Below are 55,231 nucleotides of genomic sequence, written 5' to 3' on the forward strand. Positions count from 1 at the left end.
GGCCAGAGGTCAGGCTGAGCGGTCCCAGGCCTGTTGCGGCGGTGAGGCCGGCCGGGGCAGGCCCGGGCGCTCCCCGCCGTCGGGTATCCGCCAGCCGTGCGGATCGACGCCGGTGTCCACCGTCGCCGACAGGTTCACCATGGCCATCAGCTCGACGTCGGCGAGCTGCTCCACGGCCAAGCCCGTCGCGGACATCAGGTCGAAGGTCTGGACGGGGACGAGGATCTGCCCGCCGGCGAACGTCGGCACGGACACGTGGGCGGTGTACGGGCCCGCCCGCATGACCCGGACCCGCACCCACCCGTACCTGGCGCTCTCCATCCTGTGTTCCTACCCCTGCGGCGGCCGCCGTGGCCAGCCGGTTTCGCCACGCATCCTGTCCGGCCCGCTGCGAGAGCACGAAGGGTTACAGGGCGGCCCACACGGGGCGCGCCCCCTTTCCCCTCGGGAGGCCAGCTCATGGCTGCCGTCGTCCGCACCTACCTGATCACCAACGCGAGCGCCCTGTTCGGCGAAGGCGCTCGCATCCGCATCTACAGCGCCGCCCCCGCCGGCTTTGTCGTCCGCCGCGTCATCGGCGGCCGCCCGGTCGCCGTTCTGCTCACCGACAGCCCGCTGCCCGGCCACGGCAACGTCCTGATCGCCGAACTCCAGGACTGCTACCTGTAGCCGCTGGACGTCTGCGATGCTCGGGGCCATGGACCTCGTGCCTGGCCCCGAGCATCAGCCCAAGCCCGCCGTCCGCGTGGACGTGGACGTCTCGGGATACCTCGAGGCCTTGGAGAAGGTGCGGGCCGCCGTACTGTTCGGGTGGCACGAGGACCTCGCCGCCCTGGACGACGAGCTGGGCACCCTGTTCCGCGGGCAGCTCTAGCCGGGCGCCACGCCCCCGCCCGGCCGCGCCCGCGGCATGGTCCCCTGCCGAGTCGCGTCGGCCGCCCTGGACGGCGTGGAGCTGCTCCCATGGGCCACCCTGAGCCCAAGCTGTGGCCACTGGTACGTCCTGGCCCTGACTGACGTGTCCCCGAGCAGGTCCACCTCGACCTGGTAGCGGACCGTCCCGTCCGGCCAGTCCTGCCGCGCCATGACCGGCGCGTACCGCCACCGCCCGGCCGACCACACCCGCAGCGCCGGACGGTCGCCCGTCGGCCACGTCCACACCGCCGGCTCCGGCCCGTCCTCCGGGCGCCACGGGCGGGACGGCTCCGGCTCCTCGATCGTGCTCACCCTCTCGACTGTAGGCGGCCCCGCCCAGGCAGGGCGCGACGGTAGGCCAGCTCACCGCCCATGATCCGCAGCTCACCCCCATCTCCTGGAGTGTGCCGTGAGTACCGTCCTGACCGCTGACGCCCGACGACTTCCACTCCGGGCCAGCACCGTCGACCTGGTAGTGACCTCGCCGCCGTACTGGAAGAAGCGGGATTACGGCAGCGCAAACCAGCTCGGCCAGGAAGCAACGCCAGCGGCCTACGTCGCGGCGCTGATGGACTGCCTCACGGAGTGGCGGCGCGTTCTCACCCCCACCGGCAGCGTCATGCTCAACGTGGGGGACGGCTACAGCCGCCGCTCGCTCGCAGGCATCCCGGCCCGGGTCGAGGCGGCCGCCACGGACGCCGGCTGGCTGGTCCGGAACCGAATCATCTGGACGAAGTCGCGCGGCGTGCCCGACCCCGCCCGCGACCGGCTCGCGAACCGGCACGAGTACGTCCTGCACCTCACGCGGCGCCGCTACTACTACGACCTCCACGGCTACGCCGAGGAGTACGGCCGCGGAGCCAACCCCGGGGACGTCTGGCACATCGAGCCGACGCGAGGGGCGAGCGCGCACCTGGCCCCGTTCCCCGTGGAACTGGCACGCCGCGCGGTGATGCTCGGATGCCCGCGCCGCGTCTGCACGGTGTGCGGAAGTCCGTCGCAGCGGCTCCTCGGCCGCGCAACGAAGCTCGACCCCGCCCGCCCTCAGGCCCGCCGTGCCATGCAACTCGCCGAAGAGGCCGGTCTCGGCCCCGCCCACATCGCCGCGATCCAGGCCACTGGCCTGTCCGACGCGGGTAAGGCCATGCAAGTGCAGACCGGTACCGGCCGGAACAGCGCGCACGTGCAGCACCTGGCCGCCGAGGCCAAGAAGGCGCTGGGCGGGTACTTCCGGGAGTTCACCATGGCCCGCAGAATCACGCTCGGGTGGTCCGACTGCGGCCATGAGGCCATGCGCCCCGGAAGAGTGCTGGACCCCTTCGCCGGTACCGGCACCACGGGCGTGGCCGCGGTGGAACAGGGCCTGGACTACGTGGGCGCCGACCTCAACCTGGAGCACCACGGCAACCTGGATGCGCTGGCTTCACAGCTGCCGCTATCTACCTGAACGGGCAGGGCGCGACGGTAGACCGTCCCGGCCTCCACGATCCGCAGCGTCATCTGCTCCACGCTTCGGGAAGGCCACGCTGTGAACCCTCGATCGTCTCGCCTCGCCGCCCTGTTCGGTATCGCCTGCCTGGGACTCCTCGCCCTCACCGGCTGCTCAGCCGACGCGGGTCCGCGCCGTTGCCCGACGACGCACACCGCCGCTGGTGACTACGTCCCGGCCGGGCCGCGCCCGTGCATCCTCTACGGCACCGGGCACGGCCACCCGGCCGCTGGTGCCAACCATTCCGCGGGCAGCGGCGGCCGCGACAGCGCCAAGGAGTCGATCAAGGACGCCAGCAAGACCCCCGCCAAGGGCTCGGCGAAGGCGCCCGCGGTGAAGACGCCGGCTGCGCCGAAGTCCCTCCCCGGCGGGGTGTCGCTGCGCAAGCGGTGACAATTTCGCAGCGCGCGACGTAAGACACGTGGGCCGGACACGGTCCGCCCGACAACCCGCTACGGAAGGAACCCCCGTGTCTGACACCACCGCCGCCAAGGCCAGTTGCTCCCCGTGCGCGCTGGAGCCCCTGGATCTCGTCGCCGACTCCTGCGGCCCGTGCGAGCGCGACAACCGCCGGATCCTGGTCCTGCTCGTGGCCAACCTGGTCGTCGTCTTCGTGGCCCTCGCAGCGGTCTGCGCTTACGTGGTCGGCTCCACGGCGAGGTCTCACCCCGCCCCGGCCCCGGCCACGTCGGCGGCGCCCGCGGACCCATGGCCTGCGCCCAGCTCGCCGGCGGCTACGTGGATGCCGTCGCCGTCCCTGTCCGCGCCCGGCCCGAACGGCACGCCGTGCAACATCTTCGACGCCGAATGCAACAGCGGTAGCGGCGGCGCCGGCGGCGTGGTCGAGCGAGGCGCCAGCGCCGACGGTGCCTGACTAGGAGGCGGCGGCCGCGTCCAGGGTCCGCGCGGCAGACCCGAGCGAGGCGAACGCTTCTCCGAGCTTGAAGCTCTCGGCGGAAGTCAGCCCGTCCAGCCCGTCCACGGCGTCGTAAACCCGCTGCTGGAGCGCCTTAACATCGGCGGCAAGAGTGCGAAAGCACCGTGCGGAATCCTCGGACACAGCTCCCCCTGGGGCGCGGGCGGATGGGAGACCAAGCTACGGCCACGACCCCGCCGAAGAGTTCAGAACCAGGAAGCGGTTCACCCCTTCGGGTCCACCCCGCGCCCCGGCCGGACGACTCTCCGGCCGGGGCGCAGCCGTGTCCGGCCATTGACAGGTGACCCGCCGGTAACCAGAGGCGGACGTAAGCACTCCGGTTCGTACAGGGTGCACCCTTTGCCCGCGGCGCTCCCGCGGCCGCCACCCACGGCGGCCCGCGCCGCGGCGGAAGGGAGCAGCGTGCAGCCGCACGTCATCACGGCGATCCACGACTGGCGGATCTCCTGGGACGAACAGCAGTTCGCCGCGCAGGAGGCATTCACCGCGGCGTTCCCCGCCCTCAGCCCAGCTGACCGGTGCCCCTGCCTCGGCCCCACCCTGCGCTGGGAGAAGCCTGGCGAAGGCTCGGGCAAGGTCTGCCTCGACGACCACGGGCGCGCCACGATCGAGTTCGAGGGCGTTCCACAGGCAGTCGTCGGCATGGTCATGACGGAGGTGTGGGGACCCGACTGGTTCGATGAGGGGCCCGGCGGATTCGCCGAGGCGGCACCCGGCCAGTACAGCTACGAGGACGATTCGACGTACGCCGAGTACTACATCAACGTCCTGGAGAACGGCCTCACGTCGATCGCTTTGTCCTACGCGAAGGTCGACGACATCGCCGCGATCCTCGACGCCCTCGAACAGGCCCTCGCAGCTCAGCGGCCAGCCTGACCGCGGGCGGGGTGAGGCGACGTGGTTACCGGGGACCAGTCCGCGTCGTCTCACCCCGAGCGCACGTCATCTCACCTGGCCGGTCCGCCGGCGGACTGCTTCCCTGAGAAGCCCCACGGCGCGACGCAAGCCGAAGCTCGTCTCTACGGTCCGCAGCCATGCTCATGACTGCCGCCCCACCCTGCACCCGGTTCGCCCGCCTCGCGGCCCGCGCCCGGAACATCGTCGACTCCGGCCTGTGCACGCGCACCTCGGCCGTCCCCGACTGGCTCGCCCGCCTCGACCAGCTGGAGCACCTGACCGCCGCGGCGGCCGCCGACCGACGCGCCACCCTCGCGATCCTCGACGACCACGTTGTGACCGACCTGCTGGTCCTGTCGTACCTTCGGCACGGCACGCCGTACGCCCTGTGGGCCGACACCCTCGCCGGATTCGCCGAGGACGTCCTCGGCGTCAGCACCTGGGCACAGCTCCACGGCCTCCTCGAGCCGTCGCCACAATGAGCGCGGAGGAGATCCGACTCCACCTGGTGCCAGTCCGGCAGAAGGACGCCAAGGCCTTCGTCGCCGAGTGGCACCGGCACCACAAGCCGCCGGCGGGCGCGGTTTTCACCGTGGGGGCCGCGGACCAGGGCGGCGTGCTGCGCGCTGTGGCCATCGTCGGCCGTCCCGTCGCCCGTCATTACGACGACGGCCAGACGCTTGAGGTGACCCGCACCGCGACGGACGGCGTCCGCAACGCCAACAGCCTGCTGTACGGGGCTGCATGGCGGGCCGCGAAAGCCCTCGGGTACGCCCGGCTGATCACATACACACAGGAAGGCGAGTCGGGCGTCAGCCTGCGCGCTGCCGGCTGGACGGTCCTCGCCCAGCGCCGACCGAGGCCCGGCTGGAACTGCGCAAGCCGCCCCCGCACAGCGCAGGGCACCGAGAACGTGGCGCGCACTCTGTGGGGGGCACCGCCAGGAGACGCGACGTAAGTCCGCTGGACGGACCACGCTCCAGGCTCGCGTGCCGTTCGCGGCCCGCTCCTTGTCGACTCGATCCCCTCGGAGCCCCCTGTGCCCCTGAAGAACTACCGCTACTGGCGTCTGTGCTCACGCGCATACCTCCTGTTCACCAGGAGCCGTCACGACGGCCGCACCAGCCGTTCCTTCGGCATCCGAGGGCCCTTGCCGCTCCAGCCGGGCGTCATGGCGCTGACCTGGAGCCGTGAGGCCTACTACATGCCGTGCGACGAGCGGCGGCGCGGCCACTGGAAGAGGTGGAAGCAGACGCTCAGCAAGCCGACGCTCAGCGCGGTCCGGCATGACACGGGGCGTCTGATGGCGTCCTACTGCCCGGCCCAGACGAAGGCGTGGGTGGGACTCGCGCTGGCCCTCCCGCGGCTGAACCTGTTCCTGGACTGGACGCCCCGCTCCTGGCTGCGCGAGGCCGGCGAGCACGTGGGGCAGGCCTGCCAGGCCTGCGCGGATGCGGGCTGGCAGCCGGGCGCGATCGAGATGGCGACGCAGTCCCGGGCCGGAAGACGGCAGGACCGTAAGGCGCGGGACGCGACGTAAGACGCGGCCGGCGTCCACTCTCCCCGGTCTCGCCCCGGGCGCGCCCATCAGGGCCGTGAACCTCGCGGTCCGGCGCCCGGGGCAGGCGAGGAGACCAGTGCTGTGAAGGCACGACGGCGAACCGGGCCCACCGACGTGGTGAAGGCGCTCGTGTTCCAGCGCGATGACGGGATGTGCGTGCGCTGCACGACCCGGCAGGACCTGACCATCCACCACCGGGTGAACCGTGGCATGGGCGGCGCGCGGGAGCCGTGGATCAACCAGGCGCACAACCTGCTGACCGCGTGCACGACGTGCAACTCGTGGTTCGAGGACCACCCGCGCGAGTCGTACGAGAACGGGTGGAAGGTGCGCCGGCCGCAGCTCCCCGGTGAGGTCGAGGTGCTCTACCCCGACGGTCGCCGGTACCTGCTCACCCCTGACGGGGTGCGCTCCGTGATGGCGGGGGTGGCCCGATGAGGTGGCGCTGGTGGGCCGGAGCGAAGACCGGCACGGAGACGTACGTGCCGCTGGCGCCCCGCAAGCGTGCCCGCCGCGGCCGCGCGTCCACGCCGGACGGGTCATGGGTCGCGGCCGCGGTCGAGGGGCTCGTCGAGGGCCTGGTCGACGCGTTGTTCTGCGGGGGGCGGAAGTGGTGAGCCAGTGCTGCACCCCGGAGAACCGGTGCCTGCCGTGGCGCATCGGCGCGTTCGTCTTCCATCTCGGATGGGCGGGTCTGCTGTGGGAGTCGTTCTCTCCGCTCTGCGCGCTCGTGTTCCTCGTGCTGACGCTGGCCGGGTCGATCCGGCGGGCGCGCTTCGTCGACGTCGGCCGGTTCACCGCCGGCGTGTGGCGCGCGTCCCCCGCGGCACCGCCTGTGATCGTCGGTATCGCGTGGGTGCTGCACCACGACGGCCGGAAGAAGGCCGGCGTCGAGATCGTCGTCGGCTCGGTCTGCATGGGGGTGTTCGCGCTCATGCCGCGGAGCGAGTGGCCTTCCTACAAGCGGCGGAAGGCCGAATCCGAGGAGCGGCGAGAAGGGCGCCGCTTGTGACCCGCCGCGTCACGTTGCAGCAGCGCATGCGCAGGCCTCGGAGTTTGCGCCTGGGCCCCTTCCAGGTGTGGGTGGCGCGGATCCCACAGTGCCCCCGCTTCGCGGTCGGGCAGATCGCGGTCACGGACACGCCTGGCACGCCGGCTCCGGGGCAGCGGTGGGCGAATGATGCGCAGGGGAGAACGCTAGTGGTCGCCGGCGTTGCGTTCGGGGTGCTGCGCCGCAGGTCAGTCCTCATGTCGATACGACAACCCTGACACGTCATTCCCTAGGGTGTACTATTCCCGCTGGCGCGGCGGTGTGGGGTTGCCCCAGTCGCCGCTACGGCGCTCAACCGGCGCCACAGTTGGATGGAGGACAGCCGGCATGCCCAGGGCTGGAATCAAGTACGGCAGCATCGCGAAACCGGACTACACCGCGCTCCGCCAGGAGGCCGAGCAGGCGGCGATGGCCGCCCTCGGTCTGGAGCGCCCGGAGGACGCTGTCGGGAAGGTCCGCCCGGACGACCTGGTGGTGAAGGCCGCCGACGCCGTCCGCCAGGCCGACGCCGAACTCGCCCTGCACCAGGACGAGCGGGACGCGGCGCTGACGAGCCTGTGGTTCTACGACCCGCGTTACGGCCTGGTCGAAAGCTCCGGGCTGGGGACCATGGCGTACCGCGATGCCATCGCGAAGAGGGTGTACGGCGACAAGAAGCACAAGCTGCCGGCGGCGGAGTCGAACGAGGAACTGGCCCGGGTCGGGCGGGAACTGGGCGTGACGCAGCTCGAGGACGCCGAGGAGAAGCTCCTCGAGTCGGCCCCGATCACCTTCCAGGCGCGGATCCGCCGCTCCATCGCCCTGCGCTACATGCAGGAGGCGGTGTTCGCCCTGGGGAGGCCGCCCTACAACTGGAAGCCTGAGAAGATCGCCGAGCACGCCGGCGTCACCCGCAAGCTGGTCTACAAGCATCGGGACACGGCTGCCAAGCGCCACGGCATGTGACGCCTGCCCGCCCCGTTCCCGGCCGGCCCCAGCAGTATCGGGGCCGGCCGCTTTCATGCTCCCTCGCTGGTCGGGCCGGGAACGGGTTCCTGGGCCCCGGCCACCGGAGCCCAGGTTTCCGGGCCCCGGTGAAGCGGTCGCCCGTTGACCGGGTTCCGGCTGGCTGGGCCCCTTTAGTAAGAAGATCAAGTAACACCATCAAGTAAGTTCCGATGCCTTCGCTCCGCTCAGGCATCGGCGCGTACCGGGGATCGCTAAGCCTCCAGCGGCCGACCCGCAGCAGCGGCAGCAGGAGCGGGGTGTCACAGAATCCGGCCGCCCGGCGTTCCCCCCTGCATGACGTCACAGAAGCCCCGCCGCACCATGCTCCCGCCGAACCTCACCCGCAACTACCACGAGGTGCAGCGCCTCATCGCCGAAGGGGAGGGCCGGGAACTCCCGCACTGGTATCAGCTCACCGCCGAGCAGAAGCTGGCCCAAGAGCGGGAGGTGGAGTTGTTCCGGCGGGCGATCCTCCGGGCCGAGGAGGAGCAGGACCTCGTCGCGAGCTTCAACGCCCCCGCCGCCCCGGCGCCGCCGACCGCCGAGTCCACGGAAGCAGCCGCGCCCGCGGCCGACCCCGAGTGCTTCATCTGCGCCGTCGCCCACGCCCTGAACCAGCGGGCCGGCTGCGACGTCGGGAGCAGCGGCCAGGACGTCGTGTACGTATTCGAGCACGCCTTCCTTACCAGCCAGGAACGCGCCGACGGCGTGAAGCGGGCCAACGAGGCCATCGCCCAGTGGCTGGCCGGGAACCCCATGACCGGCATCCCGGCCCCCGGCCTGGGCGGCCTGGACGGCTTCAGCCCCCGGTTCAGCGACCTGTGGCTGGAGTTCGGGAAGCAGCAGAAGCGGCAGCCGTTCCCGCCGAAGGTGTAACAGGATCCGGTCCGCCGACGTACTACAAGGTGCGGCTGGCCCTCCGACCCCGACATTCCCCCGGGGAAGGCACTCCGGCCACACCCCCCGAAGAACCGGGGGCACCCCTGCTCCGCCTCCCCGGAGCAGGGCCGCCCCGGCTCAGAACTTCCGGCACGGGCGTCACCCCTGACAGGCAGCGGGCGACAGGGTCTTCATGCGACTGCCGGAAACCCGCGGCCTGGCCGAACGGTCTGGGCATGGACCGTTCGGCCAGGCCGCGACACTAGATCCCCGCAGGCGGCACCTTCCGCGGCATGTCCCGCACGCAGCCCCCCACCGCCCGACGCCCGGTCACCCCGCCGGCCAAGGAGCTGCGGCACGCCAGGAAGCCCGGCGTCGTCTCCCGCGACGCCGCGAACGTCGCCGACATCCTGCTCCGCGCCACCGCCCCGGACCGCCGCCGCGCCTTCAAGCACGACCTGAGCGCCCGCGAGCGGCCGTACGTCATGCGGGAGGTCGAGCGGGCCACCGGCTCCATGTACGGGCTGTGGCACGACACTCCCTCCGGCTTCATCGAGGACGTCCTCGGCGAAAGCATCTGGTCCCGGCAGCGGGAGATCGTCGACGCCGTCCCCTTCCACAAGCGGATCGCCGTCCCAGCCGGCTTCGGCGTCGGGAAAACCTGGATCGCGGGCAGGCTCGTCGCCTGGGCGGGCGCGGTCAACGCGCCCGGCACGATGGTCATCGTCACCACCGCGACCCGGTTCCGGCAGGTCCGCAACCAGCTGTGGCCGCACATCCGCAAGACCGTCGCCCGCGCAGGCCTGCCCGGCTTCTGTGACACCACCCAGTGGAAAATCCCTGATCAGTGGGGCAACGACGTCATCGTGGCGTACGGCTTCACCGCGCCGGAGAACGACGAAGCGGCCATGCAGGGCATCCACGGCACGCCGAAGCTGCTCATCGTCGTCGACGAGGCCGGCGGTATCGCCCGCACCATCGGCAACGGCACCAACAACCTGCTGACCGGCGACGCCCGCATGCTGGCCATCGGCAACCCGGCCATGGACGACCCCAGGTCCTGGTTCGAGGGCCTGTGCGAGGAAGGCGAGGACCCGGAGGAGCCCAGCACGGTCACCATCCCCATCGCCACGTTCGCCAGCCCGGCCATCACCGGCGAGCGCGTCCCGTACTGCAACGACTGCCCCGACGGCGTTCCCCCGCACTCCCTCGCCATCCACCTCCCCGACCAGGAGTGGGTCGACCGCACCATCCGCGAGTACGGGCCCGATCACCCGTACGTCATCGCGAAGGTCCACGCGAAGTTCCCCAAGGGCGGCGGCGGCCTCACCATCCCCGTCACCTGGGTCGAATCCGCGCAGAACAGCGACGACCCGACCGGCCCCGGCTGGCACCGCCTGTGCGACCTCGGCCTCGACGGCGAGACAGCCACCCACACCGTGAAGGAAGGCGCCTGGGTCCGCCTCGGCATCGACGTCGCGGCCGATGGCGGCGACGAGTTCGTCATCTCCCGCATCGTCGGCGACGCCATCGAGTCCCGCTACGCCGCCTCCGGCACCATCAACGACGACCAGGTCGCGCTCGCCGAGAAAGTCCTCGAGGAGATCCACCAGGCGCAGCGCCTGGCCGACGTCCTCCGCTCCCCGCACGCCGTGCGCGTCAAGGTCGACAAGAACGGCATCGGCCACGGCGTCACCAGCATGCTCCAGCGGTGGGCGGACACCGGCCGGCACCGCGCGCAGATCGTCGGCGTCATGGTGTCCGAGTCCCCCGCCCAAGACGACCCGGGCGCGGTCATGCGTCCGTACCGCAAGCGAGACGAGATGTGGCTCGCCACCCGCGCCCTGCTCCAGCCCGACCCGTCGACCGGCGCCGGACGGCTCCGGCTCCGCGTCGACCGGCAGACCGGCATCCAGCTCTCCACCCCGAAGCTCGGGTCGAACACCGCCGGCTACAGCATCGTCGAGTCGAAGAAGGCGATGAAGCAGCGCGGCATGAAGAGTCCGGACCGCGCGGATGCGGCCCTGCTCACCGTGTACGAGCCGGAACCCATCAACCCGCCGCGCCGCCGCGGCCTGCTGAACTAGAGTCGTCGGCACGGCTCGCAACCGAGCGGCCCGGCCCGAAATAGTCGTTCGAGCCGGGCCTCCACAGGTGGCCACACATCAGCGGTTGGAGACGGCACACTGTTGTGTCATGAGTTCGACCGCCCGCCACCTCGACGCCCACGGCAGCCGCCCGACGCCCGCGGCCGCCCTCACCGTCGTGTCCTCGACCGCGCCCGCGCTCCACGAACTGGAGCGGGTCCTCGACATGTTCCGCACGGTCAACCGGACCGCGAAGGACATCGTGTCGGACTCCCGCTTGCAGCAGCTCGAATGGGTCGCCGGCGAACTCGCCGTGGCCCTCCCGATGGGCCTGACCGACACCGCCGGCGACTCCCTCGCCGAACTCCTCGCCCCGGAAGCCGTCTACGGCTACCTCCTGTACGGCCGCGGCGGGTACCTGCGCACGGCGCCGATAGTGTCCACGGACCCCAGCAGCTACGACACCTCCGAGCGGGTCCGGATCTTCTGCCTGGAGGCGTTCGCCCGGCAGGCCGGCATCCCGTTCGAGACGCCGGACCTCCCGCTGTGGCAGCTGCGCCCGACCGTCTCCCCGCACCTGGCCGACCTCATCACCGACCACCTGGACCAGGAGGCCGCGAAGTGGTCCGAGGCGGCCCGCCCGGACGCCATCGTGCGCGGACTGGCCATGTGGGCCGTGATGCGGGAGACCCTGCCGCGTCTCGGTGAGCTGGAGGCGATGCGTCAGGCCGACCTAGTCCTGGACGGGGACACCCGCACCCTCACATTCATCCGGCAGCCCCAGGGCGGCCTGCGCGGGCAGGAGCCCGAGGAGGAAACCTGCACCCTGTCCGCGGACACCGGGCGCCACCTGGCCGACTGGCTCGACCGCCGTACCAAGCTGATGACGGGTCTTCACGGCGGTGTGCCGACGCACCTGTGGCTGTGCGTCCAGCCCATCCCCCTCATTGGCGTTCCGATCCACCGGCGCGGCATCAGCAAGTGGTACAAGAAGCTCGCCGACGCCGTGCAGAAGCAGCAGGACGCCGCCGGCGTCCGCGAGGAGGACATGGTCCCCACCCGGTGGGAGACGATGCGACGCACCCTCCTCGCGCAGCGCCAGGCCGCCGAGGGGACCTGTCCCTGAACCCTGAACCCGCGGTCAAGGGCTCTCAGTCCGAGATGAGAACTTTGTGCAAGCGTTCGCGGGACGGTCACCGTGACCGTCCCGCGAACAGAAACCCGCCTGTTCTCAAACTTCCAGGGCTTCAAAGGCGATGATGGAGTCGATCCGGATAGCCACCGCGCCCCCTGCGGCCAAAGGCCAGGTCGCGAACGGTGTGCGCGTCAATACGGTGTGGGCGGCCGGGTCCATAAGCGCTTCGACCCGATCGACGTGCTCTTCCAAGCTGTGACCGTTGGCCAGCACGACAGCTTGGCGTTCGTGCTGGCCAACGGCGTACCGGATGACGAACTGCGCGGGCTTCAACTCGGGGTCGAAGAACATCATGGAGAACTCCTTCGGGGTTCAGAAACAGGCACTGACGGCCACCGACGGCCCACTGGCGGCTCCAGGGCGCTGGTACGGTCCCCGCATGGAACTCGGCCAGGCCCACGCCCTCACAGTGACTCTGACGGCCGCTGAGCACGACCAGGTGAAGCGCGCCGCCGCAGCCGTCGGCCAGGGCCCGGACGACTTCGTGCGGACCGCGGTCCTCGCCGCGGCCGCCGACCCGTTCATCGCCGCTCTCGAACGGGCAGCCGAAACCATCGCCGCTCGCGACCAACACGAGCGAATACAGCACGACTTCGCGCGCTGACGAAGCGGGCAAAGCCCTACACTGCGGGCCCATGAAGCACCGCAAAGCGGGCGGAGCCAAGGGGCAGACGTTCACGGCCACGCCCCGCCTGGCCTCCTACACCGTGCCCCCTGCCTCCGACGTCACGATCACCCGACCCGACGGCACCACGGAGATCGTGCCTGCGAAGAAGCCGAAAAAAGCCGCCCCCGCCCGGCGGCGCCGGCGGCCGACCAGCAGCAGAAGCCTCCCCCTCGTGTGCGCCTACTGCGGCTACGCCATCAAGGGTACGGCGGCGAGCAGCAACGAGCACAAGACGCGGGGCAAGCCCATTCACCCGAAGGGGACGTGCCCGAAGGAGGAACCCCCGAAGAGGCCCACCAAGCTCCCGCCGGCGTCCACGCTCCCCCGCGGCCGGGGCGGCAGCGGCAACCCGTACAAGAACCCGAACACGCGCGCCGTCGGCCCTGAGATGTGGTCCAAGGTCACCTGCCCCCAGTGCAGGGCTACGCCCGGGAAGCTGTGCACGGCGCGCGGCGTAACCACCGTGGTCCCGCACCGTGAGCGCATCCAGATCGTACGGCGCGCCATCGCCGCGAAGCAGAACTGACCCCGGGGCACACGGAAGGGCCCGGCACCAACGGGGGATTCGGTACCGGGCCCAGGGCCAACCACCGTAACCGCGCGCGTCTGGGGACGCAGCGGTTCCGGTGGACTACTTCTCGCCGTTCTGCTCCTCACGCTGGCGCAGCGCTTCTTCAGCCTCACCGGCGCGGGCCTCTGCGGCACGCTCGCGCTCCACCGCCTCGCGGAGCTGCTCCTTCAACGCGTCCACCTCGTTGCGCAGCTCGTCGATTCGCGTCTCGCGTTTCTCCAGCCGTTCGTTCGTGCGCTCGAGTTCGGCTGTCAGGCCGGACCGGACCGTCTCGGCCGCCTCCTTCGCCGCGGCGACCATGCCCTGGGCGTTCTGGAGTGCCTGCCGCCCGTCGGCCTCGGCCTGGGTGGCGCGGTTCTCGGCGGCCGTGGCCTTCGCGCTGGCCTCCTGGACCTGCTTCGCAGCGGCTTCCTGCGCCTCCGTGAGCGTCTTGGTCATCGCCGCGACGTCGCGCTCAGCCTGGACCTGGGCGGCGCCTGCGAGGTTCTCAGCCGCCGTGACCTCCTCGGCCGTAAGCCGGCGAATCTCGGTGATCTCGTCAGCCGCGGCTTGCGCGGCAGCCTTGACGTCGGCCTCGGCGGTCCGTCGCGCCTCGTTGACCAGCTCCTCGGCTTCCCTCCGCACCTCCCGGACGTCGTCCTCAGCCTCCGCCCTGATGCGTTCGACGTCGGCAGCGAACTGAGTGCGGGCGGCCTCCAGCTCCGCCTCCATCTGATCGGCGGCCTCGTTGGCGGCCTTCTTCTCCCCTTCCGCGGCCTCCTTCGCCTTCTCGGCGGTGATCCTGGCTGTCCGCTCCCGGTCTGCGCGGGCATCGGCTGTCGCGACGCGGGTGTTGGCCTCGCTTTCCACGGCCAGCACCTGCGCCTCGGCGGCCTCCGGATCCGTGACCGTTTGCAGGAGGCTGACGTAGCGCTCCAGATCCTGGCGCAGCGCGGCAATCTTCACGACTACCTGCTCGCGGACGTTGACGGCGTCAGCCGCAGAGGCGGTGACAGGCTTGTCGGTCTCGGGCTCTGCGCTGGTGCCAGCCCTGCCCTCGGCTGCTCGTTCCGCTTTGCGTCGTGCTCGCCATGCGGTGCCTGCGTTGTGATCCTCGCGGACGCAGTACTCCGGGGCCGGCCCGGGTTCTGACGGGTTCTTTGGTGCTGGCGGGCTTCCGCACCCGGTGAACTTGCAGGTCACCTTCGCCTGTTCTGCGTTGCCTGCCGGGGCATCGGCGGCGGACTCGCTCATGTCGGCTTCGCTCCTTGCTCTGCGAGAGTGCCCGCTTTCTACCACATGAGAGAACCCATCACTTCTCATTACATCCCATCACGTATACGTGACGTGATGGGATGAGATGTGATGTGATGGGTTTGGCGATGCAGGACTGTGCACACGCCTCAGAATGGCCAGCAATGGCCGGGAAACGCTCAGTTGCGCCACTAGGTGCCCTATCCTGTGAGCCGGGTCGACCAAGCTGCGGACGACCCTGGTTGAGTAGTCCGGCCCGTGACCGGACGGCGAAGACGCCTGAACCTGCCTAGCGGGATCCCAGCGCAGAACGAGAAGTCCACTTCCGGATCGCCCTGTACGCCAGGCGCGCCCGGGTCACGGGACCGGTATGCGCTGCGAGGGGACGACCGTGGGAGACAAGAACCGCGCGCTGAGGGCTGCCGCCCGCAAGTACATGGACGAGTCCGGCGAGACATCGCTTCAGGCCGCGATGCAGCACGTTCGCCACAAGCACGAGCAGGGCCAGCACAGCGAAGACGATTACCAGGAGCGCATGGGCTTCGCCGAGGCGCCCTACGCCGACGAACACCGGCCGCAGGTCCGGGGCACCGCCTACTTCATCGCATGGGGCGCACAGGAACTCCTCGGCCTGGACCAGATCCAGCAGCTCGTCGAGCACGCCGAGAAGGCCGGCCAGCCGGGCGTCCAGGACCCGATCATCTGCCACCTGTGCGACGAGCCCCTCGACGTCACCCGCGAGAAAGCGGTGCAGGTCGGCATCGCCCTGCGGGAAGTCCAGCGGCCCGGCGCGCCGAAGCCCACCGAGCTGACGTTCCCCGTCTGGACGCACGACGCCTGCGGTCACACCCGCGTCTGGGCCTGGTCCCAGCTCACGCTCGAACGACGCCGGCGCAACCTGCCGGTCGCCACGAAAGACCTCCCGCCCAAGCAGCATCGCCGCGGCCGGACCGCCGTCGAGGACTACTTCGTCTTCCCGGTGCCGGAGGCCGGCCCGCCGGTGTTCTACCTCCAGCCCGGCGACGCACACCGGCACGGACCGCTCGGGTTCCGCGCCGACCGTCTCTCCGACGGCCTGCCCGAACTCGACCTCTCCCAGGAAGGACTCCGCGTCCTGGACGAGTGGTCGATCGCCGCCGACCGCACGGGCCTGCACTACATCGAGCGGCAGAACACCGGCCGCTGGTACCAGCCGCCCAAGCCTTGGTCGCCGTCGGCCGAGTGGCTGGCCGCCGCGCACTACCACCAGGCCGCAATGTTCCTGACCGCCCCGGCCGGCTCCATCCCCACCGCGAAGCTCGACACGGGCAGCGGCAACCTCACCGACCTACTCGGCGTGGGCCGCGACGGCCTGCTGTTCGGCGCCCTCATGACCGTTACGGGCCTCAACTGATGGCCGCCGCCCGCCCCCGCCGCGAGCGGACCGAGCGCACCTACCTCCCCGGGATCGCGGACGTACGGATCTGCGGTACCGAGGAAACCGTCAAGGCCGTCCTCGACGCCCTGGAGAGCGCGTTCCGTACCACCAGCGCCCGGGAGTACGACGGCGGCCAGCGCGCCTACCTCCAGCTCGACACCGGATGCACCGACCCCGACGCGGACTGAGACCGCCTCATTTCCGGTCGGAAATTTAGAACTTGCCCAGGTCACAGGCCACGGCCCCGGTGCCGACCGGCGCGCACGCACCCGCACCACGGGAGCGCTGATCGCGCCGGGCGGTGCCGGGGGAGCGGGGGTCCGGGGGCCGGCGAAGGCGCCCGGCAGCCACCGGCATCAGCCTCTGACCAGCATCGAAGGGAAGCCAGCATCGTGTTCCACCCGAATCCACCAGATGAACCACCCGCGCTCATCGAGGTCTTGGCCGTGTGGGGGTGGGCCGTCGAGCACGGCGGCATCCCTCTGGCCTACGCGGCCGAGATCGTCGCGGAGCACTCCTGCTACAGCAACCCCGCGAGCACCGGCGTGGACGACGCCACGACCGCCGAGCGGCGCGCGTGGGCCACCGAGGATCTGGCCGCCTGGGAGGACGTCGTAGCCCGGATGGCCTGGCCCGGTGACGAAGCGGTCGACAGGGAACGCTGGGACATGCCCGGCGACTGGGAGATGCGCGAGTACCTGCTGCGCCTCCTCGGTCTGCCCGACAGCGCCGAGAGCACCGACCAGCTGCTGCTGCGCCACTGCGACGAGCAGATCGCCAAGTGCGAGCGTCAGCTCACCGACCAGCCCTACACCCCCCGCACGGACGAAGCGACTTGAGGAGACCTGCGGATGCACCAGAAATCCGATCCCTCCGGTCGGCCGGCCGATAGCGCCGACGGCGTGGTCTGGCTCCGGCCCGAGTACCAAAGCCGCCAAGGCGAGTTGGTCACCCTGGCCGACGGCGCCCGGCTCGTCGGCGTCAGCAAGTCCGCGATCTCGAACTGGCAGAACCGCTACCCGGAGGACTTCCCGAACCTCGTGCTGCTGACCGGCCCGCCGCACAAGCGGACCAAATGGGCCGTCGCCGTCGAGCTGGTCGCCTTCGCCCGCGACCATCGCACTAGGGAACGCGACCGGAGTGGCCGTCGGAGCCAGCAGCGTCCGGGCGCCGAGATCGCGGCGGAACAGAAGGCGCACTACGAGGAGGTGCTCCAGACTCTCACCGAGCGGGAGCAGCGCCAGAAGCAGGCTCTGGCCCGTACCCGGGCCGCTAAGCGTGCGGTCGAGGAGAAGCTCGACCGGGCCCGTGCCCGGCTTACCGCCGAGATCGACGCTGTTGCTCGACTCGGCATCCCCGCGCCCCGCGCGACGCCTACTGGGAAGGAAACCCGGCCGTGAAGGACACTCAAGAGACCGACGTCGAGGTGAACACCACTGACCTCATGGCGGGCAAGCAGATCACCCTGGACGAGATGGCCGTGGAGCTGTCTGCGATCGAGCTGCGGCTGAGGCAGTTGGCCCGGGCCGCTGAAACGCCGGCGACACCGGTGGAGCTCGCGGACATCATCAAGGATCTGCGCTCCAGCGCCTCCGGTATCCGCGACAAGGCCGGACAGATGCACCGACTGGCCCGGATCGTGGAAGGAGACGTGCCCCTCGCCCGAGCCTTCCCCACAAAGGGCGACCCGTGGGGCAAGGCCGCGCGCGGGACCGACCGCGAGTCCTACGGCGGCCCGGCACTGGTGCCCACCTGCTGGCAGCTCCTGCACCTTGCGGAGAAGGCGGGCCGCTCACTGTGGCCGGGGAAGGAGGAGGCGCCGGACACGACCACCTACCCCGAGGCGATGGACGGCGTCGGCCGGGGCTGGGAGTCGAAGGAGGCGCAGGCCCGGCGGCGCCGCGAGCGGGACGCCGCTGTCAGGCGCGAGGTCCTGCTGATCACCTGCGAGCGGTGCGCCGCCGGCGAGGGTGAGCAGTGCCGCACCGTCAACGGACGGATCAGTGAGAACCCCCACACCAGCCGCCAGCGGGAGGCCGAAGCCACCGTCGACGCCCGGCTCGGCTACCTCGGCGACAACCCGGTAGCCGTACTGGAAGCCTGACGACATCCCCGGTCTCAATGACGCCTGACTCGATCTTGCGGGACTCGATCGCGCCCTCTGGGGATGCGGCCCGGGTCAGCGCTCATCGGAGTCCCTCGGCGGCGGTCTCGGTGAGGATTGGGTCGACATGGTCGAGCGAGATGCCGCCCGTCTCGCCCTCGACCAGGACGACCGGGGCGCCATGCCCGAGTGCCCAGGCGACAGACCGCGTAACGGTGTCCAACCTCCGGCACGGGTCATCTGCCCAGGACGCCGGGAGCGAGCCGGCCGCGGCACGCTTCCGGTATGCGAGCGCGAGCGGGTGCTCCGGCCGCACGCTGGGGTACGCCATCACGCGCATACCAACTGGGTATTGGGCATTCCACTGCTCTGCGGTGTGCGGCATTATCGCTGTGCTCCTGTCGGGAGGGCCTGGGTCGAGCTGGTTCGCCGGAGGTAGGTGATGGGGGGCTGAGCTGCTCATCTCCGCCTGCTATCCGTGGTGTTGGCCTTGCCGGGCCGTGCGAATCGGGCGGTGCGCGCGGTGACGGAGCCGCGGGGAGGCCTGCGGCGCGCGTCCCGGCGCCGGTCCGCGTCCTTCTTGTCCATGAGGGCCATGTGACGGGCCACGGCCGAGCTGGACGGCTTGGTGTAGCGCCGGTGCAGGGTCCGCGGGTCCTTGTGCTGGCTGATCTGCTGGAGCATCGGCGTGTCCGTGCCGTCCTCCGACAGGTGGGTGAGCCGGGAGTGCCGCAGCTGGTGCAGCGTGAGGAAGTCGAACGTGACCTCGTCCCCGGCGAATCCGAGGGCCCGGGTGGTCGCCTTGAAGATCTCCTCGGCGCGGTTGTAGGAGAGGCGGCACCGGTCGCCGGGACCACGGTCGGCGAGGTCGCGGTCGCGCCAGTTCCACGGCCGGGACTCGGTGAGGAACACCGGGCCCTCAGTGCGGTCGCCGATCAGCTCGCGCAACAACTCGGCGCCCAGCTCCCCGAAGTGGAGCCACTTGATCGAGCCGCCCTTGACCCGGACCCGGGCCCGGCGGCGCTTCAGGTCGAGGTCGGGGATGTCCAGGGCGAGCAGCGCGGCCGCGCGGGAGGACGACTCGTACATGGCCCGCCACAGGGCCCGCTCGCGCAGCGCCGCCGTCTCCGGATCCCACAGGACGTCCAGGTCCTCACGGTCGACGGCCTTCGTCTCGTCCTGGTCGACGGTCCGCGACGTACACCGTGGCGGCAGCTTCACGTCGGCGTACTCGGCCATCAGCCGCACCCACTTCAGGAAGCTGGAGATCGCCGCCCGGTTCGCGTTCCACGTCGCCGGCTTCCGCTTGCCCCACAGGAACTTCAGCGCCCGGAAGTAGTCCTGCCCCGTCACCGTGGCGACGTCCTGGTCCCCGGCGCCGAGGAACGCGGCCACGCGCCGCATCGTCAGCTCGTACCGGCCGTAGGTGCCCGGCTTGTCGCCGAACCTCTCGTCCAGCCATTCTCTGCACGCTTCGCTCAGCGTGACGCCACACGGTTCCGCAGCCACCGTAGTCATGATCGGTAGCCTACCCAATCACCGGAGTAAATTAGCTATTTACTCCGGTAGCGTCGTCAGAGACGTTCTCCCGGGGGAGCACCGGGCAGACTGAGCAGGGTCATGGCCGACTACTCGCAAGTAACCCTCTAGAGTCGTCCCCGAGGGCGGAGAGCACCGCCCGACCACGAACCGAGGAGCACCCGATGCCGTCTGCGCCCGGCACGTTGAAGTTCGCCGCGTACGCCCTCCTCCTGATGGCGCTCGCGCACCCCGCCCTCGTCCCGCCCGCGCTCGCCGTAGTCGCCGTGGGCCTGGCGCTGGCGCACTTGTCACTCGTCCTCACGGTCGCGACCGTCACCGTCCTCCTGGTCCGCGCCTTCCCCGACGCCCGGCGGTGGCTGGTCCGCGCGTGGGACGCTTCGGTCGATGCCGTCGCCCGGCGGTTCCTGGACCTGGACACCGACCCGACGGGCAACTACCGGCCGCCCACGCGAACCCTCAACCTCGGCATGCAGAGCCTGGAGCCCTGAGCTGGGCGGACACCGGCGAACCGCCTTGCATTGCGCGCCGGTTGGTCCGGTCTTGAGTCACTTCGGTCGCTGTCGTCGCCCTTGCGGGGGGTGTAACGCGACCGCCGTTCGAGCCGTTCGATTCTTCGCTCAGAACGATTCTCCGCTCGACGCCTGTTGCGGCGTCATCCGGCTGGCGAGCAACAGCCGGGTCCACGAAGAGAGGAACACCCCGATGCGACGACGCGTCGTCACCGTCGTGCTGCCCAACCCCGAGCCTGAGCCGGCCTACGACCTGTACCAGGAGGTACGGGCGGACGCCGAGCGTCGGAGCCGCGGCCCGCTCGACCCCCAGAAGCTCAAGGAGATGCACGAGGTCGCCGGGCGGCGCGGCCGTGACTGGTGCACCGCCGTGCTCGGCCACGCCTTCCCCGGCGTCGACCGCAGCTCCACCGCGGACGGCTGGATGCTCATCCTCGCCGACGAGATGCGGCTGGACCCGCCGCTGCCGCAGCGCATCGTCGCGCAGCGCGCGCTCCGGCAGGAGGCGGAGGAGCTGCGCGCGAAGCAGGAGCGCGAGCAGCGGGAGCGGGAGGAGAGCCATTGGGAGAAGGCACTCGCCGCGGCCGGCGTGGAGATGACCGTCCGGGAGAACACCCGGCACACCGGCGTGGGCGGGCGCCTGCGGCACGCGGTCCCGAAGGAAGACCTGGTCTCCGGCCGCTCCCGCCGCCACCCGGCCGAACGCGGGCTGTGCGAGACGCCCGGCCGTACCGACCCGCTGCACCTGAGCGAACCAGTGGACGCCCCGGCCAACTGCCACCGCTGCCTCGGCTACGTGGGCAAGGTCCGTGCTCTCGACGCGCCCGCCCCGCCCACCCCGGCTGAGCGGAAGACGCTCCAGCTCGTCAAGGCCGGCGTCGTGTTCACCTTCCGTCCGGCCCGGGGCGGCCCGACGATCCGCGACACCAGCCAGCGCAGCAAAGCGGCCTGGGGACACCTGGGACGGAAGGTCGACGCCGCCGTGGTCAAGCTGGAGAAGAAGGGGTGGGCGGCCAAGGACGCGGACCACAGCAGGACACAAGCCGGTCACCTCGGCGACCGTTGGCGGCTGACCGACGCCGGCAACGCCGCTCTGGAGGACTGACCACCGTGGTAGCCAGGATGACCGCCGCGCAGTACCGGGCCCTGCTGGCCGGGCGGCGCGGCGGTCCCCCGGCCGCGGCCGCCGCGCCGCAGCCCGCCAAGAAGAAGGCGCCGAGGACGCCGCGGGCGCACCCGGGCCCGCCGTCCACCCCGGAGGCGCCCGCAGTTGAGCCGCTGCTCGCCGGACTGACCGGGGTGGGCCGCCACTGGACGCTGCTCATGCCGTACGCCGAGGAGATGCTGACCAGCAACCATCGCCTGCACCACATGGCCGTTCACCGCATCCGCAAGCAGCTCCGCCAGGACGCCGCCGGCATGGCCACGGCGCGGCGCCTGCCCCGCCTTCAGCGCGCCGCGATCTTCTACGCCCTGCACCCCCGGCCGCTCTCCCGCAAGCGCGACCCCGGCAACTGGGCGCCCACCGCGAAGCACTACGTCGACGGACTGGTCACCGACGGGGGACTCCTCCCCGACGACAACCACGAATTCCTCCTGGGCCCGATCCCCGTGATGGGCGCCCCTGTCACCACCGGGTACGCCCGTATGACCCTCGTCGTGGTGGAACTCGCATCCCTTCCTGACCTGCGGAAACCGGCATAGGTGTAACAGGAATCGGCGGGCCGACGTTCAGGACGTGAGGGCCGGCCCGCCCTCGCTGAACAAGGAGATGCCCCTCCATGAGCACCACCACGAACCTCTCGCTCCAGTTCTACGACCGGAGCGGCGCCCCGATCCCCGCGTCCGTCACGCGCGAGCACCTGGTCGACCTGACCCGCGCCGCGTTCGAGCACAGCGGTACGCACCTTGGCCGCGACGTCGTCGACCTCCACCTCCTGGAGATCGTCGACAAGGCCGCCTGCTCCCTGCTGCGCGACCAGTGGACCGACGGCTTCCCCGTCGCCGCGTACACGGAACTCCTCACCACGATCGCCGCCCTCCGCAGCGTCCTCGGCTACGCCCCGACCCCCACAGCCCGCGACGTCAACGCCTGGGCGCTCGGTCTGCGCAGGGCGTCCGCCGAAGCCGCCGGCGCCGACCGGGACATACACGAAGTGCGAATATGCGAGGGGCCGCACACGGGGATCGTGCTCGGCCTGTACGGGCCGAAGGCGCCGCAGGCCCTGAACGCGCTGCCCGGTCCGCCCCTCGTCCTCGAACTGCCGACGGAGCGCGGCGACAGCACGGACATGGAGTACGGCACCGCCTACTACCAGCGCCTCAGGCAGCCCGGCCCGGACACCGGTCAGTGGGAGTACATCCTCGACCGCGGCCACGACTTCCCGGCCGGCGGCTCCCGCCCGCGCTTCCTCCCGACCGGGAAGGACGCGTGATGGGCTCCACCGTGGACCTGCCCCCGCGCACCGTGGTGCTGGAGCCGGTGATGCGCCTACGCGAGGGCGCGCCGCCGGAATACGACATCGTGCGCGTCCCCCAGCCGGACAAGACGTACTTTCCCGTCGACCTCATGGCAGCCATGCTCTGGAAGCTCTGGCCCAGCCAGGCCTTCCACGACGTGCTGGCCGACGGGGCCTTCAGCACTCAGGTGATGGTCGTCGGGCCGCTACCCGAACTGCTGTGCCCCGAGTGCAGCCGCACGGACAGCGACGTCGACTACTTCCTGTGGAAGGGCCGGCTGGTCGTTGACCTGCTGTGCCATGGCTTCATCGTCGACGACTACGACCCCCCGACCCGCTCCGAGGACGGTGCGTGATGACCCGCAACATCAAGGCCGACCACGGCGCCGTGTACCGGGCCGTAATCAACTGGACCGAGGTGGAGGCGAAGGGCGGCACGCCGCACACGGAGTACGAGGGGCCGTACGCGGAGCCGGGCGCCGCTCAGGGCCGGATCACCTTCTGGGAGAACAAACTCCGTGACGACGACACGAGCGAGACCCGGGCCGCGGGCTACGTCGAGGAGGGCACCATCACGTGGAAGCCGTACACCCCGTCGAAGAAGCGGGGTCGGAAGGGCGGCCGCGCGTGATACCGCTCCACTCCGTCGTCATCCCGTCCCCGGCCGCGGACGCCGCGCACGACGCCGCGCATAAGACCGCGGCCCGGTTCCGGGACGGCGTCTACTCCGTGCCGTGCGAGACGTGCCACGTTCCGGCCGGCGCACTCTGCCTCGCCCGCCGAAGCGTCCACGCTGCCCGCCGGGCCCTGCACCGGCAGAACCCCAAGACCACCGGTCTGGTGCCGCTTCTCCTCGGGAGGAACCGATGACGCTCTCGACCACGACGGCGGCGGAGGCTGCGGAGAAGGCTTTGCTGTGGGCCGGACTCGCTGAGATCAACTACAGGAACGCCGAGACCTACCACGGTAAGGGGCGACTCCTGAGGGAGGAGCGCGGCAGGCAGGGTGACGCCGACGCCTGCGTGGAGGCCGCGAAAGAGTGGGACCGCCTGGGCGAGAACGCGGTCAGCCTGGCGAACATGTGGTCCAACGTCGCCGGTGCGCTCCACCTCGTGCAGGGAGACACGTCGTCATGAGCGCCCTCGCCGTCGAGGCTCCGGCCGCCCCGCCCGAGTGGGGCGGCCGCCTGGTCGTGCGCGCCGCCGGCCGCCCCGTCCTGCACGTCGGCGCCGAAGGTGTCAGGGCCCCGAAGATGCCAGTGTTCACCATGGCGCTGGAGTGCGCGCCGGACGCCGAGCAGGCGCCGGGCGTACGGCCGTGGGAAGGGCCGGTCACCGAGGCCAGCATCTGTCCGGCCTGCCTGCGATCCCTGCGCGGCCAGCCGGAGCCTGAGCAGCCGCGCCTCGTCCCCGTCGGCACCGCCGAGGAACTCCCGGGGCCAGAGTCGGACCAGCGCGGCCGCCACCTGCGGGTCGTCCCCGACCCGGTGGCGTACTCGGCGGCGCCGCTGCCCGCCGAGTACGCCGGCCGTCCCATCGCCTGGTCCGCGTGGAAGCCGGCTCCGGTCATCGCCCACTACGACCCCTCGTGTGAGTGGTGCGGCGACCCAGCCCACGGCGAGATGACCAGCGGCCGCGAAGGACACCCCCAGTCGACAGCCGGTCCACTGCGGATCTTCCTGGCCCGCCGCTGCACGGCCTGCCAGCTGATGACTGCCTACGAGCAGATCGGCACCGACCTGAGGACCATCGCCCATCACCGGTCCCGCGCACCGAAGGACTGCAATCGGAAGGAGTCCTCTCGATGAGCGAGAAGGCCACTGATCACCCCGTCCGCGTCGAGTTCCGCACCCCCGCGCCGGTGCCGGTGACGGCCCTGTCCGCGCTGACCGCCATGGCGGAGCGCGCCGCCGCCATGGTCGGCGCGAGGCCACTGGTCGTGGGTGACAACTTCCGGCAGGAGGGGAGCGACTTCGTGTTCTCCTTCACCGGCCGCGTCGCCCCCGTCCTCCAGGACGACGAGGAGCCGATCCCGTGAGCACCACCCGCTCCCCCGCCCGGGACGCCGACGCTCTCCAGCAGCGCATCGCCTTGATCGCGTGCGGTACGCGGCCCGACAAGACGCAGCCCTGCCCCGGCCACCGGGCGCAGGCCGCCGCCCTGCTGAACATCGCTTCCACCGGCGCGGCCGACGCGCTGGCGGCCGCCATCTGCGGCACGGGCCGTAGCCCCGCCTGCCACGACTGCACCACCAAGGCCACGGAGATCATCCGCACCTACAACGCTGAGCCGTCGTGAAGAACCTCGGGAACCGCGAGTTCGCCCCGGCCGAGCTGACCGCGCTCGTCGGGGGCGAGCTGCCGAGCACGCTGCCCCTGGAGGGCTGGCAGGCGCTGACGCTGCACTGCCAGGTCGACGCGATCGGCCCGTCCGAACTCCACCCGGACCTGGTGAAGGTCGAGCTGTCGCTCCCCCCGGCGGCCGCCATGGCGCCCCCGTCGCGGTGCCGGGCCTGCCAGGGTCGCGGTCTCGTCCCAGACCCGGAGGACCTGTCGGGCCGCCCGAAGCCGGTGCTCTGCCCCGAGTGCACCGCGTGCACCGCAACCAACGTGCACGCCCTGATGGGCCTCGCCCGGTGCGCCCTGCCGGCCGGACACTACAACTCGGAGCAGCGGCCGGCGCCCCCGGCGGATGAGCCGTTCTCGGCCGACCCGGGCGGCTGGCATCAGACCGCGCCCGACCGCGAGGGCGTACGGCTCTGCTGGGCCGACAGCGCGGCCGGCTCGACCCCGCACGGCTCCCCCATCCTGCCAGCGTCGCCGATGACCGAGCAGTAGCCGCCTGCGCGGCCCCGGCCGGCCGGGGCCCTTCACATGTCCGTGTCGGTGCAGCGTGCGATGATCCACCGTCATGGGGAGACACAAGTGGGGGAAGACGGCGGGCGCGCTGGCCCTGGCCGTGGCGGCCGTGAGCGGCTGTAGCAGTTCCAGCGGCGAGAACGACGCCAAGCCGGCCGCCGAGCAGCCGAAGGCCGTGAGCGTGCAGACCGCGACGACCTCCTTCCAGGCCGCGGTGACGAAGTTCGACACGGGCGGCGGCTGTGCCGAGCAGGAGCCCGGTACGTGCTGGGAGCAGATGCAGGCGCTCATGACGCCGGCGCGCACCCTGCGGAAGGCGATGAACGCGGAGAGATCCGTGGGCCCGGAGTTCTGGACGGACGCCTACGCCCTGATCGACACGATGGAGAAGGGCATCGCGGTCGGCGAGGACAAGGGCACCGCCTTCGGCACGAACCGGCCCGACGTCCTCGGCTCCGCCCATGACCTGGCGAAGTGGCTGGACGCGCACCCCCTGGCCTGATCCTCAACGCAGGGCGCGCATATGTGAAAGCCCCTCACGTCACTTGGGCGTAAGGGGCGTTCGCGGTCTCCGCCAGGCTGGCCGGGGGTACCGTTCCTAGTGAGCGCTAGGAATGGAGCCCAGTATGCCCCAGTGGCAGGACTACAGCACGGGTGAGCGAACCAAGATCCTTCGTGGCCGCAGGCTGAGCCAAGCAGGCCTGGCCGAGATCAGCGGCCTCAGCGTCGCCACCATCCAGAACGTGGAGCAGAACAAGCGGTCGTCGCTCCCGACCCTCATGAAGATCGCCGACGCACTGCACGTGGACCTGTCGGTGCTCCTCGGCGAGCAGGCGCCGCGTCGGGCGATGGCTCAGGACGACCGCCGTATGATCCGCGGCCTGTCGCGAGCCGTACACGACACCGCCGCCGGCATTCTGCCCGGCGATGTCGAGCCCGCCGACCTGTCCGATCTCCAGCAGACGACTGACCGCTGCTGGGATCTGTACTGGCGTGGCCGGTACGTCGAGGCTGGCACGGTCGTCGCGCCGTTCCTCACTGCGGCGGCCGCGCGACTGCGGGAGCAGCCCGTCGGCGAGCAGGCGCCGGCGCTGGGCGTACTGTCCGACGCCTACCGGCTCGCCGCCTACGTGGCCAACCTGATGGGGGCCCGCGACCTGGCGTACTCGGCGATCGGGCACGCGCAGCTTGCCGCTGAGCGGGCCGCGGACGACATGCGGGTGGCTCTGGTCGGCTCGGGCCGGTCCTGGGTGTACCTGCGGGACGCCCGGCTCCCGGAGGCGCTGGCGCTGGCCGAGAAGTCGGCTTCGGACATCGAGCCGCGGTTCAGCAAGGCCACCCCGGAGCAACTGACGGCGTACGGCAGCCACGTGAACTTCGCCGCCGTGGTCGCCTCTCGAATGGGAGACAAGGAACGGGCGGCCGACTTCCTGTCGCAGTCGCACGCGACCGGGGCGCGGATGGGGCGGGAGGTGAGGGCGCACGGCACGCTGTTCGGTCCGGTGACCGCGACGACGCAGGCCGTCGGCATCAAGGTTGCGCTCGGGCAGACCGGTGCGGCGCTCGCGCTGATCGACTCCATCCATGACGTATCAGGGCTGACCGATGCCGCGCGGAATCGGTACGCGATGGACAAGGCCATGGCGCACGCCGACGCCAAGCAGTGGGACGCCTCCCTGGACACGTTGGAGCAGACGCTGCGCAGCGCTCCCGACTGGGCCCGGCATCAGGCGATGCCCGGTGTGATCGTTCAGAAGGTCGGGCGGGCGTCGACGGCGCAACTGCGCCGGGTGTCGGAGCTGATCGGGGTTGCTCCGGGCGTGCACGAGTTCCCGCCGGCCACACGGAAGACGGCGCTGTGATCCGGTGAGTCGGCCATAACGGCCGACTTTTCACTGTTGGCTCGTCAGGAGTCCTACAGAGCGGCCGACTTGGGGGCCGGTGATTCCCCGAAGTCGGCCGCCGCTTGTCTGTTCCTGCACTGTGGGTAGCGGCATCGTTACGTGCATGAACAGGACTCCCGGCGACACCTTACGGCGCCGCGCTCTTGTCGACGCGGCCAGCGGATTCCCCGACCGCGCGTCCGTGGTCCTCTACGCGTGCATACTCCGCGGGCAGGATCAGGGCGACGTCATGGCCCGGCTTCGTCTGCACGCCGAGGCTCGCGACTGGGTCGTAGTGGACGAGGTCGTCGACCAGAAGTCGACGGCAGCCCCGCCCCCGCTGGGGCTCCGGCCGAACTGGGTGAAGGTCAAGGCGTACGTCGGGTCGGGGCAGGCCCAGGGCATCGTGGCCACCGCGCACACCTTGGACGCCAGCGACCCGACGCTGACGGAGTGGCTGCACGACCAGCACGCGTTCCTCTCCGAGGAGGCCCCCACTTCGGCAGGAACGGCACGGTGACCGACACAGGGGCGACCGTGAGCGCGGCCATGCCTGCGTCGACGGCGCCCTGGACGACGGGCAGCCTTCACATGCCGACTGTTGCCGTGACGCAGCGTCTGAAGGCCTTCGACCTGTCTCTGGAGCGGTGCCCTGACGCCGGAGGGGGCCTCTCCGACTCGGACGCTCGCTGGCCCGGCCGTATGCGTCGTATTGTCCGCGCGTCCTTGAACTACTGGCGTCAGGGCGACCTCGCCGACACGGCGGAACTCCTGACCAGTGAACTGGTCACCAACGCACTTTGTCACGGCGCTGGTCGGGATGTCGGGATGCGCATCTCTCTCACCCAGCACAGTCTGCTGATCGAGGTTCGAGACGGCTCCCCGCAGCGGCCTGTCCTGCGCGATGCACAGCCTGACGACGAGGACGGCCGCGGCCTGGCCCTCGTCGACGCTCTGGCCGACGCCTGGGGCATCAGCGCCGACGGAACACGCACCTGGTTCTCCCTATCTCTCCGCGAAGGAATCTGAACCCCCATGCAGCCCGCTGCCACTCCCGTCCCCCTCTTACGGGATTACCCCCTCATCGCCCTCCCCGGGAACCCCAGCGCCGCCGCTCGAGCCCGGGTCGTGGCCCGGGTCGGTCTCACCATGATGGGATGGTCCGGGTCCGTCGAGGCCGCGACGAAGGTCATCAGTCACCTCGTCGACAACGCCGTCCAGCACGGTGTGATGGCCGACTTCTTCGGCGACGACGTGACCGTCCGGCTCAGCGTCAGCGAGGCCCACCACCTCGTCATCGACGTCTGCGACCCCAACCCGAGCTTTCCCGACTTCGACGCCGCCAAGGCAGGCGAGCCCGGGAGCGGCCTGTGGTGGGCGCAGAGCTTGGGAGCGGACATCACCTGGTTCATCCCTCCGAACGCCAGCGGGAAGACCGTTCGCGCCACCATGAAGGGCGACGCGCACCCGTGACTGCCACCGCGACTCGCACCACGAAAGTGATGCAGGACCTGATCAAGGCCGCAGGCCCCACCGGCGAGGTCGCCGAGGACATGGCGGACCTTGCCGCCCTCCTCCGCACTCTCCTCGACGTCCAGCACAGTCGCACCACCCGCGTACGCCTGGGCGGCAACCTTTTCGACGTGGTGATCTCCGGAGCCAGGGGGAAGGGCCACGCCATCGCCGCGGCGCTGGACGAGGTGCAGGACGGTTGCGGACCGGTCATTGAGGACCCTGAGGCCGGCTGGCTGTACTGGCTCGTCCCGCCCGGCTCGGCCGCCACCTGGGAGTACCACGACTACGGCGTGTGCCTCGGCGCCCCGCACACGATCACCCTCCCCGCGCTGGATCGCGTGCGGCCGCCGGGAGTCCACTGGCTGCGACCGTCGGCAAGCGACCGCCTCGTGCCCGTCAAAGCGCTGCGAGCGCTCCTGGACTCCTTCCGGCCGTACCCGCCGCACGAAGCTCTCCAAGAGGCCGTGCTGAGTCCGGCCCCCTGATCGCCGCCTGCGGACGCGGAGCCCCCCTTCCCGCGCTCCGCGCCGCACGCGGTCCCAGCCCTTGCCGCCGGGGGACACGCCTCGCTCCCTTCGGCGGCAAGGGCACCCACACCACCAGCCAGTTTCCCCTTCTGAAAGCCATACCGAGAGGTTCGGAATGAAGACTGCGCACGCTGTTCTCATCCTCGCTGGCGTCGGCGCCGCCCGGCTCGTGCAAGCCGGCCAGCACAACCGGCAACGGAACGTGCTCCGCGCGGTCCAGGTGCACCAGGAGTACCTCGAGACCTTGACGAGCGACTCCACCTTGCTGGAGATCTCGGTGTCTCCTGAGGAAGACCTGACGCTCGAAGACCATCGGGCGCTGGTGCACGCCAACAGGCTGATCTGCATCCTGGCCATGAAGTTCAGGCTGGGCCTCCTCAGCGAGGAGACGCTCCGCATCCAGGCCAGGAAGATCATGGAGCGCAAGTGGTTCCGCACGTACTGGGCGCGGTACGGCGGCTTCCGGGAGTTCGAGGCGCAGGATCGCATCGACCGCCGCTTCACCGCGGTCTTCAGCGACGAGTTCTCGGTCTATCCCGAGGACGAGGCGGTCCGGGAAGAGTCGGCCGCGTAGGCCCGGCGAGAGAAGTCCGTGATCTCCCAGTCCTACACGATGGGGCAACGCATGAGACTACGTCGCCGCCGTAAGTCCTGGCTGGCCCCGGGACTGCGTGCCGACGAGCGGATCGTGCTCCGGAACATCGACCGGATCACGAACCGGCGCCGGCGGACCCTCTGGCAGTGGTGCATGTCCGGGGTGTCAGCCGCCGAGGAGCTGTGGGCCCGCCACGTGGCCTACCGCGAGCTGCACCGCCAACTCGACGTCCTGAGAGACGCCTTCCGGAGGAAGTTCGAGAGGGACTTCGAGGAGTTTCGAGGCACCGACGCCGAGTCCGGCCTGGAGCGGCTGCGGCGGGACGTGGTCGCGGACGTCAACGACCAGCTCGGCGGCCGGCCGGATCGAGGAGCCACCTAAGCCCCCGTCCCAGCCCGGAACCCCCGTCCGGGCTGGGACGGGCCCACCCGTCGCCGCACCACTGTGAGCGGCGGCCTCTGAACCCCTGCTCGGCTAGAGCGCCGGGCAGGCATAGCGTCCGGCGCGGGGAGGTATTCGTTCCCCCGCCTACCCCCCGCGCCGGACACCTGGTGAGAGCACCGCACGGACTGACAGGTGCAGTAGCCGACGGTCAGGACGCGTCACAGCACGCGTCACCTAGAGACTCGTCGGCTGGCCCGCACAAGAGCGGCCGGCCGACGTCCGGCAGGTCTCAGGAGGCTTCGCCCGATTCCTCGGGCCTGCCCCCTCACCCGTACGAAAATGCGGGGCAAACTCCCCAGCCGCACCGCTCAGGCTCCATCTCGACAGATGACCTTGGAGGCCAGCATGCAAGAGCTGATCGGGCCCGCCGCAGCCGATGCCGTCGACTTCACGGCGCTGCAAAACTTCGCCGCCTTGCGCGGGCAACTCCGTGTGTCGTTCACCCCACGGTGCAACATCGCCTGCTTCTTCTGCCACAACGAGGGAGACGTGCCGCCCCCGCTGGTGCGCATCGACCGCTTCCAGCAGCCCCGGCCGCGGGTCCTCCGACCGGACGACTACCTCACGATCCTCCGCACTCTGATGAACGCCGGCCTCAAGCGCGTGTACTTCACCGGCGGAGAGCCGCTCGTCTCCCCGATGGCCCGCCCGGTCCTCGAGCAGCTCCCCGAGCAGGGCCCCGACACCAGCTACACCCTGATCACCAACGGGACCCGTGTCCGCGCGAACGAGGCGTGGTTATCCCGCACTCGCCTGGACAAGATCAAAGTCAGCCTGCACTACTTCTCCGACGCGAGCCTGAACGCCATCGCCGGCACCCAGTACGGCATCAAATCCGTCCTCGACGGGATCGATTCGGCGCGGGAAACCTGCGCACGCGTGGAGTTGAACACGCTCCTGCTGCGCGAGAACGCTCACGAGGTCCCGGCCATCCTCGACTATGCGCTCACGCGGCGCCTGCCGGTGCAGTTCATCGAGCTGGTCGGCACCGACTTCAACGAGGGCCGCGCGACCTCCGCCATTCCAGCCGACCAGCTCATCGCCCACCTTCGGACCCTCAGCAGCGAGGAGCACACGGAGATCGCAGGTGTGGGCCAAGGCCGGCGTGTCTTCCGAATCGACGGCATCGAGTTCGAGGTAATCCACCGGAACCTGGGCCGCCACCACGTCGGCCAGTGCGGTTCCTGCCCTCGCCGCGCCGACTGCGTCGAAGGTTTCTGGGCGCTGCGCCTGGATCACAACGGCGGCTTGCAGCCCTGTCTTCTTCGGGAAGACCTCCGCCTGGACATCGCCCAGCTCTTGTCGGATCCGGTCCGACTCGCCGACACCGTCGCCAACCACGTGACCGCCTTCACGGAAGGAACCCTGTGACCGACGCATTCCGGCTGCCCTCGCCCTACCAGCCCATCTACTGTGAGGGCGGTCAAGGCCCGCTTGTCGTCCTCGAAGGCGTCTCCGGAGTGGGCAAGTCAACGCTGCGCGACCTCCTGGTGAAACGGATGGAGGCCGCTGGCATCCACACCCTCCACACCCCCCACAGCAGTTGGTCCTCGGCGGCGAACGACCGGCTTCGCCCGCTGCCGCAGTTCGCGTTCTACCTCTCCGGTCTGCTGCACGCCTCCGACGCGATGAGGCAGGCACGCGCCATAGGGACCGTCGTCGCCGACCGTTACATCTCCTCCGTCATCGCCTGTCACGCAGCCGTCCATCGAGTGCCGGTTACGGCTGTGAGCACGCTCATGGCTCCGTACTGGAGCTACCTGACCAAACCGACCTGGACCTTCTACCTGGCCTGTTCGGAGGAGACACTCCGCGGCCGGCTCGCAAGCAAGACCGACCTCACGCGAGACGACGCCGATCTGCTGGCCGTCGAGGGGCGACTTCCCCGACTGCTGGAGAACTTCAGCGCGGTGGCCGAGGAAGACCCCACCGCCGTCTGGCTGGAGACCGACGGGACGACCGCCGAGAGCCTCGCTGCCCGCATCGTCGCCCACCTGGAGAGCAACCGTGCTGAACCCGATCGACGCTGACCGCGTCATCCACGCCGGCGGAGCGTCCGGTGTCTTCCCGGGTCAGATTCATGAAGGGGTTGCCTGGTGGGTAGGGGCCTGCCTCGTCGTCACGCAGAGGGCTGACCAGATCGCGGTCGCGCACAACGAGCACCCCGTCATCGCCGCGTTCGCCGATCGCTTCTGCCGGGGAGCGATCAACGCGCAGCACTACGCCTGCACCGTGCACACCATGGGCGTTCAGACCCGGGAGCAACTCCTCGCGAGGCTCCGGGACCTCGGTGGTGCTCCGGGAGCGTGGCTCGCAGGCGAGGACTGCGAGGGGGCCACCACGGTGCGCATCTGCCTGTTCGACGGCCAAGGCGTGGAACTCGACGACAGCAACGGCCTGGGCAAGATCCGCCGCCTGATCGCCGAAGACCGCGTGCCTATCCCGGTCAACGACCGGGCCAAGGGCCGGATAGTGCCGACGCCGACGCCCACCTGGGCCGACTCCTGGACGGCCTGAAACGGCATGGCCGTTGGCTGGTCATCCTGTGCGCAGACCACGGTGACGCATACGGAGATGACGGCTTCCACGGCCGCGGTATCGCACATCCCGCCGTCTTCAACGTACCTTTCGCCGCCTGGGTGCATGGCTGACCACTACGCTCCATCCACATGAGCAGCGACGCAACGCCCGACGCCTCCGTGATCGTCGCCCGCGATGCCCAGGGCCTGGTGGCCCTGCTGAGCGCGGACTTCCCCGACCACGGAGGCGAACACCTTTTCCTGCCCGGCGGCCGGTTCGAGCCAGGGGAATCACCGATCGAATGCGCGCGCCGTGAACTGCGCGAAGAAGCCGGCGTCACGGCGGAGCAGTGGCGACCGCTCGGCTCGTACGCCATCACGCTCGGTTCCACAGCGTGCGTCCACCTCTTCGAGGCGCGCAGCCTCACGCTTGGCCCGCAACAGCTCACCGAAACCGAACAAGACTTCAAGCTCATGTGGTGGCCGATGTCCGACGCTTTGAGGGCGGTGCGAGACGGGCGCTTTCTCCTCCCTGCTGGGCCGCTGGCCCTCCTCCTGGCCCACGGCCAAGGAGCCGCGGTGTAACAGAACCGGGGCATTGACGTTGGGGCAGTGAAGGGGGTTGCGGTTTACGTCAACCCCAGCTGTGACCCGGAGGAACGGTGACGACCGCGACGACCCCTCAAACTGGCCGCTCCCACTTGCAAGAGTCCCTGTTCTCCTGGCTTGACCTGGAGAACATGCCGACCGTGGCCGAGCCCGCGCCGGAGACCTCCACCCTGACAGCGCCTCCCGAGGTGCCAGCCGAGACGCCCCCAGCCGTCCCCGAGCCGGAGAAGAAGCTCGACCTGTCCCACGTGTGGGTCGTCGCGGCCGAGGTCGTAGTCGCCCCGAAAATCGCGAGCATCGCCGACTACCGGGGATCCTTCAAGGCCACCGAGGGCCTGCGCATCGACGCTCTGGAGGTCTACTGCAAGGGCTGCCGACGCCCGTACGACGAGGTCAAGGGCGACGACTGCTCTGCCAAGATCGACAACACGCACCTGATCGGCGGCGACCAGACCAAGCGCGCCAAGCGAAAGATCCCCGCCCCGCCGCCGAACTCGCGCCTCATCGCCGGCGGCACGATCCACCGGCGCGGCATCGGCGCCTACGTTGCTGGCGTCTCCCGCCCCCCGCGCTGAGCCCGCGACACTAACCGCGCCCACCGTTCATGGTGCGCGGCGTGACTACTCAGCAACCCCAGCAGGCGACCAGCGACAGCGCGGACTTCGTCGCGGACTTCACCGATCCTGCCCTCATCGGCTCCCCCGAGAAGGGGGTCGAGAGGGAAGTGGCCGGTCTCCTCTTCCTGTCCTTCGGCCTGCTCGGCTGCCTCGGGGTGCTGGCCGCGATCCACTGGGCAGCCGGCCTGTCCGCCGCGCTCCTCGGCCTGGGCGCCGCGGGCGCCCTCCTCCGCCGGACCGCGACGCAGAGGTGGAAGCAGGACGCCAGCATGGTCATGGCGTTCGCCGGATACGCAGGTCAGGCCGCCGTCCTGTTCTACCTGTACCAACCGGCCGGCTGGCTCCTGGTGAGCGCCACCGCCGCGGCCGTCGGGCTGTGGCTCTCCAGCACGGAGAGCGACTGATGCCCCGCCAGTGGCTCCCCGGCCTTCGCGGGCGGCTCACCCCCAAGACGCCCGTCCCGGCCCCACGTGCGGCTGCGCCTGCGTCTGTAGAGACGAAGGATCTCCTGGCAGGCGGCGTCTACACGTCGATGTCATACGCCGGCGTCACGAACGTGTGGGGCACGCCCGGCCGGGCGGACGGCTGGGACCTCGAGCGGGTCGTCATCGAGGGCTACGAGCGCAGCATCTGGACGTTCAAGAGCGTGGAGGCGATCGGCAAGCACACCGGGCTGCCCATCCAGATCGGTCGCGGCGGCGACGAGCGGCGGTTCAAGGAGACCCTCAAGGAGCATCCGCTCCTGCGCCTGCTGAACCAGAAGGCCAACCCGCACGAGACCGCCGACGTGTTCAAGAAGCGGCTCAGCGCCCAACTGCTGCTCAGCAAGAAGGGCGTGTTCATCGAGAAAACGTACAGCCGCGGCGGGACCCTCACCCGGCTCGACCTGATGCCGCCGGACCGCGTCCAGATCATCCCGGACCAGCGGAACGGCGACTACATCAGCCACTACGAGTTCACCAACTACGCCGGGCAGATCCGCGAACTCCAGCCCAAGCACGTCATCTGGCTGCGCGACCCGCACCCGACCGATCCGTTCTGCGGCGTCACCCCGCTGGAAGCGGCCGGACTGTCCGTCGACCTGGACGTCAAGGCCCGCACCTACAACATCAGCTTCATCGACAACGACGGCCGGCCCGGAGGACTCGTCGGCGTCGACCTGGAGGGCGTCGACCCGGCCGAGGTCAAGCGGATCCAGGACCGCCTGGCACCGGGCGCGCACAACGCCGGGCAGCTCACCCTCGTCGGGATGGGCCCCGGCGGGATCAGCTACGTCGACACCTCCGCCCGGCCGCGTGAGATGGCCTACGAGACGCTGTCCAGCACCGCGAAGAACGAGATCCTCTCCGCGTTCGGCATGTACGAGAGCATCATCGGCAACGCCTCCGAGCGGACGTTCAACAACGCCGACCGCGAGGAGTGGAACTTTTGGGACCACACCGAGCTGCCCCACCTCAACCTGATCGCGTCGGCGTTCGACGAGGACCTGGACGACGACTGGACCATCCGGTTCGACACCTCCGGCGTGCAGGCCCTTGAGTTCCCGAGGCGCCAGGCTCGCGAAGAAGCCCGCAAGGAGTTCGATGCGGGCCTGCTCACCATCGACGAGTACCGCGAGATCGCCGGGCGCCGCCCGTTCAACACCCCCCAGTCCCGCGCCCTGTGGATCTCCCCGCAGAAGGCGCCCATCCCGGCCAACGCCACGGACGCGGCCGCGCTCGGCCTCACGGACCCGTCCGGAGGAGGGGCCCCAGGAGCTGGCCAGAACCCGGCGCTGCCCGCCGCGACAGGAGGAAGCGCGGCCGCAGACGTCGCCGCCGCGCGCGGCCTGGAGGCGGCCCCGACCGCCGCCGCCGACGTCGCGGCCGCGCGCGGGCATCTGCCCGAGCTGCCCGCCGGGCCCGCGGCCACCGCCGCGGGCGACGTCACCGCCGCCCGAGCCGGCAGCACCCAGCCCGTCCCCGGAGAAGCGGCCGAGGACGTTGCAGCGGCGCGCGCCAGCGGCATGCCTCCCGCCGGTGGCGGGCCGGCCGCCGATGACGTGGAAGCAGCGCGCGGGCAGTTGGAGACGAAGTCGCTGCACGGCGATGGGTTCGAGGTCACCGACGCGGACTTCGACGCTCTCGCCGAGGCGGTGGAGGACGCCCTCACCACCCTTCTGGCACGCCAGGAAGGCGTCATCGTCGCCCGCCTGCACGCCCCGAAGATCCGCAAGCACACCCGGTTCTGGCAGCCGGAGAACGAGCACGACACCCGCGGCGGCACCGCCAACCTCGACGAGGACCGCGTCGTCAGCGCCTCCCGCTGGGCGGAGGAGACCACCAACACCCTCGCCCCGATCCTCCAGCAGGCAGCGACCGCCGCCGCCCGCAAGGTGGGCCAGGCCCTCACCGGCACGGACACCGTCCCCCCGGCCGTGCTGGCTGCCGCACTCGTCACCGCCATGTACGCCGGCGAGGCCATGACCGCGTTCCTCGGCGACCTCGCGGAAACCCTCCACGCCGCCCAGGACGCCCACCCCGATCTCGACCTCGACACCCTCGTGCACACCGTCGGCGGCTACTACAACGCCTCCGGCCCCGGCCTGGCCGCCCGGGTCGCCGAGTCGTGCGCCGTGTCGACCATCAACGGGGCTGTGGACGCCGCGGCGGAGAGCGCCGGGCCCGACGTCGTCCGCACGTGGATCACGCGCCAGGACGCCCGCGTGCGGCCCGCGCACAAGGCCCTTCAGGGCAAGACGCTACCGGTCGGCATCCCGTACGAAGTTGACGGATTCCAGCTCCGCTACCCCGGTGATCCGTTCGCCCCGATCGCCTTGACCCGTAACTGCCGATGCCGTCTGCACTACGCCACCGACCCCAAGGAGTGACCTGCCATGTGGGCAGCCATCTGGATCGCCTGGACCACCGTGTTCGCCGTCGCGGAGACCATCGCCCTGGCCAACAAGCGCGACGAGGACACCCTGTCGGAGAACGTCCGGCGCCTGTTCCGCACCCGCACCAGCAAGGCCGGCAGAGCCGTGTTCGCCGCGTCCTGGATCGGCTTCTCGGGCTGGTTCGCCCTGCACATCCTGACCGAGACGATGTGAACGGCCCCGAGGAGCTTGACGGGCGTCCCCGAGCGGCAAGCGGCGCCACCTGACCCCCACACTCTTCTGGTTCAGAATCCAGGGCGCGACACTAACCGCGCAGGTTATGCATGGTCCGCGGCATGCTGAATCGCCCCGCTGCCGCACATGCTGAGTCGCCGGACCTGAGTGACCTCGAGACCAAGGCCGCCCGCCGTGCGTGGAACCCTGCCCTGCACCCGCGCGACAGCAAGGGCCGTTTCATTGAGACCGGCGGCACAGTCCGCCTGTGGGGCGGCAAGCTCGCCCGCGTCGTCCGCGCGCTCCCCAACGACCGCATCCTCGTCCAGGACCAGACCGGCCCGGACGAGTTCAACGGCCGCAGGCACACCACCAGCGCCAAGTGGGTGTCGATGGTCGCCCGCCCCGACGGCAGCGCGCCCACCGCCGACGAGCGGAAGGTCGTCGACGAGGACGCGCGGCGAACCAAGGACCCGCGCCGCGGCAACGGCGTTGGACACGACGACGACGGCGACCCCACCACCCCCAACCAGCCGCACGGCGCCGACGACCAGGGCCAGCCCATCGGCGACGACGACGGTGACGGCCCCGACGACGAAGACGACCAGGACGAGCCGGACCACGGCCGGCATCCCGTCAACGTCCACGCACTCCCCAACAAGCGGCACGCGGCCGGCTCCCGCTTCAAGGACACCGCAGCCGTCCGACAGCACTTCACCCAGCTGGCCGACCGCCCCGGCCAGAAACCGGAGATGTCGACGTTCCTGCACTCCATCGCGGGCGACGACGACCTGCGCACCACCCGCAGCGGAAACCTGGCGATCCTCCGCGACGACGCCACCGGCCGCTGGTACCTGACCGCGACCGGCACCGGACAGCGCATGACCGGCGCCGGCGACTTCGCCAACCCGCAGGAAGCGGCCCGGTTCGCCACCCACCTGGAGAACACCGCCCGCACCGGAGGGCCGCAGGGCTTCCCGTTCGACTTCAGCAACCCCGACCTCGACCACGCCGCGCGTAGCTGGAAGACCGGCAACGGCGAGAACATCCAGGCCGCCATCACCCGCGCCCGCGCCGAGTTCGACGCCGCCCCCGCCCCCGCCAAGCGGGGCGCGGCTCGACGGCCGCGGCCTGCCGCTGGCACCCCTGGCACTCCCGCGGCGCCGGCCGCTCCCCCTACCCCGGCCGAGGCAGGCCATCCCTCTCCGGAACAGCACGGCAGCCACCAGCCCACCGACCACGAGCAGCAGCGCCTTGAGGAACTGCGATCGCGGCCGCCGGTCGCGGACTTGACGGACGAGCAGCTCCGCGCCGAGTACGACGAACTGGTGGGCGGCGACTTCCGCAACGCCAGTCCGCTGACACAAGGCCCGTTCGAGAGCCGACTGGAGGACGTCAAGCGCGAGCGCCGGGACCGCGACAAGCGGGCCCTCACCAACCGGGGTGAACCTTCCTCCCTCACCACCGAGCAGCTGCGCCAGGAGCAGGCCGAGCTTGCCCGCACCCGCACCTCGTACGAGACGGACGACGTCGCCGAGGTCCGCAAGCAGCGCGCGGCCGCGGTCGACGCCGAAGTCCACCGCCGTGACAGCGAGGGAAGCAGCCGGCCCGACGAGCCGGGGTCGGTCACCCTGTCGCCCGACGACGTGTCCCAGCAGCTCGACGCGGTGCGGCCGGAGGGATCAAAGGCCCCTTCATCCATGAGCGACGGGGAGATCCGCGACGAGATCGTGGACCTGATGGAGCGGGAGATGGCCAACGGCGGGGAGCTGCCGGGCGTCGACCGCACGCGCCTTCAGGTCCTCGAAGCGGAGGAGGCGCGCCGCGCTGGCCGTGCGCCGAAGCGTGAGGAGAAGCCGAAGCCGCCGGCTGAGGAACCCGGCGGGCTGTTCGACGTCGAACCGGACCAGCAGCAGCGGTTCGTGGCCGACCCGGACAACCCCGACGACCAGGCCGACGATCCCTTCGGCACGCCGGACATGTTCGCCGACGCCGAAGGCCGCGACACCAGCAGGCTGCGCGCGCCGCTGGCCCGCAGGCCCGCCGACTTCCAGGTCGGGGACCGGTTCGTCGGCGCCGACGGGCGTACGCACACCGTGAAGGAGCCGCCGCTGCGAACCTCCCGCGGCCGCGTCCGTGTCGTTGACGAGGACGGCCAGGAGCATCTCCTCGCGCCGGACAAGGAGCTGCGTGTCCTGCACCCGGACGAGGACGCACCCGAGGTACCGGAGGCGAACGCACCGGACGCGGACGCGCCGGAGGCCGAGGCGCCGTCCGCGGACACCCCGGACAGCGGGACGCCGACGGTCGACGCCCCGGAGGCCGGTGCCCCGACGCCGGACACCGCAGACGTCCCGGACGCCAACGCAACGCCGGAGGCCGGGCCGGACAACGCCACGGCGCCCGACGCGCCGATCCGGACCACATCGCCGGCGGATATGACCGACGACGACATCGAGGCCGAGCTGGAAGAACTGCTCGCGTGGCAGCGCCGGCACGTCTCGTCCACGGGGGAAGGCCCGCGTGTCCAGGGGAGCGCGATGCTTGCGCTTTCTCCTGTCGCCAACCGTCGAGGTGACCTCCACGAGGAGCAGCGCAAGCGCTCGCTCGCCCGCAGGGACAGGGAGAAGCGGGAGACGGAGAAGCAGGAGCGGGCCGCGGCACTCGGGCGCGCTGAGATCGGCAAGCGGAACGATGACGGCTCGTACCCGGTGACGGTTGACGGCAGCGAGGCCGGTTCCGTCCGCCAGCTCGCCCGCAAGTGGGAGTACACCAACGAGAACGGCGACACCTCCTCCGACTTCTACGGCAGCCGCGCCGAGGCCGTGGTCGCTCTCGTCCGCAACCGCGACGTCCGTCAGAAGAACGACGCCCAGCACGCTCAGCAGGACCAGGCACGCAGGCAGACCCCCGACGGCTGGACCTTGGGCGACCGGGCCGACGTCGCCGAGAACGACATCATCCGCATCCCCCGTATGGGCCGTGACCGGGACGGCCGGCCGTACCCCGAGAGCTGGGGCGGTCCACGCCGTGTGACCAGTGTGGAGCACCAGGACGACGGCACGACGATCGTCCGCTTCAGCAACCCCGACGGCTCGTACGCAGGGGGTGGTCCCCTGTTCCTGCGGGGGCCCGATGACACGTTCGCGTGGGCCCACGACCGCACCCGCCCGGAGCCGACGCCCGCGTGGCGACACGAACTCCGTCCCCGGATGGCCGACATCGGCGATGACATTGCCAGCCTGCGGAACCACGCCGACGGACTCGACGACCAGGACCAGGAGCGAATGCGGCGCCTGGGCGAGCTGATCCGGCGCGTCGGGGATGGCGACACCGAGGATTTGCAGGCAGACCTTCGCACGATCCGCGACGAGGCCGCGTGGCTCGAGGAGCGGTACAGCAACGAGGACCTGCCGTACGAGACGCGCAGGTACAAGTCGTGGGCGGTGGCCGCGCACAGGAAGGCGCAGCGGGCGCTGGACCATCCCGACTTCCAGCACGGCAGCACCGGTGACGGCCCGGACAACGCGCCGGACGGAGAGGCCCCGAACGGTGATGGCCGCGCCACCCGTGCGCGGGACCTGTTCGGCGAGGGCATGAACGCTGTGGGTGGCGACTCCCTTCCGGAGATGCAAGAGCTGCACGACCGTCTGGACCGCGCCGACTCGGCCGACGACCGGGACGCGGAACTCCGCGACGTCGCCGACCGCATGGACGCGCTCGCCGACATGTACGAACTCGCCGGCCCGCAGGGCGAGCACGCTGCCGACCGGTTCCGACGAGCGGCACGCATCGCCCGCGGCGACCAGGACGACGACCACGGCAACGACCGCGACGACCGGCACGACACCGAGGAAGGCGGCGACCACACACCCCGGGGAGGTCAGGACGACGACGGCAGCACCCGGGACGGAACGCAGAGCGATGACAGCCCGGAAGGCCAGGGCGACGCCCCGGACGACGAGTCAACGGACAGCGCTCCGGACCGGCAGCAGGACGACAGGCAGGACGACGACCAGCCGGACCGCAGCCAGGACGACGAGGAGAGCCGCCGACAGCGCCACAATGGCGACCCCGACGGTGGGGCCCCCGACCCCGACGGTGGGCCCGACGGCGCAGGCACGCCCGACACCCCGGACGACAGCAGCAACGACTCCGACCGCGACGGCAGCCACCCCGACGACGAGCAGGACGCCCCGAACCCCGACGAGGCCGACGCACCCGACGAGACCAGCGAGGAAGACGACGACGAGGAGAAGCGGCGCAGGCGCAGGCGCCGCCGTCGCAACCGCGGAGGCGGCCCCGGCGGAGGCGGCCCGGGCGGCCCCGGAGGCCCTGGCCTGCCCCACCTGAACCTTCCCCACCTCAACACCCCGGCCGGAGGCAGCGGCGACGGCGACGGCCGCGGCCGCCACGGCAGGGGCCACCAGCCCACGGACGGCCACCACGCCCAGACCCGGCACGCCGACGTCGACTCCCTGCGCAACGCGTGGCGGCGCGGCGAAGGACTCACCCCGGCCGAGGACACCCCCGAGCGGCGCACCCACCTCGCCGAGCTGGCCGACCGCGAAGGCCTCGCACTGTCTCCCGACGGTGGCCTGGCGCTGTATCCGGAGCAGCAGGCCGACGGCAGCACCGTGTGGCGGTTCGCGCAGGCCCGCAACGGCTCGAACCTGCCCGGCCTCGCCCTCACCACCGACGACCCGGAGCAGGCGCGCACCCTCGCCGGCCGGTTCGAGGAGATCACCGACGGCAACGGCGACGCCTTCGACTGGCACCAGCCGTGGGGCCCGGCCGCCATCGCCGCCTGGCGCGACGGGGAAGGCCGCAGCCTTCCGCAGGCGCTCCACGCCGTCCAGCACGACTACGAGCAGGAACGCGCCGGGGCCTACACCCTGCCCGACGACCTGACCACGCTGGCCGACCACGCCCTCGAGAACGCCTTCCGGCAGGGCCTTGGCCCGGAGGACACGTTCCGGCTCATGGCGGAGATGGACCGCCGCGACGGATACACCGACCAGCGGATCCGCGCCGCCGTGCCGGACACGCCGCCGGCGGACGCTGACGAGGCGGAGCGCCGCGGCCGCGCCATGGACGAGGCTCTCGGCTTCGGCGACACGGACGTCACCCAGCCCGCCCCGGCCACCCCGGGGCGCCTGCGCCGCGAGTACGACGCCCTCGACGAGGAGCGCTTCCAGGACGCGATGCGGGCCACCGGCGGGCGCATGCTCAGCGCCGAGGCCGAAACCGAGGGCGTTGACGCCCGCGCCGTGTTCTCCGGCCGCAAGTACAGCAACAAGCGTGCGGCCGAGTTGGCCTCACCCGAGCTGAAGCGGTGGTTGTTCGGCGACGACGAGCACGACGGCAACGGCCGGATGACCTACGACCAGTACCGGCAGCGGGAAGCCGACCGGGTGCTGCGCTCCGAGTTCGCCGACTTCGACGAGGCGCGTCTGCGTGCCGCGATCGACGCCACGAACGGCTACTTCATCCGCCGCGAGCACCGGCACAGCGGCCTCGATGAGCATGAAGTGTTCTCCGGTGGCAGCCTCTCGGCCCGGGACCGGTGGCGGCAGTACGCCAGCGAGGAACTCCAGGAGTGGCTGGACGACAACGGCGGCCGCGTCACGTTCGCCCAGTACAAGCAGCAGCGCCGCGACAACGACCGCAGGGACCGGGAGGAGTGGGAGGCGGAGCAGCGCCGACAGGCTCCCGCACCCGACGCCGAGCCCGATGCCCAGTCCGACGCCGAGCCCCAGAACGGTGACGCCCCCGACGAGAGAAGCGGCCAGGAGCCGGAGGGGGGCGCGGGCACGCGCCCGACGCCGGAACCTGCACCGGCCCCCGCGCCTGCGGACACCCAGCCCTCCGACGGCGGCCGCCTGCTCATCTCCGGCCCGGACACAGCAGGCGATCGGCCGTACAACGTGCTGCTCCCCGGCACTTCGGCGCCTCTGTTCCGGACCGGGTTCTCCGACCCCGAGCGGGCCCGTGAGGTCGCCCGCGTCCTGGAAGGGATCACGGACGCCGACGGCAACCCCTTCCCGTGGGACGCGCCCGACGCCGTAGAGCGGGCCCGGACCTGGCGCAGCGCTGACGGCAACACCCTCTTCGGTGAGGCCGCCGAGCGGCTGAACGGCGTCGGCAACCTCTACGAGCCGTGGAACAGCGACCGGGGGCGGGCCCTGAGCAGCCGGCAGTGGCACCAGCAGGAAGCCGACTGGCACACGCGGGAGAACCAGGCCGGCTACACCGTCCGGGCCGACCCGGCAGACCTCCGCCCCGGCGACGAGATCAGCTACCCCATGGCTACCTCCCGCGGGCAGAACACCAACGCTCGCGACCACCACGTCGGCACCGTGCACGCCACCGTGACCGGTGAGGGCCGGCCGTTCCACTACCCCTCGCAGTTCTCCGACCTGGGCAACCCGCAGATCTACCGGTACCGGGCCGAAGGCTCGTGGACCAACCAGTACGGCGAGCGCACCGATCTCAACGAGGCGTTCCCGAACCTGGGCGTCGTCCGCCGCCGCCCGCGCCCGGGCGAGGCTTCTACGCCCGCCGAGGAGCCACAGCGCGAGCCCGACCCGGAGCCGATCAACGGACAGCCTGCGAGCTGGGCCCGCGTGGCGGACCTGACGCCCGGTGACATGGTCCGCATGGAGGGCACCACCCGGCGGGGCCGCCCCAACCAGCGGGTCGGGTACGTCTCCAACGCGCCTGTCCGGGTGGAGGTCACCCGCAGGGGCCGCACCGAGCACATGTGGCGGACCTGGGTCACGCAGAACCCGGACGGCACCGGCGCGGCCGGCAACGTCTTCACGTCGATCAACGCCAACGCCGCCCGCGCCACCGCCCCGGACGACGCCGCGCCCGGCGGCCCCGTCAGCGGCGCCCAGGCCGCACTGCGCTCCGGAGACCTGCCCGACTCGATCCCCACGGACCCCCACAGCCGCGGCCTGTTCCCGGGCAGCACCGTCACCGGCGCCAACGACCGGCACGGCACCGTGAGGGGCGCGACCACCAACACCGTGTCCGTGCACTGGTCCGACGGCACCAACGAGCCGGCCGTGTCCCCGACGACGCTCACCGTCACCGACAGCCAGCGCCCCGACGGGTGGACTCCCGCCGGCCAACGGGTCACGCCGCACCACGTGGTCAGCGACAGCGAGGGCACCCTCCTCGGGCCCGTCGATGAGGTCGACGGCGACAACGTCACCATCAACACCCCGCAGGGCAGCGTCACCCGCAGCGCGGGAGACCTCCGCGTCACGGGCACAGTCCGCGACGACATCACCGACACCGACCCGGTGACCGGCATCGACACCCCCACGGCCGCGGACCTGAAGGAGGACGACGTCGTGGTCCTGGACCTCGACGGCCACCTCGCCACCGTCGCCATCACCAGCCCGCCCCGCCAGGACGGAGACCGCGTCACTCTCGACTACGCCGACACCACCACCGGCGAGGTAGGCGAGATCGACGTCGACGCCCGCGCGGTCCTCCCCCGCGCACAGGGCCCGGACGGTCACGCCCCGGACCTCGGCCCGGACAACGCCCCGCCTCCGGACGACGAGCTGATCGTGCACGAGCCCCCGCACCGCATCGACCCGGTCACCGGCCCGACCGTCGACCCGGACCTCGACCCGAGCGACCGGGACGTCATCGGCGACCACGCCAGCGGCTCGGACGACGATCCGGACGCCCAGCAGGCCGCGGCCCGTATCACCGCGGACCTGCCCGTCACCCCAGAGCAGGCGCAGGCCCTGGCCGCGCAACTGCGCGCGTCCGCTGACCCGTCGACACGGGAGGGACGCGCAGCGCTGCGCGCCGCCGACCACCTCGACCGGGCGGGTGGCCGGACTCCGCCGGCGGGCCTCGACCGGCCCCGACCGTCGAACGCCGGACAGGTCAGCGACGGCGATCTGATCGCCATGCCGGACGACCGCCGCGGCGGCCAGGTGCGGGTCTTCCGCGTCATCGACGCCGAGGACGGCCCGGGCGGCGTGCGGAGCTTCCTCCTCGAGGACGAGGATCAGCAGTGGCGGCGCCGAATCGTCCACGGGGCCATGCCCGTGTGGCAGCTCCCCGAGGCGGAACCGGATCCGGTCACCCCGCCTGACATCGACGACACCGACGCCCCAGACGCTCCGAGCACGCCGGACACCCCGTCGGCTCCCGGCACCCCAGGCACCCCCGGCCAGCCACGGGCCCGCCTCCACCCCGGAGTGCTGCGCGTCGGCGACGTCATCGACGCGCCCACCTCCCGGACCGGCTACCAGCTCAACGGCCACCGCCGCCTGACGATCATCAGCGAGCCGCGGCGCAACGGCTGGTGGATGCAACTCACTGGCGTGGACGACGACGGCAACGTGCATGACTTCGGCCTGCACTCCGGGCGTCCCGTCGACGTCTACGACCGGAACCGGCCCACCCCGGCCCTACCGCCGGTGAGCGGCCCCCGCGACCCCAACCCTGCCCCGCAGTCCGGCGCCGACCGGATCGTCAGCGACCATCCGCGGGCAGTTGCCTCCCGTATCATCGACGAGGCCATAGCCGGCACGCAGGGGCCCGGCGGCATCCACGCCCTGCGTGAGGGCGTCGCCGCGCGGCTCACGCCCGAAGCGCTCCGGGATGCCCGCAGGCAGGCCCGCCGGGACGCCAACGCCTCCTTGGACGCCGCCGGCCTCACGGACGAAGACCGTGCCGCCGTGCAGCAGCGCCTCAAGCGGGCACGGCAGGACGCCCACGCTGCGACGGTGCGGGCCGCGCTGCGCACCGTCAACGACCTCGAGCCCCTCCCCGGCGAGAGCGACGAGGACCTGGCGGCGCGGGCCCGGGACCTGCTCCGCCTCATACCCGACCAGATCAGCAACCCGCCGGGAGGCCGCCCGAACGGCCCGAACGGCCCGGACGCGGGCGGAGACCCAGACGTTGCGGGCACCGTCGCCGGGCATGTCGGCGGCGCGGTGAACGCGCTCATCAACCAGTTGCAGGCCGCGGGTGTGGACCCGGGCGACGCCGACCAGCTCGCCCGGACCCTCCTCCGACAGCTCGACGGGTCCCGGCAGACCACGGCCCGCCGGATCGCGCGGCGAGTCGCGGCCGCGTCGCCGGCCGCCGGACGACAGCCGGGCCTCCTGGCCCGGATCGTCGCCCTCCTCCTCCGCATGGGCAAGCGCCTGGTCGAGCTGGTCAAGGCCGGCGGGCAGAAGATCGCCGAGAAGTACCGGGCCGCCCGTGACCGGATGAGGCGCCTGCGGGCGTTCCTGGGCCGCCTGGCCCGGCGGGTGAGGAACTGGCCGGAATCTCGCCGCCTGGCCCGGCTGCACCGCGCGGTGAACCTGCCCACCACCGACGGGGAGACTCTGGCCGCGCGGATCTCCCACTGGGCCGGCCTCATGCCGGAACCCGGGCGGTTCGGCCAGTCCCAGCAGCGGGTCAGCTTCTGGCGGCCCACCAGCTGGGGGCGGCTCGCCGCCGGCCGACTCCCGGGCCGAAGCGACCGCATCCGCTGGTCCCCGGACCGGGCGGCCGACGGCGGCCCCGGCCTGACCGCGCTGCGGCACATGGCAGCGCTGCGGGCGGCCGGCAGCGACGTCGACCAGGACGTGACCCGCCGTCTGTCCGCCGCGCTCGGCGACGACTTCGGGCACGACCCGCACGCCGCACTGCAACACGCCGACGACTACGTGGCCGCCAGCGAGCGGCGTCTGGTCAACCTCCAGGCGGCGCGCGCCAGCGCGACCATCCCGGACGACCAGGATCTCGACATCGAGATCACGGCGGCCCGCGCCGAGCTGGCGTCGGCCCGCCGGGAGTACGCGGACATGCGGGCCCAGTACGCCGCAGCGGTGCCCGGCGCCGTCGCGGCGGCCCTGGCCGACGTCCGAGACATGGGCCCCGAGGGCAGCACGAGCCTGGTCTTCGGCCCGGGCAGCGACCCGGACGCCGAGCGGGCCGTACGGGGCGTGCAGCGACTCATCCCCCGGTCGTGGCTCAATACGCCGCAGGCGCGCCGCGTGACGGTCGTGGACGGCGACGCGGGCAGCTACGACGCGGACGGACAGCGGATCACCGTCGCTGACCTCGCCGACGACGGACTCGGCACCGCTGGGCACGCCTTGGCGCAGCACCTGGCGCAGCACCTGGGCGACCTGGACGTCGCACAGCGGGCGTACTGGTTCACCCGGACCCACACCGGCCGGCCGGGTGCACGCCGGATGCGGCCGAACGTCATGTCCCGTCTCCTGCGCAGGCAGCAGACACAACCGGACACCGGTGACAGCTTTGCCCGGTCCGTTCAGGCGATGTTCAACGGCGACTGGTATCTCGACGACGACCTGCGGGCGTTCCTCCTGGGCCTGCTCGCCACCCGATAGGAGGCAGTAGTGATCACCGTGACCGGCGCGTTCGACGACGGCTCGGCCTACACCGTGCAGATCACCGGGCGGGCCGACCGCCCGGTGATCGGGTCGTACAGAGCCGCGGCCCTGGTGGAGCTCCACCAGGGCGAGCCCATCGCGCTCTCCCCGACCGGGCCCAGGCGGACCGTGTCCGGGGAGGACGAAGCGGCGGTGCTCGCGGTGCTGCGCGAATTCACCACCGTCATCGAGGAGAGCGGGAGCGTACCGAGGCAGGCGGCCTTGCCAGGGGGGTGATCCCGGGCACTTCCACAATTGTGGAAGCGCCGTCTTGGCCAGTGATGAGGCGGCGGGCGGCGACACAAGCCGCTCCGGCGGCTCATCCTCCGCCCGTGACCAGATACGGATTTGCCATCAAGGCTCTCCCCAAGGGCGGTAAGCCGTTTGGGGCCGACGAAGACGACGAGACCGACGAGGCGGCGGGCGGACCGCCCGGGGAAGCCGTGACCGCAGCGGCCGGCGACCAGCCCCTCACGGAGCCCGGCGGCCTGCCCGAGGACCCGGCCCCGACCGCCGAGCCTGCGGCCGATCCCGCCGTGGAGGACCCGGCCGCGGACACCCCGCCCGACGGCGACGGAACGGGCGAGGAACCCGACCCGGCCGCACAGCCCCCCGTTGACGACGCCCGGCCCTGGTCCGGCGACATGTACGACGAGGGCGACGAGACCGATCCCGAGGCCGCCTACTGCGCGTACGCCGGCAGCGACGGCGAACAGGCTTGGCTTGACCGGGACCCGGACGGCACACTGACCGGGTGGGTGCGCGACGCCACCGGACAGGTCTGGCGCTACACCGACCCGGACGCCTGGGCGACGGACGTGGACGGCGCGCAGATGACCCGCACGCACGGCCCCGAAGGCGACGACAGCATGACCGACCCGGCGGCCCCGGGAACCCCGTCCCCGCCCGTCGACCGCGGCGTGCAGGACCCCATGTTCGCGACCCAGTAAGGAGAGCCGACCGTGCAACTCGACCGCCAGACCTTCCAGGACCGGCTCAACGAGGGCAAGGCCGCATACGGGGCCGGTGACCCTTCCGACGCCTGCCCGTACGACAGGTACGGCAACGCCGAGGACCAGTTCGGCTACCGCTACTGGAACCGCGGCTGGTCCATGGCCCGCTCCGAAGCAGAGGCGGCGCAGGCCCGGCAGCCCGCAGGAGCCAGCGCAGGACAGTAGGCACACGCGAACGGCACGGTGCCCGGCGGCCCACTGTCCACCGCCGCCGGAGGTTCCCCGCCGTGCCGACCGCTGCTCCACCCACCAGACCGACCCGCCCCATCACCACCCAGCGAGGCACCAGCCGGGCAATCTACGCCGTCACCGGCGTGGTCGACGACGTCAACGACCTCATCGTGCCCGGCGCCTTCACCCGCACCCTGGCCACCCGCACCGTCAAGACCGTGTGGCACCACGGGTGGAAAGACCCCGTCGGCGTCGTCTGGGAGGTCGAGGAATGGATGCCGGGCGACGCCCGGTTCAAGTCCGTCCCCGACTGGCCCGCCGAGGCCGGCGCGCTCGTCGCCACGGTGATCTACAACCTGCGCACCCGCCAGGGCCGCGACGCCTACGAGCAGGTCAAGCAGTGGCACGAGCACGGGCAAGCCGCGTTCTCCATCGGCTACCGCGTGCCTGAAGAGGGCAAGTCGATCCGCGGCGACGGCGTCCGCATCATCCACGACCTGGACCTGTTCGAGGTGAGCCCCGTCCTGCACGGCGCGCACCCGATGACGCGCAGTCTCGAGGTCAAGTCCGCCACCGCGGCCGCCGACGACGGGCTGGAGCACAAGTCGACGCCCTCACACGTCGAGATCGACGTCGCCGCGCAGGGCAAGGGCGAGGACGCCATCAAGGTCGCGGGCCTGGTGGTGAAGGCGAGCGACACCAACCGGGTCCTGCTCATCCAGCGCGCTCTGGACGACGACGACCCGGCCGCCGGGACGTGGGAGTTCCCCGGCGGCCACCTGGAGGACGGCGAAGACCCCCTCACCGCCGCTCTGCGCGAGTGGGCGGAGGAGACCGGCTCGACGCTCCCCGGCACGACGAGCGTGGTCGGGCAGTGGACGGCACCGAACGGCATCTACCGCGGCTACGTCGCGCTCATCCCCACTGAGGACTCCCTGCCGATCAACGTGCCGCACGCCGAGCGCCGCGTGGCCAACCCTGACGACCCCGACGGCAAGGCGACGGAGGTCACCGCCTGGTGGCCAATCAGCGCCCTCCCCGAGATGCCGCTGCTGCGGCCCGCCTGCCGCAACACCCCGTGGGATCTCCTGGCCGGCGCCGCCCGTCCACAGGCCCCGAAGCCCACGCCCCAGGCCGAAGAGTTCGCCGAAGGAGTCATGGCCCGCTACCGGGCCCTCGGAGGAGGCGAGGAGAAGTCCGCGCGCGCCGCCGTACGGGCAGCGCGCGCGGCGCCCCCCGTCGAGCACAAGTCCGCCCGGGCCATGGTCCTGGAGGCGAAAGCCGCCGGGGGCGCCGACCAGAACCGCGGCGACGCCGAACAGCTCCGCCACTGGTACGTCCGCGGTGAAGGCGCGGCACAGATCGGATGGGGCACTCCCGGAGACTTCGACCGGTGCGTGTCCATCGCCGGCCGCCACATGAGCCCCGACCACGCCAAGGGCTACTGCAACCTGCGCCACAAGGACGCGCTGGGGATCTACCCCGCCACCCACGCCGCCGAAAGCAAGTCCGCCCGCCACATGGTCCGCGAGGCGAAAGCCCTCCTCACCGACGCCCCAGGAGATGACTCCATGTCCCCGATCCAGCCCCTGCCCGCCTCGTTCGAGCAGATCCGCGACCGTCTCTCCCAGGCAGTCCGCGCGCTGCTCGCCGCCGAAGAGGACTCCTGGGCGTGCATCCAGGGCACCTACCCGGACCACGTCATCGTCTCGGTGCACGCCGGGGAGGGTGAGGAGCACTACCTGGTGCCCTACACCCTCACCGGCGATGACGTGTCCCTGGGACAGGCGAAGAGGGTGGAGCTGGCCACCGTCGTCGTCGCCGGCGACGACGGTCCCCGCGAAGCGGACGGCGAGGAGGAAGCCGACGCCCGCGTCGTCCAGCCGACCGTCGACGCCCTCAGCGACGCCACCGCCCGCATCAGCACGAGCACCGCCGGGCCGGAGCAGCTCGGCGGCGTGCGGGACAAGGTGCGCGCGCTGATCACGGCCCTGTCCGCGAAGGGACTCGACGTCGCCACCGACGAGGACAACCCCGGGCGCCCGGCGGCCGGCGGCACGGCCGGACTGGACCTGTGGGAAGACGACGACTTCGCCGCAGACGACGAGGGCGGGGACGAGCCGGACACCGCCGACGGCGACGAGGACGACACCGACCCGACCCCGGACGAGGAGGACCAGGTGCGCCTGCCCGTCGACGAGGTGAAGTCCCTCCTGGCCAGCCTCGCCCAAGCGAGCTGAGTTGCCGCCCCCGCCCCTCGGACCATCCACCCCACTCCCTCACCGGTAGCAGCAAAACCGCAGGTCAAACCCCGCACGCTGTCCGCTCTTGACCGTCTGAGCGGGCAGCGCGCGACGTTAACCCCTCTCCCCCTCTTCTATTCCGCCTCGCGTTGAGGCGTCCCGGTGCTGGCCGGGCGAGCGACGCACGTCAACCGCACCCAGCACCAGGGAGAGCAGCAGAAATGCCCGCCACCGCACGTATCAAGGAACTCCAGCGCCAGCTCCAGGAGAAGTCCGCCGAGGCCGAGCGGATCAGCCAGACGTTCAAGGTCGAGGACGGCGGACAGTTCGTCGTCTCCAGCGACCAGGCGAAGGAGTTCCGCAAGGTCTCCGGCCAGGCGCAGGAGATCAAGGCCCTCATCGACGCCGAGCAGGGCATGGCGGAGATCAAGCAGTACCTGGACGCCCCCGAGAGGCCGCCGGCCACCGCCGCCCACTACGGGCAGCGCCCTCCCGGCGTCGAGGAGAAGTCCCTCGGCGACCTGTTCGTCGAGTCCTCCTCCTACAAGAACGCCACCGAGGCCGGCTTCCGCGACAAGCCGTACATCCGCGCCGACATCGAGGGCAAGAGCATCTTCTCCCTCTCGGCCGGCACCGTGACCCACCAGGTCCTCGGCTCCGCGCAGAACCTCGGCATCGCCGAGCGCCCGTTCCGCAAGTTCCACGTGCGGGACCTCTTCCCGAAGTCCACGACCAAGAACGCCGTCCTGTACGGCGCGCGCGAGACCGGGTGGACGAACAACGCCCGCCAGGTCAAGGAGCGGTACGCCGCCGACGGCGTCTCGCCTGCGACCGGCGCGGACAGCGACACCTGGGGCCGCGCCCCGCGGTCCAAGCTGTCCCTGACGCCGGTGATGTACCCGGTCGGCGAGGTCGCCCACCTGCTCGACGCGCACAAGAACATCCTGTCGGACGAGCCGCGGCTGAAGACGTTCATCAACACGCGCATGGTGGAGGGCGTCAAGTACGCGGAGGACTGGGACCTCCTGCACAGCGTCGGCGATGGCCAGGCCATCACCGGCATCTACAACACCCCCGGCGTCCAGCAGTACACCGGCCGCGCTGCCGACCAGTACAGCGTCCAGATTCGGCGCAGCATCACCATGGCCCTGCTCGCCGAGTACGACCCCACCGGCATCGTCCTGTCCCCGACGATGTGGGAGCACGTCGAGGTCGAGGAGGACAAGAACGGCGCCTTCCGCGTCGCCATCGCCGTCGCCATCGGCGCCGAGAAGAAGGTGTGGCGCCTCAACGTCGTGGAGACGACGGCCATGGCAGATACCGACTTTTTGATCGGTGCGTTCGGTCTCGGCGCGCAGCTCCACGACCGCGAGAACGTGTCCGTGACCGTCTCCTCCGAGAACGGCACGAACTACGAGCAGGGGCTGATCACGTTCCGCGCTGACGAGCGCCTGGCCCTCGAGATCCCCCGCCCCGAAAGTTTCGTGATCGGCAAGTGGACCGAGCCGACCCTCTGAGCCGAGCCGGAGTGAGGGGGTGTATCCGGCTGCGGGTGCACCCCCTTGCCCGCACAGCACATCACGATGACGGATGACGGAGGACGCGGGTGATTGAGAAGCAACCCCTGGGCCTTGTGCACGAGCTTCAGGCGCTGGCCGACGCGCCGGCAGTGATCCGGGGCCCCCAGTGCAGCGTCGGCGCCCTCCTGGACGCCGTCGGCCCCAACGACGCGGACGCCCTTCGCGGGGCCCTGGACAACGATCGCGTGACCGCGCGGGCCATCGCCGACGTCCTCAGTCGGCACGGTGACCCGATCACCGCCTACACCGTTGCCCGGCACCGGCGGCGCGGCGACTCCAACGGCTGCCGGTGTCCGCGATGACGCTCACCGACGATTTGCGGCAGCTGCTCGAGCCCGCCTCGCCCGGCCAGAGCCGCGCCCCTCAGGTGATGCGGCCGCAGCCGGCCGCGCCGCGCGGCTGGGAGAGCGGCATCCGCTACGAGCCGGGCGGCACGATGGTGGTCACCGCGCCGCCCGCCGAGAACCCGCCGACCGGAGAGGACGACTGGCGCGCACGCGTCGAGGAGATGGGCCTCACGATCCCGGACGGGTTCCGTGTCCGCCTGGTGGAGGCCAAGCACGATCCGGCCGCCTGGCACCGCGACGCCCAAGGCGAGGACGCCGTCACCCGCGCCGTGTGGCGCTGCCGGTACGTCATCGAGCCGGCCGCCCCCGTGTGGATGTCCTCCGGCGACGTCGACGCCCTCGTGCGGGATGCGATGCGGCGCCGCCGCAAGCCGCGCCCGGCCGTCGACACCGCCGACCGCGCCCTGGTCGTCGTCTACGCCGACGCGCAGGCGGGCAAGGTCGGCCGGGACGGGGGCACTCCCGAACTCCTCGGCCGGGTCGCGGACCGCTTCGACCGGCTCGACGACCACATTCGCGACCTCAAGGCGGTGGGCCGCGCCCCGACCGCCGCCTACTGGGCCGACGCCGGAGACTGCGTCGAGGGATTCGAGAACACCACACAGCAGGCCTTCACCAACGATCTGACCCTCACCGAGATGATCCGCGTCCACCGCAGGATCAGCTTCGAGGGCCTTGACCGGCTCGCCGGCAGGTTCGGCCGCGTCGTCGCCGCGACCTGCGGCAGCAACCACGGTCGTGTGCGCCGCGGGAAGGACGCTGTCGGACCGCCCGTGGACGACTGGGGCATCGAGGTCATGTCTCAGATCGCCGATGCCTACGCCCTCAACCAGGACGCCTACGGGCACGTGTCGTTCGTGATGCCCGAGCGATGGCGGGACACCGTGAGCCTGGACGTCGCCGGGCACATCATCGGCCTGTCCCACGGCCACCAGTTCCCACGCCCCGACAAGGCGGGCGACTGGTGGCGGGGGCAGACGTTCGGGCGCCAGCCGGTGGCCGACGCCAGCATCCTCATCACCGGCCACTACCACCACTTCCGCGCCCAGCAGATGGGCAACGGCCGCCTGTGGATTCAGGCCCCCACGCTCGACAACGGGTCCGACTGGTACACCGTGCGATCCGGCGAGGTCTCCACGGCCGGCCTCCTCGTCTTCAGCGTCGGCCCGGACGGCTGGGACGACCTGCGCATCCTGTGAGGCGGCTCCAGACCGGGCCAAAGCCGCGCTTGCACAATTGTGCAAGCGCGCTCCCGGGCAGGGCGCGACCGTAACCGTGCCCGTCCCGCATCCTTCCGCGGCCACCACACGCAGAACCGGAAGGACACCCCACCCCATGGGCCTCTACAGGGCAAACGGCACGCGCATCATGAAGTCAGCGTTCCCCTCGGCCGCCGTCCCCGACGCACCGATGCGGATCACCGAGGACGTCTACGAAACGAAGGCGTACGGGCCCGGCGACGGCCGCCCGGAAGGCTCCCGGCGCCACCTGCTCTACCAGGCCGGGACCGTCGTCCCCCAGTCGGAGATCGACCGCCTCTTCGCCCCGGCGGCCACCATCGCCAGCGTCAGCCCGGCGACCGGCACGGCCGCCGGCGGAACCCTCGTCACCATCAAGGGCACCAGGCTCGACGGCGTCTCCGCCGTCAACTTCGGCGCCAAGCCCGGCACCGAACTGACGGTCGTGTCGGCAACCGAACTGCGCGTCAAGACCCCCTCCGGCACGGCCGGAGCCGTCGACGTCGTCGCGGCTGCCGACAGCGGCAACGTCACCAAGACGGGCGGCTTCACCTACTCCTGACCTGCCCGACGGGGCGGCCCCGCGCACCCGCGTGCGGGCCGCCCCGCGGCGACTTCCGCGCGCGCAGCAGGACGCGACACAAACGCCGGTCGGTGTGCAGGGTGCGCGCTGACCGGACAACCACCCCGACAGGGAGCCACCCATGGCAGGCACCACCCGCCCCCGTAAGACCGCCGCCACGAAGGCCGCGGCCGACGAGACCACCGCCACGGACACCGCCCCGGCGGACGTGGCCGCCACCGAGGAGGGGGCGCCTGCGACGGCGGCCCCCCTCGAACCGGCCGCCGCGGCCGCGGACAGCTCCCCGAAGGCGCCCGAGGCGGCCCCCCTGGAACCGCCGGCCGTCGACGCGCCCCCGCCGCCGCCGGCAGAGCCCGTCTTCGCCCTGCCGACCGAGGTCATCCCCGACGAGGCGAACCTCTCCGAGGTCATCGTCGACGACGCCACCGGCCAGCCCCCGGCCGACGTCGACGCCGTGTTCGTCCCGCTCACCGAGTAC

66 protein-coding genes (1 of these 66 running past the window's edge) are annotated in these 55,231 nt (G+C 71.3%); 60 read left to right on the forward strand and 6 right to left on the reverse strand.

Features of this window, described 5'->3' with window-relative positions:
* Positions 1–9: 9 nt before the first annotated feature.
* Positions 10–321, reverse strand: coding sequence for a hypothetical protein (locus ABEB07_RS27800; protein ID WP_345670838.1), 312 nt, complete (start codon positions 319–321; stop codon positions 10–12).
* A 138-nt stretch (positions 322–459) separates the two neighbouring features.
* Between ABEB07_RS27800 and ABEB07_RS27805 the strand changes: the two genes are divergently transcribed.
* Together ABEB07_RS27805 and ABEB07_RS27810 are read left to right on the forward strand one after the other, a co-directional pair.
* Positions 460–669, forward strand: a complete 210-nt coding sequence (locus tag ABEB07_RS27805) for a hypothetical protein (protein ID WP_345670840.1) — start codon at positions 460–462, stop codon at positions 667–669.
* Positions 670–697: 28 nt separating this feature from the next.
* Positions 698–874 carry a hypothetical protein gene (locus ABEB07_RS27810; protein ID WP_345670841.1) on the forward strand — a complete coding sequence of 59 codons (177 nt, stop codon included), beginning with the start codon at positions 698–700 and terminating at the stop codon, positions 872–874.
* Here ABEB07_RS27810 and ABEB07_RS27815 read toward each other — a convergent pair.
* Entirely contained in the window at positions 871–1,227 is a 357-nt protein-coding gene (locus ABEB07_RS27815; protein WP_345670843.1) for a hypothetical protein, read from the reverse strand. The genes ABEB07_RS27810 and ABEB07_RS27815 overlap by 4 nt on opposite strands.
* Before the next feature lie 97 nt (positions 1,228–1,324).
* Here ABEB07_RS27815 and ABEB07_RS27820 point away from each other — a divergent pair, with 97 nt between their 5' ends.
* The 3 genes from ABEB07_RS27820 to ABEB07_RS27830 all read left to right on the forward strand — a co-directional run bounded on the left by ABEB07_RS27820 (position 1,325) and on the right by ABEB07_RS27830 (position 3,278).
* The gene (locus ABEB07_RS27820) at positions 1,325–2,362 is read left to right on the forward strand and encodes a DNA-methyltransferase (RefSeq protein ID WP_345670845.1); all 1,038 of its coding nucleotides are present in this window, start codon (positions 1,325–1,327) and stop codon (positions 2,360–2,362) included.
* A gap of 81 nt (positions 2,363–2,443) precedes the next feature.
* Positions 2,444–2,797 (forward strand): hypothetical protein, encoded by a 354-nt coding sequence (locus ABEB07_RS27825; protein ID WP_345670846.1) that lies wholly within the window; start codon positions 2,444–2,446, stop codon positions 2,795–2,797.
* Positions 2,798–2,873: 76 nt separating this feature from the next.
* The gene (locus ABEB07_RS27830; protein WP_345670847.1) at positions 2,874–3,278 is read left to right on the forward strand and encodes a hypothetical protein; all 405 of its coding nucleotides are present in this window, start codon (positions 2,874–2,876) and stop codon (positions 3,276–3,278) included.
* On the opposite strand, the gene ABEB07_RS27835 is transcribed toward ABEB07_RS27830, so the two are convergent.
* Positions 3,279–3,464 (reverse strand): hypothetical protein, encoded by a 186-nt coding sequence (locus ABEB07_RS27835; RefSeq protein ID WP_345670848.1) that lies wholly within the window; start codon positions 3,462–3,464, stop codon positions 3,279–3,281.
* Between the two features lie 279 nt (positions 3,465–3,743).
* On the opposite strand from ABEB07_RS27835, the gene ABEB07_RS27840 reads away from it, so the two are divergent.
* The 11 genes from ABEB07_RS27840 to ABEB07_RS27890 all read left to right on the forward strand — a co-directional run bounded on the left by ABEB07_RS27840 (position 3,744) and on the right by ABEB07_RS27890 (position 11,929).
* Positions 3,744–4,217, forward strand: a complete 474-nt coding sequence (locus ABEB07_RS27840; protein WP_345670849.1) for a hypothetical protein — start codon at positions 3,744–3,746, stop codon at positions 4,215–4,217.
* Between the two features lie 158 nt (positions 4,218–4,375).
* Positions 4,376–4,720, forward strand: a complete 345-nt coding sequence (locus tag ABEB07_RS27845) for a hypothetical protein (protein WP_345670850.1) — start codon at positions 4,376–4,378, stop codon at positions 4,718–4,720.
* On the forward strand, positions 4,717–5,196 hold the full coding sequence (locus tag ABEB07_RS27850) for an XF1762 family protein (RefSeq protein ID WP_345670852.1): 480 nt from the start codon (positions 4,717–4,719) through the stop codon (positions 5,194–5,196). Before ABEB07_RS27845 ends, ABEB07_RS27850 begins: the two co-directional genes overlap by 4 nt.
* A gap of 81 nt (positions 5,197–5,277) precedes the next feature.
* Positions 5,278–5,778, forward strand: a complete 501-nt coding sequence (locus ABEB07_RS27855; RefSeq protein WP_345670853.1) for a hypothetical protein — start codon at positions 5,278–5,280, stop codon at positions 5,776–5,778.
* 102 nt (positions 5,779–5,880) lie between these two features.
* Positions 5,881–6,237 (forward strand): HNH endonuclease, encoded by a 357-nt coding sequence (locus ABEB07_RS27860; protein ID WP_345670854.1) that lies wholly within the window; start codon positions 5,881–5,883, stop codon positions 6,235–6,237.
* Positions 6,234–6,416 (forward strand): hypothetical protein, encoded by a 183-nt coding sequence (locus tag ABEB07_RS27865; protein WP_345670855.1) that lies wholly within the window; start codon positions 6,234–6,236, stop codon positions 6,414–6,416. Before ABEB07_RS27860 ends, ABEB07_RS27865 begins: the two co-directional genes overlap by 4 nt.
* Entirely contained in the window at positions 6,413–6,811 is a 399-nt protein-coding gene (locus ABEB07_RS27870; protein ID WP_345670856.1) for a hypothetical protein, read from the forward strand. The genes ABEB07_RS27865 and ABEB07_RS27870 overlap by 4 nt, the downstream gene beginning before the upstream one ends.
* A gap of 366 nt (positions 6,812–7,177) precedes the next feature.
* Positions 7,178–7,795, forward strand: coding sequence for a hypothetical protein (locus tag ABEB07_RS27875; RefSeq protein WP_345670857.1), 618 nt, complete (start codon positions 7,178–7,180; stop codon positions 7,793–7,795).
* A gap of 336 nt (positions 7,796–8,131) precedes the next feature.
* Positions 8,132–8,713 (forward strand): hypothetical protein, encoded by a 582-nt coding sequence (locus tag ABEB07_RS27880; protein WP_345670858.1) that lies wholly within the window; start codon positions 8,132–8,134, stop codon positions 8,711–8,713.
* Positions 8,714–9,009: 296 nt separating this feature from the next.
* The gene (locus tag ABEB07_RS27885; RefSeq protein WP_345670859.1) at positions 9,010–10,803 is read left to right on the forward strand and encodes a hypothetical protein; all 1,794 of its coding nucleotides are present in this window, start codon (positions 9,010–9,012) and stop codon (positions 10,801–10,803) included.
* 109 nt (positions 10,804–10,912) lie between these two features.
* Positions 10,913–11,929 (forward strand): hypothetical protein, encoded by a 1,017-nt coding sequence (locus ABEB07_RS27890; protein ID WP_345670860.1) that lies wholly within the window; start codon positions 10,913–10,915, stop codon positions 11,927–11,929.
* A 105-nt stretch (positions 11,930–12,034) separates the two neighbouring features.
* Here ABEB07_RS27890 and ABEB07_RS27895 read toward each other — a convergent pair whose 3' ends face one another.
* On the reverse strand, positions 12,035–12,292 hold the full coding sequence (locus ABEB07_RS27895; protein WP_345670861.1) for a hypothetical protein: 258 nt from the start codon (positions 12,290–12,292) through the stop codon (positions 12,035–12,037).
* An 85-nt stretch (positions 12,293–12,377) separates the two neighbouring features.
* Here ABEB07_RS27895 and ABEB07_RS27900 point away from each other — a divergent pair, with 85 nt between their 5' ends.
* On the forward strand, positions 12,378–12,602 hold the full coding sequence (locus ABEB07_RS27900; protein WP_345670862.1) for a hypothetical protein: 225 nt from the start codon (positions 12,378–12,380) through the stop codon (positions 12,600–12,602).
* A 31-nt stretch (positions 12,603–12,633) separates the two neighbouring features.
* Positions 12,634–13,191 (forward strand): zinc finger domain-containing protein, encoded by a 558-nt coding sequence (locus tag ABEB07_RS27905; RefSeq protein WP_345670863.1) that lies wholly within the window; start codon positions 12,634–12,636, stop codon positions 13,189–13,191.
* Between the two features lie 105 nt (positions 13,192–13,296).
* Here ABEB07_RS27905 and ABEB07_RS27910 read toward each other — a convergent pair whose 3' ends face one another.
* Complete coding sequence (locus ABEB07_RS27910) at positions 13,297–14,469, reverse strand: coiled-coil domain-containing protein (RefSeq protein WP_345670864.1); 1,173 nt, start codon at positions 14,467–14,469, stop codon at positions 13,297–13,299.
* Positions 14,470–14,860: 391 nt separating this feature from the next.
* Here ABEB07_RS27910 and ABEB07_RS27915 point away from each other — a divergent pair, with 391 nt between their 5' ends.
* The 5 genes from ABEB07_RS27915 to ABEB07_RS27935 all read left to right on the forward strand — a co-directional run bounded on the left by ABEB07_RS27915 (position 14,861) and on the right by ABEB07_RS27935 (position 17,990).
* Positions 14,861–15,862, forward strand: coding sequence for a hypothetical protein (locus ABEB07_RS27915; RefSeq protein WP_345670865.1), 1,002 nt, complete (start codon positions 14,861–14,863; stop codon positions 15,860–15,862).
* Positions 15,862–16,074 (forward strand): hypothetical protein, encoded by a 213-nt coding sequence (locus tag ABEB07_RS27920; protein WP_345670866.1) that lies wholly within the window; start codon positions 15,862–15,864, stop codon positions 16,072–16,074. Before ABEB07_RS27915 ends, ABEB07_RS27920 begins: the two co-directional genes overlap by 1 nt.
* Before the next feature lie 204 nt (positions 16,075–16,278).
* Complete coding sequence (locus tag ABEB07_RS27925) at positions 16,279–16,725, forward strand: hypothetical protein (protein ID WP_345670867.1); 447 nt, start codon at positions 16,279–16,281, stop codon at positions 16,723–16,725.
* A gap of 12 nt (positions 16,726–16,737) precedes the next feature.
* On the forward strand, positions 16,738–17,286 hold the full coding sequence (locus ABEB07_RS27930; protein WP_345670869.1) for a hypothetical protein: 549 nt from the start codon (positions 16,738–16,740) through the stop codon (positions 17,284–17,286).
* Entirely contained in the window at positions 17,283–17,990 is a 708-nt protein-coding gene (locus ABEB07_RS27935) for a zinc finger domain-containing protein (RefSeq protein WP_345670870.1), read from the forward strand. The genes ABEB07_RS27930 and ABEB07_RS27935 overlap by 4 nt, the downstream gene beginning before the upstream one ends.
* Positions 17,991–18,449: 459 nt before the next feature.
* Here ABEB07_RS27935 and ABEB07_RS27940 read toward each other — a convergent pair whose 3' ends face one another.
* Positions 18,450–19,508 (reverse strand): tyrosine-type recombinase/integrase, encoded by a 1,059-nt coding sequence (locus ABEB07_RS27940; RefSeq protein ID WP_345670871.1) that lies wholly within the window; start codon positions 19,506–19,508, stop codon positions 18,450–18,452.
* 185 nt (positions 19,509–19,693) lie between these two features.
* On the opposite strand from ABEB07_RS27940, the gene ABEB07_RS27945 reads away from it, so the two are divergent.
* The 37 genes from ABEB07_RS27945 to ABEB07_RS28125 form a co-directional block, all read left to right on the forward strand.
* Entirely contained in the window at positions 19,694–20,020 is a 327-nt protein-coding gene (locus ABEB07_RS27945) for a hypothetical protein (RefSeq protein WP_345670872.1), read from the forward strand.
* Positions 20,021–20,234: 214 nt separating this feature from the next.
* Positions 20,235–21,146, forward strand: a complete 912-nt coding sequence (locus ABEB07_RS27950) for a hypothetical protein (protein ID WP_345670873.1) — start codon at positions 20,235–20,237, stop codon at positions 21,144–21,146.
* A 17-nt stretch (positions 21,147–21,163) separates the two neighbouring features.
* A complete protein-coding gene (locus ABEB07_RS27955; RefSeq protein WP_345670874.1) occupies positions 21,164–21,745 on the forward strand; it encodes a hypothetical protein in 582 nt (193 codons plus the stop codon).
* A 77-nt stretch (positions 21,746–21,822) separates the two neighbouring features.
* On the forward strand, positions 21,823–22,476 hold the full coding sequence (locus tag ABEB07_RS27960; protein ID WP_345670875.1) for a hypothetical protein: 654 nt from the start codon (positions 21,823–21,825) through the stop codon (positions 22,474–22,476).
* Positions 22,476–22,856: a hypothetical protein gene (locus tag ABEB07_RS27965; protein WP_345670876.1), complete on the forward strand. Its 381-nt coding sequence runs from the start codon at positions 22,476–22,478 to the stop codon at positions 22,854–22,856. Before ABEB07_RS27960 ends, ABEB07_RS27965 begins: the two co-directional genes overlap by 1 nt.
* The gene (locus ABEB07_RS27970; RefSeq protein WP_345670877.1) at positions 22,856–23,131 is read left to right on the forward strand and encodes a hypothetical protein; all 276 of its coding nucleotides are present in this window, start codon (positions 22,856–22,858) and stop codon (positions 23,129–23,131) included. The genes ABEB07_RS27965 and ABEB07_RS27970 overlap by 1 nt, the downstream gene beginning before the upstream one ends.
* Positions 23,132–23,366: 235 nt before the next feature.
* Positions 23,367–23,636 (forward strand): hypothetical protein, encoded by a 270-nt coding sequence (locus ABEB07_RS27975; protein ID WP_345670878.1) that lies wholly within the window; start codon positions 23,367–23,369, stop codon positions 23,634–23,636.
* Complete coding sequence (locus ABEB07_RS27980) at positions 23,633–24,307, forward strand: hypothetical protein (RefSeq protein ID WP_345670879.1); 675 nt, start codon at positions 23,633–23,635, stop codon at positions 24,305–24,307. The genes ABEB07_RS27975 and ABEB07_RS27980 overlap by 4 nt, the downstream gene beginning before the upstream one ends.
* On the forward strand, positions 24,304–24,537 hold the full coding sequence (locus ABEB07_RS27985; protein WP_345670880.1) for a hypothetical protein: 234 nt from the start codon (positions 24,304–24,306) through the stop codon (positions 24,535–24,537). The genes ABEB07_RS27980 and ABEB07_RS27985 overlap by 4 nt, the downstream gene beginning before the upstream one ends.
* Positions 24,534–24,797, forward strand: coding sequence for a hypothetical protein (locus ABEB07_RS27990; RefSeq protein WP_345670881.1), 264 nt, complete (start codon positions 24,534–24,536; stop codon positions 24,795–24,797). The genes ABEB07_RS27985 and ABEB07_RS27990 overlap by 4 nt, the downstream gene beginning before the upstream one ends.
* On the forward strand, positions 24,794–25,336 hold the full coding sequence (locus ABEB07_RS27995) for a hypothetical protein (protein ID WP_345670882.1): 543 nt from the start codon (positions 24,794–24,796) through the stop codon (positions 25,334–25,336). Before ABEB07_RS27990 ends, ABEB07_RS27995 begins: the two co-directional genes overlap by 4 nt.
* Before the next feature lie 73 nt (positions 25,337–25,409).
* A complete protein-coding gene (locus tag ABEB07_RS28000) occupies positions 25,410–25,859 on the forward strand; it encodes a hypothetical protein (RefSeq protein ID WP_345670883.1) in 450 nt (149 codons plus the stop codon).
* Positions 25,860–25,983: 124 nt separating this feature from the next.
* On the forward strand, positions 25,984–27,219 hold the full coding sequence (locus tag ABEB07_RS28005) for a helix-turn-helix domain-containing protein (protein ID WP_345670884.1): 1,236 nt from the start codon (positions 25,984–25,986) through the stop codon (positions 27,217–27,219).
* Positions 27,220–27,364: 145 nt separating this feature from the next.
* The gene (locus ABEB07_RS28010; RefSeq protein ID WP_345670885.1) at positions 27,365–27,760 is read left to right on the forward strand and encodes a hypothetical protein; all 396 of its coding nucleotides are present in this window, start codon (positions 27,365–27,367) and stop codon (positions 27,758–27,760) included.
* Positions 27,757–28,269, forward strand: a complete 513-nt coding sequence (locus ABEB07_RS28015) for an ATP-binding protein (RefSeq protein ID WP_345670886.1) — start codon at positions 27,757–27,759, stop codon at positions 28,267–28,269. Before ABEB07_RS28010 ends, ABEB07_RS28015 begins: the two co-directional genes overlap by 4 nt.
* A 120-nt stretch (positions 28,270–28,389) precedes the next feature.
* Positions 28,390–28,713 carry an ATP-binding protein gene (locus tag ABEB07_RS28020; RefSeq protein ID WP_345670887.1) on the forward strand — a complete coding sequence of 108 codons (324 nt, stop codon included), beginning with the start codon at positions 28,390–28,392 and terminating at the stop codon, positions 28,711–28,713.
* A 29-nt stretch (positions 28,714–28,742) separates the two neighbouring features.
* Positions 28,743–29,240 (forward strand): hypothetical protein, encoded by a 498-nt coding sequence (locus ABEB07_RS28025; RefSeq protein ID WP_345670888.1) that lies wholly within the window; start codon positions 28,743–28,745, stop codon positions 29,238–29,240.
* A gap of 61 nt (positions 29,241–29,301) precedes the next feature.
* On the forward strand, positions 29,302–29,856 hold the full coding sequence (locus ABEB07_RS28030; RefSeq protein ID WP_345670889.1) for a DUF6082 family protein: 555 nt from the start codon (positions 29,302–29,304) through the stop codon (positions 29,854–29,856).
* 51 nt (positions 29,857–29,907) lie between these two features.
* Entirely contained in the window at positions 29,908–30,258 is a 351-nt protein-coding gene (locus ABEB07_RS28035; RefSeq protein ID WP_345670891.1) for a hypothetical protein, read from the forward strand.
* A gap of 408 nt (positions 30,259–30,666) precedes the next feature.
* A complete protein-coding gene (locus tag ABEB07_RS28040) occupies positions 30,667–31,692 on the forward strand; it encodes a radical SAM protein (RefSeq protein ID WP_345670892.1) in 1,026 nt (341 codons plus the stop codon).
* Positions 31,689–32,351, forward strand: coding sequence for a dTMP kinase (locus ABEB07_RS28045; RefSeq protein WP_345670893.1), 663 nt, complete (start codon positions 31,689–31,691; stop codon positions 32,349–32,351). The genes ABEB07_RS28040 and ABEB07_RS28045 overlap by 4 nt, the downstream gene beginning before the upstream one ends.
* Complete coding sequence (locus ABEB07_RS28050) at positions 32,329–32,838, forward strand: hypothetical protein (RefSeq protein ID WP_345670894.1); 510 nt, start codon at positions 32,329–32,331, stop codon at positions 32,836–32,838. Before ABEB07_RS28045 ends, ABEB07_RS28050 begins: the two co-directional genes overlap by 23 nt.
* Before the next feature lie 152 nt (positions 32,839–32,990).
* A complete protein-coding gene (locus ABEB07_RS28055) occupies positions 32,991–33,425 on the forward strand; it encodes an NUDIX domain-containing protein (RefSeq protein WP_345670895.1) in 435 nt (144 codons plus the stop codon).
* A gap of 77 nt (positions 33,426–33,502) precedes the next feature.
* Complete coding sequence (locus ABEB07_RS28060; protein WP_345670897.1) at positions 33,503–34,024, forward strand: hypothetical protein; 522 nt, start codon at positions 33,503–33,505, stop codon at positions 34,022–34,024.
* Between the two features lie 41 nt (positions 34,025–34,065).
* Positions 34,066–34,470 carry a hypothetical protein gene (locus ABEB07_RS28065; protein ID WP_345670899.1) on the forward strand — a complete coding sequence of 135 codons (405 nt, stop codon included), beginning with the start codon at positions 34,066–34,068 and terminating at the stop codon, positions 34,468–34,470.
* A 128-nt stretch (positions 34,471–34,598) separates the two neighbouring features.
* Positions 34,599–36,935: a phage portal protein gene (locus ABEB07_RS28070; RefSeq protein ID WP_345670900.1), complete on the forward strand. Its 2,337-nt coding sequence runs from the start codon at positions 34,599–34,601 to the stop codon at positions 36,933–36,935.
* 6 nt (positions 36,936–36,941) lie between these two features.
* Positions 36,942–37,154 carry a hypothetical protein gene (locus ABEB07_RS28075; RefSeq protein ID WP_345670901.1) on the forward strand — a complete coding sequence of 71 codons (213 nt, stop codon included), beginning with the start codon at positions 36,942–36,944 and terminating at the stop codon, positions 37,152–37,154.
* A gap of 122 nt (positions 37,155–37,276) precedes the next feature.
* A complete protein-coding gene (locus ABEB07_RS28080) occupies positions 37,277–47,536 on the forward strand; it encodes a hypothetical protein (RefSeq protein ID WP_345670902.1) in 10,260 nt (3,419 codons plus the stop codon).
* A gap of 9 nt (positions 47,537–47,545) precedes the next feature.
* The gene (locus ABEB07_RS28085; protein WP_345670903.1) at positions 47,546–47,815 is read left to right on the forward strand and encodes a hypothetical protein; all 270 of its coding nucleotides are present in this window, start codon (positions 47,546–47,548) and stop codon (positions 47,813–47,815) included.
* A 95-nt stretch (positions 47,816–47,910) separates the two neighbouring features.
* On the forward strand, positions 47,911–48,528 hold the full coding sequence (locus ABEB07_RS28090; protein ID WP_345670904.1) for a hypothetical protein: 618 nt from the start codon (positions 47,911–47,913) through the stop codon (positions 48,526–48,528).
* Positions 48,529–48,540: 12 nt separating this feature from the next.
* Entirely contained in the window at positions 48,541–48,756 is a 216-nt protein-coding gene (locus tag ABEB07_RS28095; RefSeq protein ID WP_345670905.1) for a hypothetical protein, read from the forward strand.
* 62 nt (positions 48,757–48,818) lie between these two features.
* Positions 48,819–51,002 (forward strand): NUDIX domain-containing protein, encoded by a 2,184-nt coding sequence (locus tag ABEB07_RS28100; protein WP_345670906.1) that lies wholly within the window; start codon positions 48,819–48,821, stop codon positions 51,000–51,002.
* A gap of 224 nt (positions 51,003–51,226) precedes the next feature.
* On the forward strand, positions 51,227–52,522 hold the full coding sequence (locus ABEB07_RS28105; protein WP_345670907.1) for a phage major capsid protein: 1,296 nt from the start codon (positions 51,227–51,229) through the stop codon (positions 52,520–52,522).
* Positions 52,523–52,611: 89 nt separating this feature from the next.
* A complete protein-coding gene (locus tag ABEB07_RS28110) occupies positions 52,612–52,887 on the forward strand; it encodes a hypothetical protein (protein ID WP_345670908.1) in 276 nt (91 codons plus the stop codon).
* Positions 52,884–54,131, forward strand: coding sequence for a metallophosphoesterase family protein (locus ABEB07_RS28115; protein WP_345670909.1), 1,248 nt, complete (start codon positions 52,884–52,886; stop codon positions 54,129–54,131). The genes ABEB07_RS28110 and ABEB07_RS28115 overlap by 4 nt, the downstream gene beginning before the upstream one ends.
* Before the next feature lie 169 nt (positions 54,132–54,300).
* Positions 54,301–54,732 carry an IPT/TIG domain-containing protein gene (locus ABEB07_RS28120; protein WP_345670910.1) on the forward strand — a complete coding sequence of 144 codons (432 nt, stop codon included), beginning with the start codon at positions 54,301–54,303 and terminating at the stop codon, positions 54,730–54,732.
* Positions 54,733–54,874: 142 nt separating this feature from the next.
* Positions 54,875–55,231: the 5' portion of a hypothetical protein gene (locus ABEB07_RS28125; protein ID WP_345670911.1), read on the forward strand. It continues 183 nt past the right edge of the window; 357 of the gene's 540 nt are visible here — the first part of the coding sequence; it begins with the start codon at positions 54,875–54,877; its stop codon lies off the right edge, out of view.

Source organism: Streptomyces similanensis, assembly GCF_039543625.1.
GTDB lineage: Bacteria > Actinomycetota > Actinomycetes > Streptomycetales > Streptomycetaceae > Streptomyces > Streptomyces similanensis.

Bases quoted from the DNA above. Each gene is read 5' to 3' on its own strand.
- ABEB07_RS27800 (WP_345670838.1), bottom strand. From the start codon at position 321: ATGGAGAGCGCCAGGTACGGGTGGGTGCGGGTCCGGGTCATGCGGGCG.
- ABEB07_RS27805 (WP_345670840.1), top strand. From the start codon at position 460: ATGGCTGCCGTCGTCCGCACCTACCTGATCACCAACGCGAGCGCCCTG.
- ABEB07_RS27810 (WP_345670841.1), top strand. From the start codon at position 698: ATGGACCTCGTGCCTGGCCCCGAGCATCAGCCCAAGCCCGCCGTCCGC.
- ABEB07_RS27845 (WP_345670850.1), top strand. From the start codon at position 4,376: ATGCTCATGACTGCCGCCCCACCCTGCACCCGGTTCGCCCGCCTCGCG.
- ABEB07_RS27850 (WP_345670852.1), top strand. From the start codon at position 4,717: ATGAGCGCGGAGGAGATCCGACTCCACCTGGTGCCAGTCCGGCAGAAG.
- ABEB07_RS27865 (WP_345670855.1), top strand. From the start codon at position 6,234: ATGAGGTGGCGCTGGTGGGCCGGAGCGAAGACCGGCACGGAGACGTAC.
- ABEB07_RS27875 (WP_345670857.1), top strand. From the start codon at position 7,178: ATGCCCAGGGCTGGAATCAAGTACGGCAGCATCGCGAAACCGGACTAC.
- ABEB07_RS27880 (WP_345670858.1), top strand. From the start codon at position 8,132: ATGACGTCACAGAAGCCCCGCCGCACCATGCTCCCGCCGAACCTCACC.
- ABEB07_RS27885 (WP_345670859.1), top strand. From the start codon at position 9,010: ATGTCCCGCACGCAGCCCCCCACCGCCCGACGCCCGGTCACCCCGCCG.
- ABEB07_RS27890 (WP_345670860.1), top strand. From the start codon at position 10,913: ATGAGTTCGACCGCCCGCCACCTCGACGCCCACGGCAGCCGCCCGACG.
- ABEB07_RS27895 (WP_345670861.1), bottom strand. From the start codon at position 12,292: ATGATGTTCTTCGACCCCGAGTTGAAGCCCGCGCAGTTCGTCATCCGG.
- ABEB07_RS27900 (WP_345670862.1), top strand. From the start codon at position 12,378: ATGGAACTCGGCCAGGCCCACGCCCTCACAGTGACTCTGACGGCCGCT.
- ABEB07_RS27905 (WP_345670863.1), top strand. From the start codon at position 12,634: ATGAAGCACCGCAAAGCGGGCGGAGCCAAGGGGCAGACGTTCACGGCC.
- ABEB07_RS27910 (WP_345670864.1), bottom strand. From the start codon at position 14,469: ATGAGCGAGTCCGCCGCCGATGCCCCGGCAGGCAACGCAGAACAGGCG.
- ABEB07_RS27920 (WP_345670866.1), top strand. From the start codon at position 15,862: ATGGCCGCCGCCCGCCCCCGCCGCGAGCGGACCGAGCGCACCTACCTC.
- ABEB07_RS27930 (WP_345670869.1), top strand. From the start codon at position 16,738: ATGCACCAGAAATCCGATCCCTCCGGTCGGCCGGCCGATAGCGCCGAC.
- ABEB07_RS27940 (WP_345670871.1), bottom strand. From the start codon at position 19,508: ATGACTACGGTGGCTGCGGAACCGTGTGGCGTCACGCTGAGCGAAGCG.
- ABEB07_RS27945 (WP_345670872.1), top strand. From the start codon at position 19,694: ATGCCGTCTGCGCCCGGCACGTTGAAGTTCGCCGCGTACGCCCTCCTC.
- ABEB07_RS27950 (WP_345670873.1), top strand. From the start codon at position 20,235: ATGCGACGACGCGTCGTCACCGTCGTGCTGCCCAACCCCGAGCCTGAG.
- ABEB07_RS27955 (WP_345670874.1), top strand. From the start codon at position 21,164: ATGACCGCCGCGCAGTACCGGGCCCTGCTGGCCGGGCGGCGCGGCGGT.
- ABEB07_RS27960 (WP_345670875.1), top strand. From the start codon at position 21,823: ATGAGCACCACCACGAACCTCTCGCTCCAGTTCTACGACCGGAGCGGC.
- ABEB07_RS27965 (WP_345670876.1), top strand. From the start codon at position 22,476: ATGGGCTCCACCGTGGACCTGCCCCCGCGCACCGTGGTGCTGGAGCCG.
- ABEB07_RS27970 (WP_345670877.1), top strand. From the start codon at position 22,856: ATGACCCGCAACATCAAGGCCGACCACGGCGCCGTGTACCGGGCCGTA.
- ABEB07_RS27975 (WP_345670878.1), top strand. From the start codon at position 23,367: ATGACGCTCTCGACCACGACGGCGGCGGAGGCTGCGGAGAAGGCTTTG.
- ABEB07_RS27980 (WP_345670879.1), top strand. From the start codon at position 23,633: ATGAGCGCCCTCGCCGTCGAGGCTCCGGCCGCCCCGCCCGAGTGGGGC.
- ABEB07_RS27985 (WP_345670880.1), top strand. From the start codon at position 24,304: ATGAGCGAGAAGGCCACTGATCACCCCGTCCGCGTCGAGTTCCGCACC.
- ABEB07_RS28000 (WP_345670883.1), top strand. From the start codon at position 25,410: ATGGGGAGACACAAGTGGGGGAAGACGGCGGGCGCGCTGGCCCTGGCC.
- ABEB07_RS28005 (WP_345670884.1), top strand. From the start codon at position 25,984: ATGCCCCAGTGGCAGGACTACAGCACGGGTGAGCGAACCAAGATCCTT.
- ABEB07_RS28010 (WP_345670885.1), top strand. From the start codon at position 27,365: ATGAACAGGACTCCCGGCGACACCTTACGGCGCCGCGCTCTTGTCGAC.
- ABEB07_RS28020 (WP_345670887.1), top strand. From the start codon at position 28,390: ATGATGGGATGGTCCGGGTCCGTCGAGGCCGCGACGAAGGTCATCAGT.
- ABEB07_RS28025 (WP_345670888.1), top strand. From the start codon at position 28,743: ATGCAGGACCTGATCAAGGCCGCAGGCCCCACCGGCGAGGTCGCCGAG.
- ABEB07_RS28035 (WP_345670891.1), top strand. From the start codon at position 29,908: ATGAGACTACGTCGCCGCCGTAAGTCCTGGCTGGCCCCGGGACTGCGT.
- ABEB07_RS28040 (WP_345670892.1), top strand. From the start codon at position 30,667: ATGCAAGAGCTGATCGGGCCCGCCGCAGCCGATGCCGTCGACTTCACG.
- ABEB07_RS28055 (WP_345670895.1), top strand. From the start codon at position 32,991: ATGAGCAGCGACGCAACGCCCGACGCCTCCGTGATCGTCGCCCGCGAT.
- ABEB07_RS28070 (WP_345670900.1), top strand. From the start codon at position 34,599: ATGTCATACGCCGGCGTCACGAACGTGTGGGGCACGCCCGGCCGGGCG.
- ABEB07_RS28075 (WP_345670901.1), top strand. From the start codon at position 36,942: ATGTGGGCAGCCATCTGGATCGCCTGGACCACCGTGTTCGCCGTCGCG.
- ABEB07_RS28080 (WP_345670902.1), top strand. From the start codon at position 37,277: ATGCTGAATCGCCCCGCTGCCGCACATGCTGAGTCGCCGGACCTGAGT.
- ABEB07_RS28105 (WP_345670907.1), top strand. From the start codon at position 51,227: ATGCCCGCCACCGCACGTATCAAGGAACTCCAGCGCCAGCTCCAGGAG.
- ABEB07_RS28115 (WP_345670909.1), top strand. From the start codon at position 52,884: ATGACGCTCACCGACGATTTGCGGCAGCTGCTCGAGCCCGCCTCGCCC.
- ABEB07_RS28120 (WP_345670910.1), top strand. From the start codon at position 54,301: ATGAAGTCAGCGTTCCCCTCGGCCGCCGTCCCCGACGCACCGATGCGG.